The following is a 56917-nucleotide window of genomic DNA, read 5'->3' as shown; positions in this document are numbered from 1 at the left end:
GACGGCACCACCGACATCACCCGCACCATGGCGGTGGGCACGCCCACGGCCGAGATGAAGCGGCATTTCACCCTGGTGCTGAAGGGCCATATCGCCCTGGCCACGGCCGTGTTCCCGGCAGGCACCACCGGCAGCCAGCTCGACCTGCTGGCGCGGCAGTTCCTGTGGCAGGCCGGCCTGGATTACGACCATGGCACCGGCCACGGCGTCGGCAGCTTCCTGTCGGTGCATGAGGGGCCGCAGCGCATCGCCAAGATCCCCAACACGGTGGCGCTGCAGGCGGGCATGATCCTGTCCAACGAGCCCGGTTACTACAAGACCGGCGCCTATGGCATCCGGGTGGAGAATCTCGTCGTCGTCCAGTCCGCCACGGACATTCCGGGGGCCGAACGGCCGATGCTGCGCTTCGAGACCATCACGCTGTGCCCCATCGACCGCCGGCTGGTGGACACCGGTCTGCTGACCACGGCCGAACGCGACTGGCTGAACAGCTACCATGCCCGTGTGCGGGAGGCGCTGGCGCCGCTGCTGGAGGCGGAGGAGCGCGACTGGCTGGACCGGGCCACGGCACCGCTCTGACCGGTCCCTGAGACCGATTGCAGAGGCGGTTCACGGATCTGCCGGGGAACGGCGCGGCAGATCCGTCCCGGACCTCAGATCCGGACCATGTCGCGGGCAGGCTCCGGGAACTTGGCGCTGAGATGGTCGGCCGAGCAGCGCGTCAGCACGCAGCTGCGGAAGGAGCCGGGGGGAACGCCCACGCAGCGGCCGAACAGGTCGGTCAGGTGGGCCTGGCTGGAAAAGCCGGTGGCCGCCGCCACCTGGGCAATGGGCAGGCTGCTGACCGCCAGCAGCCGCTTGGCCTCGTACAGACGCCGCTGCATGACATAGCGGTGCGGGGCGAGGCCGGTGGCCCCCTTGAATCGGCGGGCGAAGTGGCTGGGACTCAGCCCGGCGGCGGCGGCCAGCCGGACCAGTCCCAGATCCCCGTCGAGATTTTCCTCGATATAGGTGGCGACCCGGCGCAGCTGCAGGCGGGACAGGCCACCGGCGTCCGCCGTCGGGACCGGTAGCAGGATGCGGTCAAGCGGGTGCGGCTCCGCGGCGGGGCAGGTCATGGCGCACATGGCGAGGCTCCGGCGAAAGGCAGGCGGGTCCCGGCGCGGTCAGCATCGGAATCGCGTGCATGCCCCTGGCGTATGGGCCGGGGCCGGTGGACAGATGGGAAGAGGCATCATGGCAAGAAGCCTGGACCCTGTCTGTGCGCCCCGTCACTGGCTATTCGGCAGCAGCGGCACCCCCTTGGATCACGCCCGGGCCGGCATCCTTGCGGAAGGCGATGGTGACCGTGGCCAGATGTATGCCGAACTTGCTCATGGCGGCCCGGTTCAGCACCACCCCGTCGGGCATCAGGAACATCCAGTCGTCAAAATGCACCCGCGTGCGGCCGCCATCGAGCTTCAGGTTGAAGTCGTAGCGCAGGTTGAAGGCGTTGCCGTACTGCTTGCCCACGGCGGTGCCGATGGCATCGGCCGTGCGCCCTTCCCACTGGTGCTCGTCGCGCCTGGTCAGGTGCCAGATGCGCTGCTCCTGCTCGCCATCGTTCCAGTGGAAATCCTCCACCAGGGTCAGGACCTGGCCGTCCCAGCTGCCGGTGATATCGACGGTGAACTGGCGGCGGATGGTGCCGAAGCGGTCCTCCACCAGCCCGTAGGCGCGGGACCTGCCCTGGAAATATTCCTCCAGGACGAAGCGGGGGGTGGAATCGGCGAACTGTTCCGGTTTCATGCTGCTGCATCCATTGAGGACGGCAAGGCTGAGAAGAAGGAGCAAAAGGCGGCTGAGCATGGAACCTCCGGTGGCGGGAACGGTGTCATGGTGCCTGGGCCTGCACGGTGATGCGGCGGCGCAGGGCGGTCTGGGCGCTCTCCGTCAGCGGCCAGCGCCAGAGCAGGGCGATGGCCGCCAGCTTGAAGGGGATGGGCAGCAGCCCGTACAGCAGGGCGAGCGCCGTCAGCGCCCCCTCCCCGTTCGGACCGCCAGGGGAGAAGCCCAGCAGGCCCGCCGCCGTCAGGCCCAGGGCCGCCAGGGCCACCGCCAGCTTGGTCGCCAGCCCCCAGAGGGCGAAATAGAGGCCGGTGCGCGCCTGTCCGGCACGGGCGGTGTCGGCATCCACCACATCGGCCTGCATGGCGCCGGGCAGGATCAGGTCGGCCCCCAGCGCCAGGCCGGTGGCGACGCAGATGGCCAGGAAGGGCAGGCTGTCCCCCGGTCCCAGCAGCGGCACCAGGGCAAACCAGGCGCAGGCCCAGAGCATGGCCGCGCCCCAGACCCGGTGCTTGCCCCAGCGCCGGCTCAACCGCAGCCAGAGCGGCACGCCCAGCAGGCCGGCGCTGAAATAGGCCAGCAGCAGCAGGCCCGTCTGCTCCCCGGTCTGCAGCCGGTGCTGCACGAAGAACAGGAAAAGCTGCGCCGGCAGGCCGTTGGCCACGCCGTTCAGCAGATAGGCCAGCACCAGCCGGCGGAACGGGCCGTTGCCGGCCAGCAGTGCCGCCCCCCGGCGCCAGCCGAGGGCCTGCGGCGGACGGGCCGGCGGTTCCGGCACCAGCAGCAGGCAGAGCAGCAGGCAGACCGGCAGGGCCATGGCCACGCTGCGGGCCAGCAGCGCCAGCGCCTCTCCCTCCTGCCCGGCGGCGGCGACCCCGGCCAGGACCGGCAGCAGCAGGGCCGCCAGGGTGCCGGCCAGGGCCGCCCCCTCGCGGTAGCCGGCGATGCGGGTGCGCTGGTGGTAGTCGTCCGACAGCTCGGCTCCCCAGGCCGCCAGCGGCACCAGGATCATGGTCCACCCGGTGTACAGCACCAGACTCCACAGCAGCAGATAGGCGGCGGTGACGCCGGCCGGCGGTTGCAGCAGGAACCAGAGGCCCAGCAGCGTCGGAGCCAGCCCGGCCAGCAGCCAGGGCCGGCGGCGGCCGAAGCGGCCGCTGGTGCGGTCGGACAGCCAGCCCACCAGCGGATCGCTGACCCCGTCCCACAGCCGCGACAGCAGCAGCACCCCGCCCAGCACCGTCAGCGGCAGGCCCAGCGCGGCGTAGTGCGGATGCAGGAAGATGAACACCGGCAGGGTCAGGGCCGCCAGCGGCAGCGCCGGCAGCCCATAGGCCAGCAGCACCGCCGATGTGGGCGCCTGCGGCGCGGGCGTGGTCGGATCTCCGGCCATGGGGGCCTCAGTCGCGGGCGAGGCCCAGATGCAGCACATCGATGGTGCCGTTGCGGAAGCCGGCGGCGCAGTACCAGAGATACTGCTCCCACAGCCGCTTGAAGCGGCTGTCGAAGCCCATGCCGGACAGATCCGGCCAGGCCGCCTGGAACCGCTCCTGCCAGGCATCCAGCGTGCGGGCGTAATGCAGGCCGTAGCCCTGGCTGCCGGTCCAGCGCAGGCCCGCCCGCTCCACCTCCTGCCGCAGCCGGGTGGGGGAGGGCAGCATGCCGCCGGGGAAGATGTAGCGCTGGATATAGTCGGCGGCGCGCCGGTAGCTGTCGAAATGCGCCTCGTCGATGGTGATGATCTGCAGGCATCCCTTGCCGCCGGGCGCCAGCCGGGCGTGCACGCTGTTGAAGAAGGTGGGCCAGTACCGCTCGCCCACGGCCTCGAACATCTCGATGCTGGCGACACGGTCGAACTGGCCGCCCGTATCACGGTAATCCTGCAGCCGGATCTCCACGCGGTCGCCCAGCCCGGCGCGCTGGATGCGGGCGCAGGCATAGTCGTGCTGGGCCTGGCTGATGGTCAGGCCGGTGACATGGGCGCCGATCTCCCGTGCCGCATATTCGGCGAAGCCGCCCCAGCCGCAGCCGATCTCCAGCACGCGCATGCCGGGGCGTAGATCCATGCGGCGGGCGATCTCGGCATATTTGCGGGCCTGGGCGCTTTCCAGCGTCTCCGGCGCCGACAGATCGGCGAAGACCGCGGCGGAATAGGTCATGCTGGCATCGAGCCAGCGCGCATAGAAGCGGTTGCCCAGGTCGTAATGGAAGGCGATGTTGCGCCGGCTGCCGCTGCGGGAATTGGGCTTCAGCAGATGCAGCACATGCTGGGCCGCCCGGAACCAGGGGCGTCCGAACAGGGCGCGGTGCAGCTCCGCCTCGTTGCGCAGGGCGGTGTCGAACAGGGCCGGCACGTCGGGGCTGGTCCAGTCCCCGTCCAGATAGGCCTCGCAGAAGGCCAGCTTGCCGCCGGTCAGCATGCGCGCCGCCAGCCGGTCGTGGCGCACCACCAGCACGCCATGCGGGCCGGGCTCGCTGCCGTCGAACCGGTGGCTGCTGCCGTCGGGCAGGGTGATGGTCAGGGACCCGACCCGGATGGCGCGACAGATGCCCAGCAGCAGGCGCATCAGGCGGGACGGGCGGTAGGGAACGGCGGGCGCGAGGGCGCTGGTCTCGGTCTGCTCGGTCATGGCTCTACGACGTTTGTGTCCACACTGAAGTGGATCACCGCGCCGTTCTGGCAAGCCTTACGGGCGGATCAGGTCTCCGATGGAAAGGGGCACCCTTGCGCCAGAGGTGGAGGGCCTGCCAGTGGATGCCGCCGACCACCTTCAGCGTCTGCAACGGATGCATCAGCACCGCCCGCAGCAGGCTGCGGCCGGTCAGGGGCAGGCGCCGCCCGGTCTGGGTGGCGATCAGCTTGTCGCCGTCCGCGTCGGCCAGACGGATGCGGATGCCCAGCTGCTCGCCCGGCGGCAGCAGCCGGAAGGCGTAGTGCCCGTCCAGCGCCATGAAGGGGGAGACGTGGAACTCCTTCTCGTGCCCCTGGTCCAGCGCGGCCCCGGCCGGCTGGTCCGGGTCGACGGGGCAGAGATAGCAGTGCTGGTCGCCGAAGGTGTTCTTGACCTCGTACAGCACGGCGCGCAGCCGCCCGGCCGGATCGTGGCAGAAATAGAGGCTCAGCGGATTGAAGCAGGCCCCCAGCACGCGCGGCAGGGCCAGCAGCCGGATGGGGCCGCCGCCCAGATCAAGCCCCGCCGCCGCCAGCTGCGCCTCCACCCAGGGGCGCAGGGGGCTGCCATCGCGCGGGCCGTGGTCGGCATCGTGCAGGCTCAGCAGGTTGAACCGGTTGTGCGACAGGCCGCGGGGCAGCCGGTCCAGCCGGTCCAGGTCCAGCAACAGGGTGAAGGCGCGGTAGGCGAAGGCATGGCGGAAGGGCCGCAGCCGCACATGCACGATGCGGCAGAAATAGACGGCATGGGCCGGCGCAGGGTCGGCCGGGCCCGCACCGGCAGGGTCTGGGGCCATGGGCTCAGTCCTTGGCCGGGGTCAGTTCGGCCCCGCGCGGGCGGGCATTGCGTCCGGCGGGGGACGCGTCGGTGACGCTCCAGGGCCGCTTGGCGCCCAGCGCCTCGGCCACGGCCAGCCCGGCCGACAGCCCATCCTCATGGAAGCCGTAGCCGAACCAGGCACCGCAGAACCAAGTGCGGCGCACGCCCTGGATGCGGCCCAGCTCCCCCTGGGCGGCGACGGCACTGCTGTCGAAGATGGGATGGTCGTAGATGAATTCCTTGTATTTCAGCGCCTGCTGCGGCTCGACCAGGGGGTTCAGCGTCACGAACAGCGGGCTGGATTCATCGATGCCCTGCAGCACGTTCATCCAGTAGGTGACGCTGACCCGGGCCTGACGCTCGCGGGTGCCGTTGGCCAGGTAGTTCCAGGCCGACCACGCCTTGGGCCGGCGCGGCATCAGCGCCGGGTCGCAATGCAGCACGGCCCGGTTCAGCTGGAAGCGGAAGGCGCCCAGGATGCGCCGCTCCTCCTCGCTGGCATCGGACAGCATGGCCAGGGCCTGATCGGCATGGGCGCCGATGATGACATGGTCATAGACTTCCGACAGGCCGGTGGCGTCCTGCAGGTGAACGCCGTCGGGAAGGCGCCGCAGCATGCTGATGGCGCGGCCGCGATGCACGGTTCCGCGCAGCTCGGCCAGCATCTTCCTGACATAGGCCCGGCTGCCGCCATGGACGGTGCGCCATTGCGGCCGGTTCTTCAGCTTCAGCAGCCCGTGGTTCTGGAAGAAGCGCACGAAGCTCTGCAACGGGAAGCGCAGCATCTCGCTGATGGTGCAGGACCAGATGGCCGAACCCATGGGCAGCAGATGGTCGTAGATGAAGCGGTGCCCGTAATTCTGCCGCACCAGATACTCACCCAGCGTCAGGTCCACGGCCGACGGGTCGTTCAGCAGCTTCGGCGCCTCCTTGTAGAAGCGCACGATGTCCCGCAGCATCAGGTGATAGGTCGGACTCAGCAGGTTGCGCTTCTGCGCGAACATGCCGGCCAGATTGCTGCCGGAATATTCCAGCCGGCCCCGGTCGATGGAGACGGCGAACGACATCATCGACGCGTCCGTCTCCACCCCCAGATGGTCGAACAGGGCTGTCAGGTTGGGGTATGTGGCCTCGTTATAGACGATGAAGCCGGTATCGACGGCCACGGCGCGGCCGTCCCGCGTCAGCACATCCACCGTGTTGGAATGGCCGCCCACATACTCGTTCTGCTCGTACACCGTCACGTCATGGCCGTGCCGGTCCAGCAGCCATGCGGCACTGAGGCCGGAAATGCCGGCACCGATGACCGCGATCCTCATGCTCCCCACCCCTTCATGCGTTCTGTCCGTCCTGCTGCTTCAGCGCGGCGAAGGCGGCCAGCGCCCGCGCGCGTCCCGCCTCGTGGTCCACCACCGGCCGCGGATAGGTTTGCCCCAGCACCACGCCGGCCCGGCGCAACTGCTCCGCCGTGGCGCTCCAGGGCGCGTGGATGACCGTGGCCGGCAGCTTCGACAGCTCCGGCACCCAGCGCCGCACATAGTCCCCGTCGGGGTCGAATTTCTGTCCCTGCAGGATCGGGTTGAAGACCCGGAAATAGGGCGCGGCATCGGCGCCGCAGCCGGCGATCCACTGCCAGCCCCCGGCATTGTTGGCCAGGTCGGCATCCACCAGCGTATCCCAGAACCAGCGCTGCCCCTCCTGCCAGGGTTGCAGCAGATGCTTCACCAGCAGCGATCCGGCAATCATGCGCACACGGTTGTGCATCCAGCCCATGGACCAGAGCTGGCGCAGCCCGGCATCCACGATGGGATAGCCGGTACGTCCGCGGCGCCACGCGGCCATCAGCGTCGGGTCGGGCTGCCACGGGAATTCCTCGAACCGGGGGTTGAGCGGGCGCGCCGATAATTCCGGGAAGTGATAGCAAAGGGAATGGCAAAATTCGCGCCAGACGATTTCCCGCAGGAACGCTGAAATCCCCTTCTCACGATCGGGATGCGCGGCCGTCACGGCCAGCGCCGCATGCCAGGCCTGACGGGGCGAGATCTCGCCGAAATGCAGGTGCGGCGACAGGCGGGAGGTGCCGTCGCGGTCGGGGAAATCCCGCCTCCCGGCATAATCCCCGGCCGGCCCGTCGAGGAAAGCCGCAAGCCGGGCGCGGGCGCCGTCCTCGCCCGGTGTCCAGGCCGCCCGCAGCCCGCCGGCCCAGTCCGGGGCCGTGGGCCGCAGGCCCCAGTCCGCCAGCATCTCCGACACGGGCAGCCGGGCGGGGGCCTGAAGGGCCGCCGGGGCCGGCAGCGGCGTCTGCGGCGCGCCGCGGGCCAGCACGGCCTTGTAATAAGGGGTGAACACCCGGTAGGGCTGGCCACCCCCGGTGGCCAGATCCCAAGGCTCGTGCAGCAGGCTGCCGTTGCAGCTCTTCACGCTGACGCCGTCGGACAGCAGCGCGGCCTTCAGGCGTGTGTCGCGCGCGATGGCCCAGGGCTCGTAGCAGCGGTTCCACACCACCATGCCGGCGCCGGTTTCCTCCACCAGTGCCGGCAGCACCAGATCGGCCGGCCCCCGGCGCAGGATCAGCGGTGCCCCCAGCCGTTCCAGCCCCGCTGACAGGGCGGCAAGGCTGTGGTGCAGCCACCAGCGCGAGGCGCCGCCGGGGCGCCAGTCGCCGGGTGTCCCATCGTCCAGCACATAGACGGGCAGCACCGGGCGGCCGCTCTCCACGGCCAGCCGCAGGGCGGGATTGTCGGCCAGCCGCAGATCCTGGCGGAACCAGACGAGACAGGGGGACAGGGACATCATCACACGGCATGCAACGGGACCGTGCATGAGGTGGAGCGCCGGGAGGCGGCGTCAATGCCCGCTCTGGAAAAGCCCCAACGGCGTCAGGGCCATCCTAACCGTAAGAACCGAAGGGACAGTGCCGCCGTCCCTTGATCCTGGGCGGCACTGTGCCAACCTGTGTCCACAAGGGTCGTCGTCTGCAGCCTTCGGTGCTCCCGCGCACCGTCCCCCAGGGTTGCCGGTGGCGTTCCGGTGGCCGGTCCGGAGCATGCCCCCCTGCTCCGGGCCGGCCGCTTTTCCGGGTGCTGCCTCCCGTCCGCAGCCCGTTCAGGGCGCCAGCGCCGCCAGGCCCCGCGGCTCCGCCGCCAGCCGGCTGGCAGGCAGCCGATGGACCCCGTCCCGTCCCAGCAGCCAGACCTGGAAGTCCGGCCGCAGCAGATCGGCCACGGCCGGGTCCAGCACATTCAGCCCACCGGTCAGACTGCCGAAGGCCGGCAGGATCAGCCGGCAGCCGTCGCTGACGAAGCAGCGGGCCGTCAGCCGGCCGCCGCGGGTGCGTACCGCCGCCTTGGGATGGTAATGGCCGGACACCTCACCCGCGGCGGGGCCGGCGGCCGCCTCGTGCCGGAACAGCAGCCCGCCCTCGGCCAGGTCCGCCAGCACCGTGCCGCCCCAGCCCTCCGGCGGGGCGGGATCGTGGTTGCCGCTGATCCAGACCCAGTCGCGGGCCGCGGTCAGGGCGGCCACGCGCCGGCCGTCATCGACCGACATGCGGGCGGCGGCATCACGGTCATGGAAACTGTCGCCGAGGCAGACGACGCGGGCCGGGTCCAGCCGGCGGCAGACCTCCGCCAGCCGCGCCAGCGTGGCCGCGGTGTCGTAGGGCGGCAGCATCTGGCCGTGCCGCGCATAGGACGACGCCTTCTCCAGATGCAGGTCGGCCACCACCAGCCAGCGCCGCCCGGGCCACCACAGGGCGCCGGACAGGTCGGGCGTCAGCGCAACACCATTCAGCAGGAGATCGGCAGCGGCCATGGACGAAACGGGAACAGGGAGCCTGACACCGCTCTAGCAGGCCGCGGCCCCCATGCCCAGGGCCAATCCACCGGCGATGGGCGGGCCGTGGCGAAACGGATACGGCTCAATAGGTCAGGCTGGCCGCATTGATCAGGCCCACCGTGACCGACAGGGCGGCCAGCAGGATGCCATGGGCCATCTTGTCATGCTCGATCCCGGAACGCAGATCCCCCAGCAGGCGCGAGGCCAGCAGGAAGGCGGCCAGTTGGCTGACCAGGGCGATCACGCTCCACATCAGCATGTCCAGCAGGCTGCCGGCGGAGGAGCCGACGGCATTCAGCGGCAGGGCGAAGCCCAGCAGCACACCGGCGAAGGAGATGGCAGCGGCCGAATTGCCCTGGCGGATCAGGGCGATCTCCTTGTAGGGGGTAATGAACAGATAGATGACCACAGCCACGGTCAGCAGCACCGCCAGCGAGGCGGCATAGGCCAGATAGGCCGGGAAATGCGACAGGCTGTAGCTCAGCAACGGCTCCATGACCAACTCCCGTCAGACGCGCGGAAGCGGCACGGCGGCCGCCCCGGTCCGCAGCATTGCGAGCCGGGGCGGGGCGCTGTCAAGGGGGCGGGTGCCCGCCGGGGACCCGGGAAAGCGGAGCCGTGACAGGGATTTCGGCCGGGCCCGGCCTCAGCCGATGCTGGCCCGCAGCATCCAGGCCGCCTTTTCGTGATAGGCCATGCGGCCGTTCATCAGATCCTCGGTCACGGTGTCGCCGGCATCCTGCGCAACCTCGACCACGGCCTTGCAGGCCCGGTTCACCGTCTCATTGTCGCGCACCAGCTGTTCCAGCATGCCGCGGTCGCTGGGGACGCCATGTTCGTCCTCGATCTCGGTCAGTTTCAGGAACTGCGACAGGCTGCCGGGGGCGAAATGGCCGAGGGCGCGGATGCGCTCGGCCAGATCGTCCACCGCCCCGGTCAGATCCTCGTACTGCATCTGGAACATCTCGTGCAGCGAATGGAACTGGGGGCCGGTCACATTCCAGTGGAAGCCATGGGTCTTGCCCAGAAGCGTGTAGGTGTCGGCCAGCACGCGGGCCAGCCCTTCCGACAGACGCTGGCGCTGCTCGTCGGCGATGCCGGTCTGCACGGGCAGGGACTCGCGCGAGGCCGGGGTGCGGTCGGTTTCGGTGTCGGGACGCTGAAGCTGGTCCATGGGTCGCTGTCCATTGTCGCGTGGGGAGGGACGGGGGGCCGCCGGCCCCCCGCCTGCTGGACACAACATTCCACGCGGACAAAGGTGCCCGAGAGGACCCCACGCGGCGGCAGCGTTAGGCCGCCGCGGCCGCCGCGGCCCGGCTTTCCACCACGCGGTCGGCCTGCTTGCCCACCAGTTCGGCCAGATGCGAGAAGCTGGCGCTGTACCCGCCCAGGCCCAGGGTCAGTGAGCGCAGCTCGATCACCAGATCACCCATGTCGGCCTGCGGGATCAGGGCCTTGACCTCGTCCCAGCCCGGCCAGTCCGTGCGCGAGTCGAAGCCCAGGATCTGTCCGCGCCGGCCGCTGATGAGCCGCTGCACCCGGCTGGTATAGTCCGTGGGCGTCACGAAGGTGACCTGCAGGATCGGTTCCAGCAGCACCGGCTCACCCTTGGTCAGCGCCTCCTGCACGGCCATGCGTCCGGCGGTCTTGAAGGCCAGTTCGCTGCTGTCCACCGCATGGTACTGGCCGTTGGTCAGGGCCACCGCGATGTCCACCACCGGGAAACCCAGCGGCCCGCGGGCCATGGCCTCCCGGGCGCCGTCCTCCACGGCGGGGATGTAGGTGCGGGGGATGACGCCGCCCACCACCTTGTCCTCGAAGCGGAAGCCCTCGCCGCGGGCCAGCGGCCGCACCTCCAGATGCACGTCGGCGAACTGCCCGTGCCCGCCGGTCTGGCGCTTGAAGCGGGCATGCTGGGCGCTGCCGCGCCGGATGGTCTCGCGATAGGGCACACCGGGGGCGCGGCTGCGGACCGGAAGGTTGAAGCGGCTGCGCAGCCGGTCCAGCGCGATCTGCAGATGCACCGGCCCCTGGCCGGACAGCACCAGCTCGCCGATCTCGGTGTCATGGCGGAAGGACAGGCTGGCATCCTCCTCGGCCAGCTTGGCCAGGGCGGCCGTCAGCTTGACCTCGTCGGTCTTCTGCTCCGCCTCCACGGTCAGGGCATAGACCGGCTCCGGCGCCGCCGGCCAGAACGGGGCACGCCCCGTCATCTCCTTCTCGGTCAGCAGGTCGCCGGCCCTGGGCTTGTCCAGCCGGGCCAGGGCCACGACCTCGCCGGCATCGGCCGTGGTCTTCTTGACCAGCCCGCCGGGGCCGAAGGCATAGACGCCGCCGACCCGCTCCCCGGCCAGGGTCATGCCGTCCTGCACCGGGCCGGACCAGATGCGGGCCAGGGACAGCTTGCCGGCATGGGCGGCGTACTGGGTCTTGAACACCTCGACCAGGGGACCGTCGGTCCTGGCCGCAATCTCCAGCCGGGCCGCCGTGCGCTCGGCGGTGGGAACCTCGTGGCGCAGCGCCTTCAGCAGCCGGCGCACGCCATGGTCGCGGTCGGCCGAGCCCAGGAACACCGGCACGATCAGGTCTTCGGCCAGATTCTGGGCCAGATGGCGATAGACGTCGTCGCGCTCGGGAGTCACATCCTCCAGCAGCTGTTCCAGCAGCTGGTCATCGAAATCGGCCAGGGCTTCCAGCAGCTGCTGACGGGCATCCTGTTCCCGTTCCTTCACCGTGGCCGGCATCGGCACCAGATCCGAGGTCTGGCCGGGGCGCCAGTGATAGGCGCGCTCGCTGACCAGATCCACATGGCCGGTGATGCTGCCATTGTCGCGGATCGGCACCTCCCGCAGCACCAGCGGCCGTTCGGACACGCCCTGCAGGGCCGCCAGCACGTCGCGCACGCGCACATCGCTGCCGGCCAGCTGATCCATCTTGTTGATATAGACCATGTGCGGCATGGACATCTCGTCCAGCATGCGGAACAGCGGGGCCAGCATGCCCGCCTTGTCCGCCGACGGCTCGCAGACCACGATGGCCACGTCGGCCACCTGCAGGGCGCGCAGCGTGTCGGCCTGGAGCTCGACCGAGCCGGGGCAGTCGATGAAGGTCCAGCGCTCCCCCAGATAGTCGCCGGAGGCCAGGTTCATCTCCACGCTCATATGGCGGGCGCGGGCTTCGGGGCTGCTGTCGCCGGCGGTGGAGCCGTCATTGACGCTGCCCTTGCGGTGCAGATTGCCCGCGGCCAGCAGCAGCGCTTCCAGCAGCGTGGTCTTACCGCTGAGATAGGGTCCTACCAGGGCCGCAACACGCGGCCCGGACCTCATGCCGTTCATCATCTTCCGCCTCCGGTTTGTGGTGCGTGACGGGCACCCCGGGGGCAGCGCGGGCGGTCGGCCATCGGGCCGCCCGCCGGTCTGTCCGCGGCTGGCGCCCATTTTCCTCCAGCGCCAATCGAACGCCTGTCCCGACCGGGTGTCGAGGGGAAATCGGCACAACCGCTGCGGCACATTCCCCGCCGCTCTACCCTGTCCGTTTGGACCTGCCCATTCCCCCGGGGGCTGACATATCGTAGCGTCTTTGAGAGCGTTGCTCCGGGCCGGGAGGCGGTGGTGGGCCCCAGTCTCTTCAGTATCGTGCAGTTTGCCCTGCTGACGTTCCTGGCGGCCATCGGTGTCAATTTGCTGATCGCCGTCGGCGGCTTCGTCTGGGCCGTGCTGATCCGCAGCGAGGGCAGGGAACAGCCGCTGCGCGATGCCATCGTCCGCTATGCCCGCATCGTCAACGGCCTGTCCAGCCGCGTGGAGGCGCGCAAGGAGGCTGCCACCGGGGCTGCGGCGGAACTGTTCGGGGTGCAGCGTCAGGAAAAGCAGCTGCGCAGCCGCCTGCGTGAACTGGAAATGGCGCCACACCGCTTCGTCCGCCTGCTCGGCTCGGAGGCGCGGCCCCACCATCCCTTCGAGGCGCTGGTCTTCAACAGCTCGGTGGCGCATCAGGCCAAGCGGGGCGAGAAGCACCCCTTCTACGATGCCAGCTGGGGCATGCCTTGCCCGGTGCATGTCTGGGCCAGGACCCTGGACGAGGCCAAGCATGAGCTGGAGCGGGCCTTTCCCGCCTCCGGCGGTTTCAAGGTCGTGCATATCCAGCCGTTGCCGCTGGCCGAGGAGCCGGCACCGGCCGGGGACCCGCCTCCGCCGGAGGCGGCGTCGGCATGATCTCCTTTCCCCTGCTGCTCGGGCTGTTCATCGTGGTCCTGTCGACCCGGCCGTCGCTGGAGCGGGCCCGCCATGTCATCGCCGATGCCCACCGCAGCATCCGCGAACTGGAACGGCGCAAGCAGGCGTTGAGCCGGCGCATCCGCGAACTGGCCAAGGAAAGCCTCAACCAGCGGCTGACCTCGGGTCAGGACAGCAACGAGACCGACGATCTGCGCGACCGTCTCCAGACGTTGCAGCAGCGCATCCGCGACCTGGAGGCAATGGATCGCCGCATCCTGGTGCTGGACGAGCGGCGTGGCCTGTCGGAAACGGGCTGGGTCCTGCGGGTGCGCCGCGACCCGGCCGCCGCGCCGCCGCTGGAGCCGCGGGTCATCACCGCCCTGTGGGACGATGGCCGCTATGTCTTCTTCTTTGCCGGCGATCCGGCCCGCGCCCGCCGTAAGGCCCAGATCCGGTTCCCTGAGGAGCACGGGTTCACCGTCATCGAGGTGATTCCCCATGCAGGCGACCTGACGGACATACCTAAGCTCGCCGGTCCTGCAAAAATTGCATGATTAAAAAATAGGCTTTTGCCAGCCTATAATTTAGGCCGAGGGTCTGTCGCCCTGTTAACGGCATCCCAGGCCCACGGCGCGCACGGCACACGGCCCGCCGCGGCAGCGGCATCAGCGGTCGTCTGATTTCAGGGGGCGGAAAAAAGAACGCCCGGAAAGCCATGCCTTCCGGGCGAGTTGAACAGGGAGGCTTCACGTCTGGGAGACGCGGGTCCGAAGACCCAACCCCGGACGGGTAATCCGGGGCGAAACGCTGGGTGCTGCTCCGCAGCAACCAGTGCCCTGAAAATATGCATTCCCGTTGATTTCACCAGGGGTGAAGCGCGAGCCTTGCTATGCGGTGGTCGCATGGCTGGCCGGGAAGGTTTCCGCCACCTTCTTGACCAGGAAATCGCGGAACACGGCGATGCGCTTGGAGTGGCGCAGCTCCTCGGCATAGACGAAATAGGCGTCGATGCGGGGGCCGCTGACATCGGGCAGCACGCGCACGATATCGGGCCGGCCTTCGACCACATAGTCGGGCACGGCGGCGATGCCGAGCCCGCTCTGCACGGCCCGCGACATGGCGTACAGGCTGTTGACGCGCAGCGCCGTGCGGCGCTCGCCGCCGGGCGGGTCACCCACATGCAGCAGCCAGTTGATGTTGGCCACCGGGGCGCGGGCCTCGTTCGGGTAGGCGATGAGGTCGTGCTGGTCCAGCTCGGCGATGGACTGCGGCACGCCCCGCTTCTCCAGATAGGATTTGTGGGCGTACAGATGCACGCGCACCGTCATCAGATGGCGCTGGATCAGATCCGGCTGGCGCGGCGCCGACATGCGGATGGCGATATCCGCCTCGCGCATGGACAGGTCCAGTTCATTGTCGTCCAGCAGCAGCGTCAGCTGCACATCCGGGAACAGGCTGAGGAATTCCTTGACCCGCGGCGTTAGCCAGGTCGAGCCGAAGGCGATGGTGGTGGTCACCTTCAGCGGACCCTTGGGATGCTCCTTCGATTCGGACAGCATCGCCTCGGTCATGGACAGCTTGGCGAACACCTCGCGCGCCGTGCGGTACAGCAGCTCGCCCTGCTCGGTCAGGATCAGGCCGCGGGCATGCCGGTGAAACAGCGGCACATGCAGGCTCTCCTCAAGCGCGCTGATCTGCCGGCTCACCGCCGACTGGCTGAGGTTCAGGGTTTCCCCCGCATGCGTGAAGCTGCCCGCCTCCGCGACCGCGTGAAAGACGCGAAGCTTGTCCCAATCCATGACCTGTCCCTAGGTGAAGCGGCCGACGGGAACCCGGCCGCTGGAGATCTTGGCCGGGCGCGGAATGCGCCCGGCGCATGGATGATATACCGATGCCGCCGGAAGCGCTAGGGATTGTGGTAACCCAGCGCCGCCGACCACACTAGCTCGACGAAAGGTGAGGGTCTTTCGGATCACCAGGCACCGATCATGCTCTGGCGCGATGCCTCGGCGAAGGCCTCGGCCGGGCTCGCCGCCTGGATGGCGAGCCATTTCTCGGCCTCCAGTGCCGCCATGCAGCCCATGCCGGCGGCGGTGACGGCCTGGCGGTACACCTTGTCCTTGACGTCGCCTGCGGCAAAAACGCCGGGGATGCTGGTCTTGGTGCTGTCCGGCGCCGTCAGCAGATAGCCCTCGGCATCCATCTCCAGCTTGCCCTTGAACACCTTGGTCGCGGGGTCGTGGCCGATGGCGACGAACACGCCTTCCAGTGCCAGATCGCTGACCGCATCGGTCTTGAGGTTGCGCAGGCGCACGCCGGTGACCCGCTTGGGATCGGTGAAGCTGGAGCCGCCCTCGCCCAGGATCTCCTCGACCACGCTGTCCCAGACCACCTCGATCTTGGGATTGGCGGCCACGCGCTCCTGCAGGATGCGCTCGCCGCGGAAGCTGTCGCGGCGGTGGATCAGGGTGACCTTGCTGGCGTGATGGGTCAGGTACAGCGCCTCTTCCAGGGCGCTGTTGCCGCCGCCGACCACGGCCACCGGCTTGCCGCGGAAGAAGAAGCCGTCACAGGTGGCGCAGGCCGACACGCCGGCCCCCTGGAAATGCTGCTCGCCGGGGATGCCCAGCCAGCGGGCCTGGGCGCCGGTGGCGATGATCACGGCGTCAGCCACGAACTCGTCGCCGCTGTCGGCCTTGCAGACGAAGGGGCGCTTGCTGAAATCCACCTCGGTGATGACGTCGAACACCATGCGCGTGCCGTAGCGCTCGGCCTGTTGGCGCATCTGCTCCATCAGTTCCGGCCCCTCGACGGGGGCGGCGAAGCCCGGGAAGTTCTCCACATCCTTGGTGATGGTCAGCTGTCCGCCGGGCTGCATGCCCTGGACCAGGGTCGGTTCCAGGCTGGCGCGGGCGGCATAGATGGCGGCGGTATAGCCGGCGGGCCCGGCGCCGATGATCAGCAGCTTCATACGGTGGACGGCCATGGAACTTCCCTTTGCAATGCAGGCGCCCGACCGTCGGGCGCGGCGTCTGGTCATGCACACATCGCCCCGGCGGGCGGGGGCTGCGACCCTACCCGCATGCAGGCCAGCCTTCAACCTCCGGAATGCCTTGTCCCTGTCGGCGCCCCTGCGACATGGGTTCCGTTGCCGCCCCGCGCTGTGGCAGGGTGGCGGTGCAGGGCGGCAGGGTCCATATATCCGCCTCGCCCCATCCGCCTCGCCCATGCGTCTGACAGGTCCGGGTCCCATGCTGCACAAGGCCGCCGCCCTTCTCCTCGTCCTTTTCGGCCTCACCGCCGCCCTGCCCGCCACCAGTGCGCCCGCCGCCGCCAACCCGGTCCGCACCGAGAATGTCGAGGCGGAGCTGACGGCCGAGCAGGCGGCTGTGCCCGGCCGGACCGTCTGGCTGGCGCTGACCCAGCGCATCCGTCCGGGCTGGCACACCTACTGGCTGAACCCGGGCGACAGCGGCATCGCCACCGAGATCAAATGGACCCTGCCCCCGGGCTGGAGCGCCGGCGCCATCGTCTGGCCGGCGCCGCAGCGGTTCCCCATCGGGCCGCTGGTCAATTTCGGCTATGCCGGCGAGGTGCATCTGCTGACGCCGGTGACCGTGCCGGCCGATGCCGTGCCGGGGCAGCCCGTCACCCTGACCGCCGCCGCCGATTGGCTGGTCTGTGAGGACATTTGTATTCCCGAGTCGGCCACCCTGAGCCTGACCCTGCCGGTGGCGGCCGGTCCCGCCGCCCCGTCGCCACAGGCGGCTGCCCTGTTCACCGCCGCCCGCGCCAGCCTGCCGGCGGACAATCCGTTCCCCGCCCGGTTCGAGGCGGGCAAGGAACAGCACAGGCTGACTCTGGCCCTGCCGCAGGCGGAGGCCGGCCGGCTTGCCGGGGCCTTCTTCTTCCCGGAACAGTGGACCGTCGCCAGTCCCAACGCCGCCCAGACGCTGACCACCGATGGGGACGGGCTGCATCTGACCTTCCCCGTCGGCGGCGCCCTGCCCAAGGAGGATATCCGCGGCGTGCTGGTGCTGGAGGAGAAGCTGGGCGACGGCGCCACGGCCCGTCAGGCCCTGCAGATCAGCGTGCCTGCCACCGGGGCTGCCACCGGGGTCGCGGCCACGCCGGACGGGTCCGCCCCCGGCACGGCCGCTTCCGCCGCGGCGACCCTGCCCACGGCGGCGGCGACCGAGACGGCGGGGCTGGGTCTGGGGCCGGCCCTGCTCTTCGCCCTGCTGGGGGGCATGGTGCTGAACCTGATGCCCTGCGTCTTCCCCGTCCTGTCCATGAAGGCCCTGGCCCTGGTCCGGCATGAGGCGGAGCATGCCCGCGCCCATGGTCTGGTCTATACCGCGGGTGTGCTGGTCTGCTTCGCCGCCGTGGCCGGCGTGCTGATCGCGCTCCGGGCCGGCGGAGCGGAGATCGGCTGGGGCTTCCAGCTGCAGGACCCGCTGGTGGTGGGAATCCTGGCCTATGTCATGTTCCTGCTGGGCCTGTCGCTGTCCGGTGTGTTCAGCATCGCCGGCAGTTTCATGGGCGTGGGGCAGGGGCTGGCCGGGCGCGAAGGGTACAGCGGCAGCTTCTTCACCGGTGTTCTGGCCACGGTGGTGGCCACGCCCTGCACCGCCCCCTTCATGGGGGCCGCCGTCGGCTACGCCCTGCTGCAGCCCTGGTACGAAGCCCTGGCCGTGTTCCTGGCGCTGGGGTTGGGCATGGCGCTGCCCTTCCTGGCCCTGACCCTCAGCCCGGCCCTGCTGCGCCGGCTGCCGCGGCCGGGCCTGTGGATGGACCGGCTGAAGCAGGCCCTGGCCTTTCCGCTCTACGCCACCGCCGCCTGGCTGGTCTGGGTGCTGTCGCTGCAGGCCGGGCCTGCGGCCGTGGCCGGGGTGCTGGGCGGCATGGTGCTGGTGGCCTTCGCCGCCTGGCTCTATGGCGTGACCCGCACCGCCGACACCGGCTGGCGCCTCGGCGCCTCCGCCTTCGGGCTGCTGGCCCTGGTGGCGGCCGTGGCCCTGGTGCGCCTGCCGGCCGGACCGGCTCCGGCCGCCGCGGCCGAGACCGCCGCCGCCGCGGGCGAGGGGCACGAGCCCTTCAGCGAGGCGCGTCTGGCCGAGCTGACCGGGCGCAACAAGCCCGTGTTCGTCAATCTGACGGCGGCCTGGTGCATCACCTGTCTGGTCAACGAGAAGACCTCGCTGTCCGCCGCCGCGGTCAAGGCGGCCATGGCCGAGCGCGGCATCACCTACCTCAAGGGCGACTGGACCAACCGCGACGCCACCATCACCCGCATGCTGGCGCGCTTCGGCCGCAGCGGGGTGCCGCTCTATCTGCTCTATGTGCCGGGCAGGGCCGAGCCGGTGGTGCTGCCGCAGGTGCTGACCGAAGGGCTGGTGCTGGATGCCCTGGCCCAGGTGCCCGCCGGCGCCGCCTGAGCCGGGTCCGGCGTGACAGTCCTGCTTCCGGCGGCGTGACACCGCCGCCGGGACGCTGTTGCCCTTCGAGGTCCATACCTTGGAGGAGATCCCATGCTCAGCCTACTTGAGGTCGCCCAGGTCCAGCAGATCGCCGAGCTGGCGCGCAAGGCGGGCGATGCCCATCGCCAGCTGATCGGCGGCCTGCACGACATCGACCTGGGCGACCAGCCGCTGGAGCGCGGCAGCCGCAATCCGACGGATCTCGACAGCCTCAACGTCCTCGAAAAAACCACAAAGCTGGGCGAGATTACGCAGTTGCGGGCGGCCATCGACGCCCTGCCGCCCGATGCACGGCACGAGCTGAAGGCCGTGATGCTGATCGGGCGCGGCGATTTCACCGTCGGTCAATGGGATCAGGCCATGGATGAGGCCGCCCGGACCGCCCCCAGTGGCGATGCCGATTATCTGGTGGAACGGTTGAACCTGCACCAGTACCTGACCAAGGCGCTTTACGCCATGAAGTGCCTGTAGACGGCGTCATCTCGTCGGCGGCGGACGCCAGGAACCGGCGGCCGGGGGACAAGGGTTCGGGAGACAAGGGTCATGAATGGGCGCTGCGGCGCCGGTGCATGACAGCCATTTAATGCCCGAGTAATGCCAGGGGTCTTGCGCCCCGGCGGGGAACGACATACATTAGAACCGTTCCAAGGAGGAGCGGCAAACGATGACGCAGCCGGTGCCGACAGCCGGGCCGGGAGGGGCGTCCGCCGTGTCGCAAGGAGACAGACGCATGACGGCGTATTCCGACAGCATTGACCTTCTGCGGTCCTACACGGCGCAGGCCAATCGCTACCCCATGCTGAAGCCCGAAGAGGAGCAGCAGCTGGCGGAGGCGTGGGTGGAGCGCCAGGATCGCCGGGCCTTCGACCTGCTGGTGAAGAGCCATATGCGGCTGGCGGTGAAGATCGCCTCCAAATATGGCCGCTCCGGCCTGCCGATCGGCGATCTGATATCCGAGGCCAATATCGGCCTGGTCAAGGCGGTGCAGCGGTTCGATCCCAGCCGCGGCTTCCGTCTGGCCACCTATGCCCTGTGGTGGATCCGGGCCGAGGTGCAGTCCTATGTTCTGCACAACTGGTCCATGATCAAGGGCGGCAACACCGCCGCGCTGAAGCGGCTGTTCTTCAACCTGCGCCAGACCCAGCGGCGCCTGGGCTTCCAGGACCGTGTCATGACCGACGCGGAAGCCGCCAAGGTGGCGGAGGAGCTGGGGGCCAGCGTGGAGGAGGTGCGGGAGATGGAGCACCGCTTCGCCACGCCGGTCACCTCGCTGAACGTGCCGGTGGGCGAGGATGGCGACAGCGAGGCCCTGGATCTGCTGGCAGATGACAGCGACACGGTCGAATACCGTCTGGCCGAGAAGAGCGAGATGGATGCCCGCCGGGCCCTGATGGTGGAGGCGCTGACCATCCTGGGCGACCGCGAGCGGCACATCTTCGTCTCGCGCAATCTCAGCGACCAGCCGGTGACGCTGGAGACGCTGGCCCAGCAGTACGGGGTCAGCAAGGAACGTATCCGCCAGATCGAAAGCGGCGCCTACAAGAAGGTGGCGCGGCGGGTGCGCAGCTCGGCCGAGGCCTCGGCCAACCCCATCCTGCCCATGGCCTCCAAGCGGGCCCGGGGCGAGATGCGGCTGCTGTCCTGACCGGCCGCGGCGGCGGCGGATTGCGGCGGTGGGACCCCGCGTCCCACTGCCGCGGTGATTTACCCCCGGTTTCCTTTGGTGTAGGGCTGTGGCAACACAGGCAGCCTTGCACTGCACAAAGAACGCATGGGGGAAGGCCATGAGCGCATCGGCTCAGATCAAACGCATCACCGTCCCGGAGCTGGCGGCCCGCAAGGGCAAGGAGCCCGTGTCCATGCTCACCGCCTATACGGTGTCGGTGGCGCGCCAGCTCGATCCCCATGTGGACTGCCTGCTGGTGGGCGACAGCCTGGGCATGGTGCTGTACGGGCTGGACAGCACCCTGGCGGTGACGCTGGACATGATGATCGCCCATGGTGCCGCCGTGGTCCGCGGCAGCAGCCGCGCCTGCGTCGTGGTGGATCTGCCCTGGGCCAGCTACCAGGAAAGCCCGCAGCAGGCCTTCCGCAATGCCGCCCGCGTGCTGGCGGAAACCGGCTGTGCCGCGGTCAAGCTCGAAGGCGGCCGGGAAATGGCCGAGACCATCGAGTTCCTGGTGCGCCGTGGCGTCCCCGTCATGGGCCATATCGGCCTGACGCCCCAGGCGGTCAATGCCCTGGGCGGCTACAAGGCCCGTGGCCGTTCCGACGCCGAGCAGGAGAAGATCCTGGATGACGCCAGGGCCGTGGCCGAGGCCGGGGCCTTCTCGGTGGTCATTGAAGGGGTGGTGGAGCCTTTGGCCAGAAAGATCACCGAGTCGGTGCCCATCGTCACCATCGGCATCGGCGCCTCCGCCGCCTGTGACGGCCAGGTTCTCGTCTCGGACGATATGTTCGGACTGTTCAGCGGCTTCACGCCGAAATTCGTGAAGCGCTATGCCGAAATCGGCCAGACCATGGCCGAGGCGGCGCGGGCCTATGCCGAGGATGTCCGTGCCCGCCGTTTCCCGGCGGCTGAACACACCTTCGCCGAACGCAAGCCGGCCTGACCGGGTGCGCAGCGGCGGGGGGGGGGCGCAACGGCGCCCGGATTGAACAATGGATAGGGGGGAAGGGCTGACGCCGCTTCCCCCTCTCCGGATCAGTTTGCCGCGGCGGGCTTGCCGGCGGCGGCAGCAGCGGCAGCCCGGGCCTTGCCCACGGGCAGCTCCACATTGACCTCCAGCACCGAACAGCCGCTCTCGCGCTCCAGCTTGATTGCGACCTTGTCGTCGTCGATCGGCACGTACTTCTTGATCACCGCCAGCAGCTCCTTCTGCAGCTGCGGCAGGAACTCCGGGCTGTTGCGGTCGCCGCGTTCGTGCGCCAGCACGATCTGCAGCCGTTCCTTGGCCTGGGCGGCGGGCGCAGGGTCCTTTCGGCGGAAAATGTCGAACAGGCTCATGCAGACCTCCGCAGCAGCCGGTCGAAGAAGCCCTTCTTCTCCGGCTTCATGAAGCGATGCTCCACCTTCTCGCCCAGGAAGCGGGCGACGGCATCGGCATAGGCCTGCCCCGCGGCGGACTTGTCGTCCAGCACCACCGGCATGCCCACGTTGGAGGCCTTCAGCACCGCCGGGCTTTCCGGAATGATGCCCAGCAGCGGGATGGCCAGGATCTCCAGCACGTCGTCGACCTTCAGCATCTCGCCCTTCTCGACGCGCTCCAGGTCGTAGCGGGTCAGCAGCAGATGCTCCTTCACCGGCTCCAGCCCCTGCTCGGCCCGACGCGACTTGGCCTGGATAACACCCAGGATGCGGTCGCTGTCACGCACCGACGACACTTCGGGATTGGTGACGATGATGGCCTCGTCGGCGAAGTACAGCGCCATCTGGGCGCCCTTCTCGATGCCGGCGGGGCTGTCGCAGACGATGTAGTCGAACTCCTTCTTGAGTTCGTCCAGGATCTTCTCGACGCCTTCCTTGCTCAGGGCATCCTTGTCGCGGGTCTGCGAGGTCGGCAGGATGTACAGGTTCTCGACCCGCTTGTCCTTGATCAGCGCCTGGCTCAGCTTGGCTTCGCCGTTGATGACGTTGACGAAGTCGAACACCACGCGGCGTTCGCAGCCCATGATCAGGTCGAGGTTCCGCAAGCCCACATCGAAGTCGATGATGCAGGTCTTGAAACCACGCAGGGCAAGGCCCGTGCCGAAGGCGGCGCTGGAGGTCGTCTTGCCCACGCCGCCCTTGCCGGAGGTCATCGTGACGATCTTGGCCAAGAGGCGTCTCCCAAGGTCAGAGGTTGCTCAAAAACGAAAAGGCCAATCAGACGAAAAACATGTCGAAAGCAAGGCCCCGTGTCAGGCGGCGACGGGGTCGATATGCAGAAAACCGTTATCGAGGAAGATCTGGACCTGCCGGCGACGGATGGACTTGTCCATATCCTCGCTGACACGGTACAGCCCGGCGATGGAGACCAGCTCCGCCTCCAGGCTCTGACAGAAGATCCGGGCGCTGCGGTCGCCGCTGACCCCCGCCAGGGCACGGCCACGCAATGTACCATAGACGTGGATGCTGCCGTCGGCCAGCAGTTCCGCGCCGGGGCTGACCGGCGCCACCACCACCAGATCGCCGCCGGCCGCATAGACCTGCCGGCCCGAGCGCACCGGCTCGGTGACGATCAGCGTGCTGCGCTGATAGGGCAGAGGCTCCGCGGCAACGGCAGGAGGGGCGGCAGGAGAGGCGGCGGCCGGCTCCGGCGCGCTCTGCGGCTGCATGTTGTGAACGCCCTGGGCCGGGCTGCGGCCGGTGCCGGCCAGCGGGTCGAAGCCTTCCGCCCGGCCCTTGGCCGCGGGCAGGGCCGCCAGGCCGGCGGCCAGGGCCGCATCCTGCAGCTCCTTGGTCCCTCCCTGGAGGCCAACGGCGATCAGGCCCAGATTGTGCAGCAGGCCGCAGAAATTCTCGAAATCGAAGGGCACGCCGGCCGGGATGTCGTCCAGGTCCAGCACCACGGGCGCGTTGCGGAAGAAGTTCGGCGCCTGGGCGATCTTGCCGGCCAGCACCGGGAAGAAGTTCGGATTGCGCGGGTCGCCGACCTTCAGCACCATCATGGTGAAGTTTGCGCCGCGCAGCTGGAACGGCGCGTCCCTGGTGGCCACCTGGCTGCTCATTGTCGGTCCTGACCCCGCCCGTGACTGCCGGTGCCGTCGCGGATGGTCGCGGCGGATGATCCGGCCTCTTCAAGCCCGCCGTTCAAGCCCAGATGGGACCCGGCGTCAAGGAAATCCCTCACCCACATCTTGCGACAGGAGACGGTCGCAGCACAATATCTGTTGGAGAGGGAGTTTTCGCCTTTCGATCGTGCAATTTTGCCGCTCTCTTCCCCTTGCGCACGGATGGTCCGGTCACGGCGTCCCGCCCAGCGCGGCCAGGCGCCGACGGTACTCCGCCTCGGGCAGCAGCCCGCGCTCATACAGGACCTTCAGGGCGTAGAGCGATTTGCGGCGGTCCTCGGCCCCGCTCAACCCCTCCTGTCCGGACTCCGCGTCGGTACCGGCAGCGGCGGCGGCGGGACGGCCCGGCGGCCTGCGATGATCCATGGACCGGCCCATGGGATGGCTCCTGTTGCGGCGCGTGTTGCGATGGCTTCAGTCTAATCCGGCCGGCCGGCGCGGGCCAGCACCGTCGCGGGTCATAATCCCCTGTCCAAACGGGCGTAGGCGCAAGATATAGGGTGAAACTTCCGTGACAGACGCAACAGATGCTGACGAAGGGTGTTTTTTGCAGTAGCGTCATGCCAGTGGTTCCCCATGGATGGACGAGGGTTTTGCCGCAGCGCACCTGTCCCCTTCCGCGCACCCGTCCCGCCGCCGGCCTTGCCGCAGGCGGGGGTGGACGCTGCACCGGCGAACCACCCGGCCGCCGCCGTCTCCCGACGCTGGACCGCATCGACCGCACACCTCGCCCGAGGGTGCGGTTTTTTGTTGTCCGGGGGCCGGCTCTCCGCCCGCAAGCCTTCTCAACCCTGTGAGGAGATGCCCCATGGCCAAGCGCCAGCCCAAGTCCCTGACTGCCGACGCCAAGGTCCACCCGCTGTTCCCGCGTGACGGCGGCTGGGACCCGCTGGCCGATGGCGAAGAGCGCCGGGAACAGAGCTATGTCCGCAAGGTCCGGCCCATGAGTGTCGGCCAGGCGGACCTGATGGAGGCCATTGCCACGCACAACCTCACCATGGCGCTGGGGCCGGCCGGCACCGGCAAGACCTATCTCGCCATCACCGCGGCGGTGGAGGCCCTGGAGAAGGGGCGGGTGGAGCGCATCGTCCTGTCCCGGCCGGCCATCGAGGCGGGGGAGAGCATCGGCTATCTGCCGGGCGACATGACGGAGAAGATGGCCCCGTTCCTGCGGCCGCTCTATGACAGCCTGTCGGACCGGCTGGGCATGAAGCGTCTGCGCACCATGATGGCCGACGGCACCATCGAGATCGCGCCGGTGGGCTTCATGCGGGGCCGCACGCTGAACAACGCCTTCGTCGTCATCGACGAGGCCCAGAACTGCACCTATCCCCAGATCAAGATGCTGCTGACCCGTCTGGGCTGGCACTCCACCATGGTGCTGACCGGCGATCCCGACCAGTCCGACCTGCTGAACGGCCTGTCCGGACTGGCCGACATCGCTCACCGTCTGGAAGCGGTGGACGGCATCGCCGTCGTCCGTCTGGCCGACACTGATATCGTCCGCCACCCGCTGGTGGCCAGCATGCTGACGGTGCTGTAGGCGGGCCAGGACCCGGATGAGGCGAGGGGCCAACGAAAAGGGGCGGCCTTCTGTGGCCGCCCCCCGCATCGACCCCGGTCCGGGTTCCGCTTACTTCTCGATGCCATAGGCCTTCAGCAGGAAGGCGTAGACCATGGCCGTCTCCTTCAGCGCGTCATAGCGGCCGGCGGCGCCGCCGTGGCCGGCGCCCATGTTGGTGTAGGACAGCAGCACGCTGTCGCCGGTCTTCATGGCCCGCAGCTTGGCCGCCCACTTGGCCGGCTCCCAATAGGTCACGCGCGGGTCGGACAGGCCGGCGGTGATCATGATGTGGGGATAGGGCTTGGCGCTGACATTGTCATAGGGGCTGTAGCCCTTCATGCGCAGATAGGCGGCCTTCTCGTTGGGGTTGCCCCACTCGTCATACTCGCCGGCGGTCAGCGGCAGCGTCTCGTCCAACATGGTGCTGACCACATCGACGAAGGGCACCTGGGCGATGGCAGCGCGGAACAGACCGTCCGGCGCCAGGTTCAGCGTGGCGCCCACCAGCATGCCGCCGGCGCTGCCGCCCTGGATCGACACGGTGCCCTTGCCGGCATAGCCCTCGGCCACCAGGAACTGGGCGGCGTCGATGAAGTCGAAGAAGGTGTTGGTCTTGTGCTCCAGCTTGCCGTCCTCGTACCAGCCGCGGCCCATCTCGTCCCCGCCGCGGATCTGGGCGATGGCGAAGGCGAAGCCGCGGTCCAGCAGGCTGATGCGGTTGGTGCTGAAGCGGGGGAAGGTGGGGATGCCGTAGGAACCGTAGCCATACAGCAGCACCGGCCGCTTGCCGTCCTTCTCGAAGCCCTTCCTGTAGACGATGGAGACGGGGATCCTGGTCTTGCCGTCGCGCGACGGCGCCATCAGCCGCTCGGTGACATACTGGCTGGCGTCATAGCCGCTGGGGATCGCCTGCACCTTGCGCGTGGTCAGGGTGCGGGCCTTGAGGTCGTAATCATAGACGGTCCGCGGCGTGACCAGCGATTCATAGCTCAGCCGCAGGGTCTGCGCCTCGTAGTCGGCATTGTCGCCGGGGCCGACATCGAAGCTGCTGTCGGGGAAGGCGATCAGATGCTCCTGGCCCTGGGCGTCACGCACCCGCACGCGCTGCTGGCCGTCCTTGCGGTCGAACAGGATCAGCCAGTCGCGGAACGCCTCGATCCCCGTCAGATAGACATCGTCCGATCCGGCGATGACCTCGGTCCAGTTGGCCGGCGACGGGTCCTTGGCCGGGGCCTTGACCAGGCGGAAATTGCGGTGGGTGTCGTTGGTCAGGATCCACAGCGTGTCGCCCTGGTCCGCCACCTGCGTTTCACGGAAGGTCTGGCGCGGCACCAGCACCGTGGGCGCGGCGGTGGGCTGGTCGGCGGACAGCAGCCGGATCTCGTTGCTGGCATTGTTCTGCGCGCCGATGACAATGAAGCGGCCGGACAGGCTCCGGCCCACGCTGACGGTCCAGGGGCCGTCCTTTTCCTCATAGATCAGGACGTCGCTCTTGGGATCGGCGCCCACGGTGTGGCGCATCACCTTCTTGGCCCGCTGGAACTCATCCTGCAGCGTGTAGAATAGGGTCTTGCTGTCGGAGGCCCAGGCCACGCCGTAGCTGGCGCCGCTGATTCCGCCGCCGATGGTCTTGCCGGTGGTCAGGTCCTTGACCCGGACCTTCAGCTGCTCGGAGCCGTCATCATCCTCGGTGAAGGCCAGATAGCGTCCGTCCGGGCTGGGGCTGGCGCTGCTGACATGCATGTAGCCCTTGCCCTCGGCCAGGGCGTTGACGTCCAGGATGGTGGCGAAATCGCCCTTGCCGGCCGGGCGGCGCACATAGACCGGGTACTGTTTGCCGGCCTCGTAGCGCACCTGGTACTCGTAGGCGCCTTCCCGGTAGGGCACGCCGCTGTCATCCTCCTTGATGCGGCCCTTCATCTCCTCGAACAGGGTGCGGCGCAGCGGCGACTCGGCGTCGCCCAGCACCCGCTCGACATAGGCGTTCTCCGCCTTCAGATGCTCCAGGATGGCCGGATCGTCCACGGTGGGATAGTCGCGGTCGCGCATCCAGTCATAGGGATCGACGCGCACATCGCCATGCTTCTCCAGCGTGGTCGGTACCTGCTTGGCCACCGGCGGCGGCGGAAAGGCGCTCTGGCGGAACTCCGCCGCCGATCCGGCCAGCGCCGCGGCGCTGGCCAGCCCCACCATCAAGGAAAGCGCGGCCCCAGCCACGGCCGATCCCGTCGTCCTGTTCATGTCTGTTCCGTCCCGTTCTTGTGTTCGGCCTGGACGGGGGCGAGCCGGTCCAGGAATTCCATGATATCGGCCAGCACCCGGTCGCGGATGGCATCGGTTTCCATCAGCAGCTCGTGCCGGGCGCCGGCATAGCGCCGGTGGGTGCAGTGCGGCAGCCGCCGGGCCGCCGCCGCGTGCCGGTCCAGCCGGACGATGCCGTCATTGACACCCGACAGCAGCAGCACCGGCAGATCCATTGTCTCCAGCAGCGATGGGGCCAGCAGGTGCCGGATCGAGGCCAGCGCCGCCGCCAGCCAGCCCCAGCTGGCGCCGCCCAGGGCCAGATCCGGATGCTCCGTGAACAGCCGCACCTGGGTCTGGAAGCGCACGGGGTCGCCGGTCAGGCGGTTGCCGGCGAAGACCGTGTCATGGGGACCCCAGTCGCGCTGGCCCCAGGCATAGCGCTCGCCCAGGCCGCGGCCGACCATGGCCGTGGCGATGCGCAGGGCCAGCCCTTCCGGCATGGGCAGGCGCACGCCCAGCATGGGGGCACAGGCGATCAGGCCGGCGAAGGGGGGCACGCGCCCGGGGCCGCCCTGCGCGGCCCGCTCGGCGGTCCGGTCTGCCGCGAATCGCAGCAGCAGGTGCCCGCCCATGGAATGGCCCAGCGCGATGACCGGCTGCGGCATGTCGGCCAGCAGGGCCGGCAGCGCCGCCTCCAGATCGTCCAGGAAGGTCTCGAACCGGTCCACATGGCCGCAGAGCCGGTTGGCCGCCATGCGGGCGCTGCCGCCCTGGCCGCGCCAGTCCAGGGCCACGGTGCGGTATCCCCGCGCCGCCAGCGCCTGCGCCAGCTCCTCGTATTTCTCGATGGCCTCGCAGCGGCCGGGCAGCAGCAGCACGCTGCCGCGGGCCGGACCGGCCGGTGCCGGCCCATGGCCCAGCCGCAGCCAGGCCCCGCCGGGGCGGGACAGGCGCTCGAAACGCCAGAACGGAGCGTGTGTGGCAAGACAGGCGGCATCCCGCACGGTCGGGCGCTCCGCTGTGCTGGTGGACGGGAGGGGCAGCCTAGCGGCGGGCCAGCGCGACGGGCAAGCAGGAACAAAGATGGGACCGCATCGCGGCCGGGCACGGCCCGCGGCGGTGCCGGTTTGACCGTCACCCTGGCGCGGAGGTAGTATGTGCAGCGCAGCATGCCCCCACCCCGCCGGGCCGCCCAGGGGGCGTCGGCCTGACCAGAGTCGGCCCGCCGCAGAGGAGACGCCCATGGACGCCATCACCCGCCGCACCGGCCTCGACCCCGCCGATCTCACCGGCTTCTATCTGGAAGACCTGTATGTGGGCATGCGCGGCGTCTATGCCCGGACCATCACGGAAACCGACATCGTCATGTTCGCCGGCATCTCCGGCGACACCAACCCGATGCATCTCAACGAGGAATATGCCCGGGCCACGCCGTTCCAGGGCCGCATCGCCCATGGCATGCTGTCGGCCTGCTTCATCACCACGGTGCTGGGCACCCGTCTGCCGGGGCCGGGCACCATCTATCTGTCCCAGACCCTGCGCTTCCGCTCGCCGGTGCGCATCGGCGAAACGGTGACCACCACCGTGACGGTGAAGGAGATCGTGGCCGAGAAGCGCCGCGCCATCCTGTCCACCATCTGCACCGTGGGCGAGACCACGGTGATCGAGGGGGAGGCCATGGTGATGGTTCCGCCGCGTCCGACCGGCGACGCGGCCTGATCCGCGTTCCTTCCGGGCGATCTGCCGGTGGGGCTGGACCGGGCAGGGGGCTTGCGACTATATCCGTGCCCGTACCCCTGCGCGGCACCGCCGGCTGCGGGCATGCTCCGGCAGGGGCTGCCCCTCGGCGGCGTCTCCCCGAGTGAACCGGACTCCGGCCTGATGAAGCTGTATCGTCATATCGTTGGTCAAGAGCCTGCCGATCGCGCCGCCCCCGACCAGGGCTCCGCCGATCCGGGGGCGGCGATCCGCGGCAGCGTCGTGGCCCTGGGCAATTTCGACGGGGTGCATCTGGGCCATCGCGCCGTCATCGCCGAGGCCCAGGCCGTGGCGCAGCGGCTGGGGGCGCCGTCGGCGGTGCTGACCTTCGAGCCGCATCCCCGCAGCCTGTTCCGGCCCGACGATCCGCCGTTCCGGCTGACACCGCTGCGCATCAAGGCCCGGCTGATCGAGGCGCTGGGGGTGGATGCGCTGTTCGCCCTGCATTTCGACCGCGCCTTCTCGCAGCACTCGGCCGAGGCGTTCGTCCGCGACGTGCTGGTGGCGGGGCTGGAGGCGCGCCATGTGGTGGCCGGCTATGACTTCGTCTTCGGCCACCGGCGCCAGGGCACCATCGACTTTCTGCGCCGCATGGGGACCGGCCTGGGCTTCGGCGTCAGCGAGGTGCGGCCGGCCGCGGCACCCGACGGCACCGTCTATTCCTCCACCCGGGTGCGGGAGCTGCTCCAGGCCGGCGAACCGGACAAGGCGGCGGCCATCCTGGGCCATGCCTTCGAGATCGAGGGCCGGGTCGAGCATGGCGACAAGCGCGGACGCACCATCGGCTTTCCCACGGCCAATATCGAGCTGGACGATTATCTGCGTCCCCGCTTCGGCGTCTATGCCGTCCGGGCCGGCATCGACCAGGGCGAACGGACCGTGTGGATCGACGGGGTGGCCAATCTGGGCCGCCGTCCCACCGTCGGCGGGCTGGTGGAGCGGCTGGAGGTCAATCTGTTCGATTTCGACGGTGATCTCTATGGCCGGCACCTGCGGGTGCAGCTGCGGCATTTCCTCCGGCCCGAGATGAAGTTCGACGGGCTCGACCATCTAAAAGCCCAGATTGCGCGGGATGCAGAGACGGCCCGCCGCGTCTTGGCGGCAGACAGGGGCAGACAGGGATAGATGATGATGACCAGGGACGCGGTGGCGGCACCGCAGGTGCGCCGGCGCATGCTGGCGGTGGGATTCGGCGTAGCCGCCCTGGCCTTCGTGCTGGACCAGCTCAGCAAATGGTGGATTCTGCATGTGGCGCTGCCCTGCCTGGCCGGCACCACCGGGCCGGGCTGCCTGGCGCCGACGGCGCCGACCCAGATCACCGGCTTCTTCAATCTGGTCATGGCCTGGAACCGCGGCGTCAGCTTCGGTCTGTTCGCCCACGAGGCGGACTTCATGCCCTATGTGCTGATCGCCATGGCGCTGGTCATCAGCGCCGTTCTGGTGGTATGGCTGCAGCGGACGCAGCAGCTCTTCCAGGCCGTGAGCATCGGGCTGGTGATCGGCGGCGCCCTCGGCAATGTCATCGACCGTGTCCGGTTCGGGGCCGTTGCCGATTTCCTTGACTTCCATATTGCGGGCTGGCACTGGCCGGCCTTCAATGTGGCGGACAGCTGCATCGTCGTCGGTGTGGTTCTCCTGGTAGCCGAAGGCCTGTTCGCGCGGCCCGCGCGGGGGTAAGGTCGGGAACTTGTTCAGAAGGTACGGATCGGACCATGGGTGAGGTTAAGGTTTCGCGGGCCGTTCTGCCGGCCATGATGCTGCTGGCCGTGGCCGGTTCGCTGTCCGCGTGCAGCTTGTTCGACCGCTCGTCGCCCGACGAGTTCCAGGTGGTGGCCCGTGCGCCGCTGGAGGTCCCGCCGGACTACAGCCTGCGTCCGCCGCAGCCGGGCAGCCCGCGTCCGCAGGAGCTGGACCGCGAGGCGCGCAACGCCGGCAGCGTGTTCGGTGCCGCCGGCGGCGGCACGGGCGGGCTGATCGATCCGCGCGTCAGCCGTCAGCAGAGCAACGGCGAAGGCGCGCTGCTGGCCCTGGTCGGGGCCGATCAGGCCAATCCCGACATCCGCGCCATCGTCGACCGCGAGAATCCGGGTGTCGTGGTCGGGGATCGGAATTTCCTCGACAAGCTGATGTTCTGGAAGGGCGAGCAGCAGCCCGACATCGTGACCCAGCCGGGCAGCCGGGATGACACCGTCACCCCGAGCGCGCCGCGCAGCAAGGTCGCCATCCCCGAGCCGGGGTCGGGCGGTGCGCCCGGCGAGTCGCGCGGTGTGCGCATCCCCCTGGGCAACTGAGCCCCGGCGGGACCCGGTGCGGACCGGGCCGACAGAAGGCAGAGAAGGGCGCTGGCGACGGCGCCCTTTTTGTTTGCCGGCTTCTGGCCGGAGCGTGGTGGACGGTGAAGATGAACCCGGTTTCATTTGGCGGACGGGTCCGGGCGGGCCACAGTGCCGCCGCGGACCGCGTGCCGCGCGGCGGCCCGGGGGTCTGACCCGACGGCGACCGGTATCATCGGGCACGCCGGCCTGTTTCCCTGTTCCCTCCTGCCCGTGCCCGAGGTGTGACCCGTGACTGCACTGCCCCTTGCCCGTCTCCGCCGCCATGCCGCCGGCCTGGCCGCCGGGGCGGCCCTGACGGCGCTGGTGGCGCTGGCGCCGCCAGCCTTCGCCCGCGTCTTCGATCCGGAAACCTTCACCCTGTCCAACGGCATGCAGGTGGTGGTGGTGACCAACCGCCGCGCCCCCGTCATCAGCCAGATGGTCTGGTACAAGGTGGGCTCCGCCGACGAGCCCTGGGGCAAGTCCGGCATCGCCCACTTCCTTGAACATCTGATGTTCAAGGGCACGGATGAGATCGCGCCGGGCGAATTCTCCAAGACCATCGCCCGCAATGGCGGCCGCGACAACGCCTTCACCAGCCACGATTACACGGCCTATTTCGAGAATATCGCCCGCGACCGGCTGGAACTGGTCATGGGCATGGAGGCGGACCGCATGGCCGATCTCCGCCTGACGCCGGAGATCACCAAGCCCGAGCTGGCCGTGGTGCTGGAGGAACGGCGCCAGCGCACGGAAAACAATCCCGGCGCCCGGCTGGCCGAACAGCTCAACGCCACCCTGTTCGTGCATCACCCCTACGGCACCCCCATCATCGGCTGGATGAACGAGGTGGCGTCGCTGGACGACAAGGACGCGCTGGCCTTCTATCGGCGCTGGTATGCCCCCAACAATGCCGTGCTGGTGGTGGCGGGCGACATCACCGCCGCCGAACTGAAGCCGCTGGCCGAGAAGACCTTCGGCAAGGTCCCCCGCCGTGATGTGCCCGAGCGCATACGGGTGCAGGAGCCGCCGACCGAGGGCCAGCGCCGCATCACCCTGGTCGATGCCCAGGTGCGCCAGCCCAGCTGGCAGCGCGTGTGGAAGGCACCCTCCTACCATGACGGGGCCAAGGAGCATGCCTACGCGCTGGAGGTGCTGCAGACCATCATGGGCGGCGGCGCCACCAGCCGGCTCTACCGCACGCTGGTGGTGGAGCAGAAGCTGGCCGCCGGCGTCTCCCTGTCCTACGACGCCCAGGCATTCAATCTCGGGACCCTGGCCATCGGCGCCAGCCCGGCGCCGGGCGTGGATCTGGACCGGCTGGAACAGGGCATCGAGGCCGAGGTGGCCCGTCTGCTGAAGGACGGCGTCACCCAGGCGGAGGTGGAGACGGCCAAGACCCGGCTGACGCGCGAGGCCATCTTCGCCCGCGACAGCCTGCAGGGGCCGGCCTATGCCTTCGGCCAGGCGCTGGCCACCGGCGGGACGGTGGAGGATGTGGAGGCCTGGCCCGACCGCATCGCCGCCGTCACTGTCGAGCAGGTCAATGCCGCCGCCCGCGCCGTGCTGACCCCGAACACCAACGTCACGGGCATCCTGCTGCCCGATCCCGATGCCCCGGTCACCGGTCCGGCCGCCGCCGCGGCGCCGCTGGTGCCCACGACCCGGGGGGAGGAGCATTGATGACCGCCCTTTTCCGTAGCATGGCCCGTACCGCCGCCCGGCAGGCGCTGGCCGCCACCCTCGCCATTGCCGCCCTGGCGCTGCTGGCCCTTCCGGCCGGTGCGGTGGAGATCGAGCGGGTGGTCAGCCCCGGCGGCATCGAAGCCTGGCTGGTGCGTGACCAGAAGAATCCCGTCATCTCCCTGCAGTTCGCCTTCGACGGCGGCTCGGCGCTGGACCCGCAGAACAAGCTGGGGCTGGCCACCATGGTGGCCGCCACGCTGGATGAAGGCGCCGGCAGCCTGGACAGCCAGGCCTTCCAAAAGAAGCTGGAGGACAATTCCATCGGCCTGAGCTTCGGCGCCGGCCGCGACAGCTTCGGCGGCGGGCTGACCACGCTGGTGGAAACGCGGGAGACGGCCTTCGATCTGCTGCGGCTGGCCCTGACCCAGCCCCGGTTCGATGCCGACGCGGTGGAGCGCATCCGCGGCCAGATGACCGCCGGCCTGAAGCGCAGCCAGGCCGATCCCAACTACTGGGCGCAGCTGACCTTCTCGTCGACCCTGTTCCCCGACCATCCCTATGGCCGTCCGGCGCGCGGCACGCTGGAGACGGTGCCCGCCATCACCCGCGATGATCTGGCCGGCTTCGTCAAGGCCCGGCTGGCCCGCGACACGCTGAAGGTGGCCGTGGCCGGCGACATCAGCCCGCAGGATCTGGCCAAGGTGCTGGACCGGGTGTTCGGCGGCCTGCCGGCCAAGGCGGCCCCCTTCGCCGTGGCCGATGTGCAGCCCAAGGCGGCCGGGGAGACGGTGCTGGTGCCGCGCCCGATCCCGCAGACCATCATGGTCATGGGCCAGGCCGGCATCAAACGGCAGGACCCGGACTGGTACGCTGCCACCGTGCTGAACTATGTGCTGGGCGGCGGCAGCTTCTCCTCGCGTCTGATGGAGGAGGTGCGGGAGAAGCGGGGTCTGACCTATGGCGTCAGCTCCGGCCTGCAATCCCTCGACCACACCGCCCTGGTCACCGTGGGCGGTTCCACCGTCAACGCCAAGGCCGGCCAGGCCATCGACCTGATCAAGCAGATCTGGGGCGAGGTGGGGCAGAGGGGCATCACCGAGGCCGAACTGAACGATGCCAAGACCTATCTGACCGGCTCCTTCCCGCTGCAATTCACCTCGAACGGTGCCATCGCCGGTATCCTGCTCGACGTGCAGCAGGAGAAGCTGGGGATCGACTATCTCAACCGCCGCAACGACCTCATCAACGCCGTGACCCTGGCCGATGTGCAGCGGGTGGCCAAACGCCTGCTCGACCCGGCGCAGCTGACCACCATCGTGGTCGGCCAGCCCGAGGGTGTGACGCCGACCCGCACCGCCGCCGGTGAGCGCGGCTAGGGATACCACTTTCTGGCATGTGGCTTGCTTCCCTCCCGGGCAGTCCAGACCCGGGAGGGAAATTTGTTCGATCCCAGCAGCCGTCCGACCCGCCGCCTTTCGCCGTCGTCCGTGTCCCTGCCGGCGGCGTCGCCGCCTGTATGCCCTGGCTCGGAGCGGGGACTGGCGGCAATTCTTGCCGTTTCCCCGGCTGCGGCGGCCCCGGCAGCAAAATCCCAGGGCGGCGACCGCCTCGCCGCCCTGGAGGAGGAGATCCGGGTCCAGTGGGCGCGCCTGCGCTGCCTGATGCACGAGCATGAAACACTTGTGGCCGCCCTGGACCGGGGCCAGCCGCAGAACCAGGGCGAGCCGGGGCCGGTGGCCACCGTGCATCCCTTCCCGGTCTGGCGCCGCACATCATCCCGCTGATGCCCCTACTCCGCGTGGCTTAGCCGCGGCTTCCATGGCTTGTGGTCGAGCACAACCGTGATAACAATCGGGCCGCCAGAGTGCGGCCGGGACAGACGGGACCATCCGGACCGGCCGCACGGTAAACCGAACGCTTGGGGGTTTTCCGGTGCGCCACGAGAACCGGAAACACCCCGGCCCGCAGCGAGGAATGCCGCCCCGATGTCCGCCCTGACCCGCTCGCCCGCCTGGACCGCCCTGGAAACCCACCGCCGCAGCCTGGACGGCACCACGCTGCGCGATCTTTTCGCCGCCGATGCCGGCCGCTTCCAGCGCTTCTCGCTGGGGCTGGACGGGCTGCTGCTGGATTATTCCAAGAACCGCATCACCGACGAGACCGTGCGGCTGCTGCTGGATCTGGCCCGCGCCCGCGACCTCGAAGGCTGGCGCGACCGCATGTTCGCCGGCGACCGCATCAACAGCACCGAAAACCGCGCCGTGCTGCATGTGGCCCTGCGCAACCGTTCCGACCGGCCGATCCTGGTGGATGGCGCCGATGTCATGCCCGAGGTGCGCACCGTGTTGCGCCGCCTGTCGGCCTTCGCCGACCGCGTGCGCGCCGGGGACTGGACCGGGTACACCGGCAAGCCCATCACCGATATCGTCAATATCGGCATCGGCGGCTCCGATCTGGGGCCGGCCATGGTGACCCAGGCGCTGACGCCCTGGCACCATCCGCGCCTGACGGCGCATTTCGTCTCCAACGTGGACGGGACCCACATCGCCGAGGTGCTGAAGCGGGTGGACCCGGAGACGACGCTGTTCATCATCGCCTCCAAGACCTTCACCACCCAGGAGACGCTGACCAACGCCCATACCGCCCGCGCCTGGTTCCTGGAGAAGGGCGGGGACGAGACCACGGTGCCCAAGCACTTCGTCGCCGTCTCCACCGCCGAGGCCGAGGTGCGCAAATTCGGCATCGACCCGGACAACATGTTCGGTTTCTGGGACTGGGTCGGCGGACGCTACAGCCTGTGGTCGGCCATCGGCCTGCCCATCGCGCTGATGGTGGGGCCGGAGAAGTTCACCGAACTTCTGGATGGCGCCCATGCCATGGACGAGCATTTCCGCACCGCGCCGCTGGAGCGGAACCTGCCGGTGCTGCTGGGCCTGATCGGCGTCTGGTCCATCAATTTCTGGAACGCGCCGGCCTATGCCGTGCTGCCCTATGACCAGTATCTGGCCCGGCTGCCCGCCTATCTGCAGCAGCTGGACATGGAGAGCAACGGCAAGGGCGTGGACCGTGACGGCAATGCCGTGGACTATGCCACCGGCCCCATCCTGTTCGGCGAGCCCGGCACCAACGGCCAGCACGCCTTCTACCAGCTGATCCATCAGGGCACCCACCTGATCCCCTGCGATTTCATCGCCCCGGTGCAGACCCAGAACCCGCTGGGCCGCCACCACCCGATCCTGCTGTCCAACACCCTGGCCCAGACGGAAGCGCTGATGCGCGGCAAGACCCCGGACGAGGTGCGGGCCGAGCTGGCGGCCGAGGGCAAGTCCGGCCCGGCACTGGAGGATCTCCTCCCGCACAAGGTGTTCCCCGGCAACCGTCCGACCAACACCATCCTGCTGGACACCGTCGATCCCCGGCGCCTGGGCATGCTGATCGCGCTCTATGAGCACAAGGTCTTTGTCCAGGGCATCATCTGGAACATCAACAGCTTCGACCAGTGGGGCGTGGAACTGGGCAAGCAGCTGGCCAAGGCCATCCTGCCCGAGCTGGAAGGCGGGGCCGCCAAGCCCCATGACGCCAGCACCGCCGGCCTCATCGGCACCATCACGGGCGGCCGGCCCGGCTGATCTGTCGGGGAGGGGGCTGGTCTGGTGGGCGGCGCGAAGGCCATGGCTGGCCCCGGTGCCGCCCAGGCGGACCGGTTCCTGTCCGGGCAGGCTGGTCTGTCCCGATGATCGTTGTGGACAGCTCGGCTCCGATGGCCGTGCCGCTGGGGGGAGGGACGGCGCCCTGACGGATGTGACACAGGCCGCCATCTTTCCGCCCCGGACCCCGGCGATATCTCTGGCGGGATCGTCGGGGGTAAGGGCATGGAGCATCCGTCAAGCGCAGCGTCCTGGCCGGCCCTGGCCCGGTTCATCGGGCGGGAGCAGGTCTTTGCCGCCACCATGGCGGCGCGGGGACCGCTGGGTCTGGCGATCTATGAATTCCTGCGCTTCGGCATGAAGCAGGCCTGGGCCTGTCTCTATGGCGGGCTGCTGCTGGCCCTGCTGCTGGGCACGTCCCTGGTCTATCCCCGCGATGCCGTCCTGGCCCGCTATGATGCCCTGACCCTGGCCGCCCTGGTGCTCCAGGTCGTTCTGATCCGCACCCGCCTGGAAACGCGGGAGGAGGCGGTGGTCATCGGCCTGTTCCATCTGGTCGGCACCGGCATGGAGCTCTTCAAGACGGCCATGGGGTCCTGGATCTATCCGGAACCCAGCCTGCTGCGGCTGGGCGGTGTGCCGCTGTTCACCGGTTTCATGTATGCCGCCGTCGGCAGCTACATCGCCCGTGCCTGGCGCCTGTTCGATTTCCGCTTCACCCGGCATCCGCCCTTGGCTGCCACGGTCCTGTTCGCCGCCGCCTGTTACGGCAACTTCTTCAGCCACCATGTCCTGCCCGACCTGCGCTGGGCCCTGTTCCTGGCGGCGGCTTTGCTGTTCGGCCGCTGCTGGGTGCATTTCCGTATCTGGAACGCGTACCGCCGCATGCCGCTGCTGCTGGGGTTCGGGCTGGTGGCCCTGTTCATCTGGCTGGCGGAGAATATCGGCACCTTCGCCGGTGCCTGGATCTATCCGCATCAGGCCGGCGGCTGGGCGCCCGTCTCCCCGGCCAAGATGGGCTCCTGGTTCCTGCTGATGCTGATCAGCTACGTGCTGGTGACCCTGGTCAACCGGCCCCGGCCCCTGCCGTCGGCGTGGACACGGATGGCCTGATCCTGGTGGCCGGACAACCTTTTGGTGGGGCGTCGTGTGCTTGGCACCGCGCCGACCGGGGTGATAGACTCAAGGATACTCCAGCATGCCTGCGGCCGTGGGCGGGGCCGGCCATTGCGGACGCGGGTCCCGGATACGGAAGACGGGGCGGTGGAGCGATGGAGCCGGGATGACCCTTGAGAAGCGACCGCTGGTCCGCATTACCCAGGACCAGTTGAACCAGATCGTCCGGCGGCATGAGATGTTCCGCAATGCCCGCATGGGCGGAGCGCGGGCCAATCTGGCCTTCCATGATCTGTCCGGCCTCGATCTCACCGGGCGTGATCTGGCCCATGCCGACTTCACCGGCAGCGTGCTGATGGGCGCCAACCTGCGCGAGTGCATCCTGGATTGCGCCGTCCTCTTCAGCTGCGACCTGCGCCAGGCCAATCTGTACCGGGCCTCCCTGGTCAAGGCCGATCTGCGCGGCGCCTGCCTCAAGGCCTGCAACCTGACCGGCGCCAATCTGCTGAGTGCCGACCTGCGCGACGGGTCCCTGGCGGAGAAGGAGCGCGACGGGTCGCTGCGCTTCCTGGTGGTGGAAGCCACGCCCTCCGACATGCAGGGGGCCGATCTGTCCAGTGCCAACCTGACCGATGCCCGCCTGTCCGGTGCCATGGCCATGCATACGGACTTCACCGACGCCATCATGCGCGGCACCAAGCTGATGCGGGCCAATCTGCGCAACGCCACCCTCAACGGCGCCATCCTGGAGGGGGCGGACATGTCGGGCGCCGATGTGCGCGGGGCGTCGCTGCGTGGGGCGGTGTTGACCGGCGCCACCCTGACCCTGACCGAACTGGCCGGCGCCGACATGACCGGCGCCCTGACCGACAAGCCGGCCGGGCGGCCGCTGGCGGACCTGCCGCATCCACTGCACGAGCTGCTGCGGCTGCATGCGGACTGGGTCGGCTCCGCCGGTCATTCCGGAGCGGCGCTGGACCTGTCGGGGGTGGATCTGCGCGGGGCTGATGGGTTGTCGCGGGCCTGCCTGACCCGGCTGGTCGCCATGGGGGCGGTCTTCTGCGGCGTCGATCTCAGCGGGGCGCAGATCCAGGTCGGGCAGTTGCAGAATGGCGACTTCCGCGGCGCCGACCTGTCGGCGGCCGATCTGCGCGGCGCCAGCCTGGCCGGGGCCAATCTCGGCAACGCCCGTCTGGTGGGAGCCTCGCTCGACTATCTCAAGATCAGCGACACCCGTCTTGTCGCCGCCGATCTTACCGGGGCCAAGCTGCGCTACGCCGACCTGTCCGGAGCCAAGCTGCGCCGGGCCGATCTGTCGGGGGCCGATCTGGCCTATGCCGATCTGCGCAGCGCCGATCTGCGCGGCACCAATCTGGCCGGGGCCACGCTCACCGGCACCCGCGTGACCCGGATGCAGCTGGAGGAAGCGACGGGACTGTCCCGCCGCGATGGCTGACCTCCACAATCCCTTGCGTCCCCATCTGGAATACGCCCCCATTCCTTGCTAGATAGGGGCTATGCCCACGATCCGCCGCCTTCCCGATACCCTGGTCAACCAGATCGCCGCCGGCGAGGTGGTGGAGCGGCCGGCCGCCGCCGTGAAGGAGCTGGTGGAGAACGCGCTGGATGCCGGGGCCACCCGTATCGACGTGACCCTGCGCGATGGCGGCAAGGCCCTGCTCTGTGTGGCCGATGATGGCTGCGGCATGGTGCCGGAACAGCTGGAGCTGGCGGTGGAGCGCCACGCCACCAGCAAGCTGCCCGATGACGACCTGACCCATATCCGCAGCCTGGGCTTCCGCGGCGAGGCGCTGCCCAGCATCGGCGCCGTCAGCCGTCTGACCATCACCAGCCGCCCGCGCGAGGCCGACCATGCCTCGGCCATCACGGTGGAGGGCGGGGCCAAGGCGCCAGTGGCGCCGGCGGCCGGCGGGCCGGGCACGCGGGTGGAGGTGCGCGACCTGTTCTATGCCACCCCGGCCCGGCTGAAGTTCCTGAAAAGCAGCCGCACCGAGACCGAGCACGCCCGCGATGTGGTGGAGCGGCTGGCCATGGCCCATCCCGGCGTGGCCTTCACCGTCACCGACGAGGGGCGTTCGCCACTGCGCCTGTCGGCCTGCAACGGTGATCTTCTCGATGCGCGGCTGGCCCGCCTGGGCGCCCTGCTGGGGCGGGAGTTCCAGGACAACGCCATTCCGGTGGCGGCGGAACGGGCGGGGGTGCGCCTGACCGGCCATATCGGCCTGCCCACCTACAACAAGGCCACGGCAGCGGGACAGTACCTGTTCGTCAATGGCCGCCCGGTCAAGGACCGGCTGATGGTGGGGGCCGTGCGCGGCGCCTATGCCGATTTCCTGGCCCGCGACCGGCATCCGGTGCTGGCCCTGTTCCTGGACATCGACCCGGTGGAGGTGGACGTCAATGTCCATCCGGCCAAGACCGAGGTGCGGTTCCGCGACCAGGCGCTGGTGCGCGGCCTCATCGTCGGCGCCCTGCGCCATGCGCTTGCCGCCGCCGGGCACCGGGCCAGCACCACCGTGGCCCAGGACACGCTGGCCAGCCTGACGCCGCGGATCGCCCCCGCCGCGCCGCAGACGGGGCTCCTCTGGCAGCCGCGTGCGCCTGAGCCCCCGCCGCGCCATCTGGCCGAGGCCGCGCTGGTCTTCCAGGCCCCCCTCGGCCCGGCCATGCCCGGGCCGATGCCCGCCCTGACCGCGTCTTCCCCCGCCGCCGGCTTCACCCCGGCCGCCCGGGCCGAGGAGGTGCCGGCCCTCGCCATGGCGCCGGAAGCCGGGCCGCCGCCGCAGTTCCCCCTGGGCGCGGCGCGGGCGCAGCTGCACACCACCTACATCGTGGCCCAGACCGCGGACGGCATTGTCATCGTCGATCAGCACGCCGCCCATGAGCGGCTGGTCTATGAGCGGGTCAAGGACGAGTTGCTGGGCGGCACGGTCAAGCGGCAGGTGCTGCTGATCCCGGAGGTGGTGGAGATGGACCCGGCCGACGCCGCCCGCGTGGCCGACCGCTCCGACGAGCTGGCCGAGCTGGGGCTGGCGCTGGAACCCTTCGGCGAGGGCGCCGTCGTCGTGCGCGAGGTGCCGGCCCTGCTGGGCGCGCGCGCCGATATCCGCGGGCTGGTGCAGGACATCGCCGACGAGCTGGCGGAACTGGGCGACGCCCTGGCCCTGAAGGAGAAGCTGGAGGCCATCTGCAGCCGCATGGCCTGCCACGGCTCGGTCCGCGCCGGCCGGCCGATGAATGTTGACGAGATGAACGCCCTCTTGCGCCAGATGGAAGCCACGCCCCACAGCGGCCAGTGCAACCACGGCCGCCCCACCTATGTGGAGCTGAAGCTGGCCGACATCGAGCGCCTGTTCGGCCGCCGCTAGGACGCGCGCCCCACGCCCGCGGCCCGGCTACTGCGGCCCGGCTACTGCGGCCCGGCATTGGTTGCCGCGCCCGTCCCTTTGCCGCGCCGTCTCCGCAGCGTTTCCGGCCTCACCTTTCGTTCTTTGTCCGCGTCATCCTCCGGCCCCTCCCGCGTCTCCCTCCGGCCCTTCCCGCGTCATCCTCCGCCCCCTCCCGCGTCATCCTCCGCGAAGGCGGAGGATCCAGGGGAAGCGGACCAAACCGCCGTTCCCCCTGGGTGCCTGCCTGCCGCGGGTGCCGGCGGCCCGCATCGTGGCGCCTTCTGGGCATTGTCGTGGCCGGCCTGGGAACCGGGGAACCCGTCCGGCTTGGTGCCGTTGGCACAGGAAACGCGCGACCAGTCACGAAAGGCGTTCCCATGACCAAGATGATGCTTCTGGCCGGGCTGGCGCTGGCCGCCGGGCTGCCCCTGACCGCCACGGCCCAACAGGCAGGGGACCGGCAGGCTGTTTTGCTGAACGGGCCGGCACCGACGCAGGAGGCGCTGATGGCGCCGCTGGACCCGGCCACCGAGCGCACGGCCGTGCTGGACGGGTCCATCGATGAGCGCCCGTCGGCCAATTTTTACCGGGTCCTGGACTGGGTGAAGCCCAACACGCAGGTGCCCAAGCCCAGCTGTGCCGCCGGCCTGGAGCCGCGGGCCTATGCCACGCCGGTGACCTATGGCATGACCCAGGCGCCCGCCGCCGTGTCCGGGTTCGACACGGTGGCGGAGGATCGGGGCGACCATTGGCTGATCCGCAACCGCATGCTGGCCGGAACCGAGGGGGCGCCGGCCACCGAATATGGCGGCTGGGTCAAGGTCAGCGCCATCTGCGCCGAGCCCGCCACGGCCGACCCGGCCCGCACCGCCACCGGCAACACCGACACGCCCGGCTGAGAGTCCCGGCACCCGTCCCTGTGCCCGTCCCGGCGCTCATCCGGGCGGACATGGGGCAAGGGAGCCGGTGGTTACGGACCTGTCCCCTTCGGCAATTAGCGGCTCAGACCTTCATGTTCAGCGTGATGCGGCTATAGCCTGCCGTCGGTGCGGCGGCAGCGGTTGGCAGGCCTTGGGCCAGACGCCGCTGCTGGTTTTCCTCCTGCCGCTGGGCGGTCAGCCCGTCGAGATCCAGGCGTGTCAGGGCGGCACGGCCTTCATCGGCGCCATCGCCGCCGGCCTGCTTCAGCGCCAGATGCAACTGTTCGAGGCGCTTCTGTTCCTCCACCAGCTCTTTCTTCTTCTTGGCCAGTCTGGTGTCCGCGGCGGCCTTCTCGTCGGGTTTGAGGGCCCTGCGCGCCTGGATCTCCAGCTGGTCCTGTTCCTTGCGCAGCAGATCGATACGCGCCTCCGCCTGGGCGATGCCGGCGGCGATGGTTGCACGGTCACCGCCCGAACGGCCTGACAATGCGGACGATCCGAGAGTCTGGCTGGCGGCCATGGTGCCGCCGCCGGAAATCGTGGTCATGCTGGCTCTCCTGTCCTTTTGACGGGAAACACCCATTTGGGTAGGGAAAGCCTAGCACTTCCCGCGATACGGGAAAGGGCGGATGAAACCATCCCGGCGGGCGGTCCGGGCTAGGCAGCGCCGGCGCGCAGGAACAGCAGCCTAGCCTGGCTGTAGCGCCGCTCATCCAGCAGGGTGAAGCCCGGCGGCGGGGTGAAGGGGTCGCGGTCGCCCACCTCCACACAGGCCAGCCCGCCGGCGGCCAGCCAGCCCGCGGCATTCAGCCCGCTCAGGGCCGGCGGCGCCAGATCCTGGGCATAGGGCGGGTCGAGGAAGGCCAGATCGGCGGCGGTGGGGGCCGGCGGCGGCTTCACCGCGTCGCCCAGCACGAAGCGGCAGGCGGCCGTCTCCCCCAACAGGTCGGCGTTGCGCCGCGCCATGTCCAGGGATGGCCGGGCACGGTCCAGGAACAGGGCCCGGGCCGCGCCGCGCGACAGCGCCTCCAGCGCCAGGGCGCCGGTGCCGCAGAAGGCGTCCAGCACCACGGCCCCTTCAAGCGCCACGCCCCAGTCGGCATGGGCCAGGATGTTGAACAGGCTTTCGCGCGTCCGGTCGGAGGTGGGGCGGACATCGCGTCCGCTCGGCGCCTCGATCCGCCGGCCGCGATGCTTACCGCCGACGATCCGCACCCTTGCCTCCGCGCGGACCACCCGCTGACGCCCCCTGGCCCGGTCCACCCCGGGACGTGCTGCTGCCGGGACGCGCCGTCCTGCCGCCCGGCTTGCGTCCGGCGCCGGCCGGCGCATCCGTCGTCCGGGCCTCGCGTTTCGGGCCAGCCGTCTGGGGGCCGGCGGCCTTGGCGCCAGTCGCCTTGGGACCGGTGCGCTTCGTTCCGGCCCGTTTCGCCTCCGGGCCTTTCGGGGCCGCCTGTTTCAGGCCGCCGGCGGGGCGCGGCCGCTTGGACGGGGACCGCTTCCCGCCCTGTTCATCCGCGTCGCCATCGCGGCCCAGCCGGTCCAGCGCGGCATCCATGCTGCGGGCCAGGGCCTCGGCCCGGGCCTGCGCCGGGGTCAGGGGTTTGCGGCCCCGTGGCGGTGCTGCCGGCTGCTCCGTCACCGGAGGCGCGGCCGCCGGGCGCTGTGGCCGGCGGTCCGTGCCGCGCCGCGCGCCGCCATCCAGCAGTCTCTCCGCCGTCAGCCGAGCCGTGCGGGCGGACGGGGCCGCCGGCTTGGGCTCCCTGGTCTCCTTGCCGGCGGCCCCCTTGGTGGCCGAACTGGGAGCGGCGGCGGCCAGCGCCTTGGGCAGCCGGTCATAGCGCAGACGCGGCCCGCCCCCGGCGGGGGCGGGGGAGCGCGGCTCGTCCTTGGGGAAGAAGGCGGGCAACTGGTCGCGCAGCACCCGGCGGGGGATCTCCTCCACGCCGCCGCGGTCCAGCTTGCCCAGCTGGAACGGGCCATAGGCGATGCGGATCAGACGGCTGACCGGCAGCCCCAGATGCTCCATCACCCGGCGCACCTCGCGGTTCTTGCCCTCGCGCAGGCCCACGGTCAGCCAGGAATTGGCGCCGATGCTGCGGTCCAGCTCGGCCTCGATGGGGCCGTACTCCACCCCGTCGATGAAGATGCCGTCGGCCAGCCGGTGCAGCTGCTCCGCCGTCGGGACACCATGGACACGCACACGGTACCGCCGCAGCCAGGCATTGCTGGGCAGCTCCAGATGCCGGGCCAGCGCCCCGTCATTGGTCAGCAGCAGCAACCCTTCGGAGCTGAGGTCCAGCCGCCCCACCGACACCACCCGCGGCAGATCGGGGGGCAGACGCTCGAACACCGTCGGACGGCCCTTCTCGTCGCGGGCCGTGGTCACCAGCCCGGCGGGCTTGTGATAGCGCCAGACGCGCGTCGGCTCCGGCTCCGGGATCGCCGTGCCGTCCACGCTGATGCGGTCGCCGGGGCGGACCAGCACCGCCGGGCTGTCCAGCCGGCGTCCGTTGACCGAGACGCGGCCTTCGGCGATCCAGCGCTCGGCATCGCGGCGGGAACACACACCGGCCCGGGCGAGGCGCTTGGCAATGCGCTCACCGGACTCGGCATCGGTCCCGGCGGCGGCGTCATCGCCGGCCCCCGGGTCTAGGGGATCGATCTTGTCCTGGGACATGGGGCCGGACATTACGCGGCCCCCGCCGCCGGCGCAAGGCACCCGGCGCAGGGCAGGGCGGTGCGTCGGCGCGAAATGCCGGCCGGCCGGTCCCGGACCGATCAGGCCCGATCGAAATCCAGCTTGCGGTTCTCACCGGGGTGGGGCGGCTGGCCGGTCAGGGCCGCCTTGGCGTAGCCATACAGATGCACCATGGCGGACGACGGGCTGTCCCAGTACTCCGCCGCCTCCACCTCCACCGCCAGCAGGGCCAGATCGGGATCGTCCAGACCCTTGGGGAACCAGGTCCGCATCGGCTCCCGCCACATCTCCCGGATCAGCTGCGGGTCGATCAGAACCCGGCCGCGGCCGGAAACGGAGACATAATCCTGCTTGTCCGGCCGGGCGAAGGACAGGCCCACATGGCTGTCGCGCTCCACCTCCTCCACCTTGTGGGCCGAACGGCGGGTGAAGAAGTAAAGCCGGCCGTCGAAGCGGTCCTGCAGGCACCACATGGGGCGGGAGCGCAGCTGGTCGCCATCCAGCGTGGTCATCATCGCCACGTCGATGCCGCGGATCATCGCCCACAGCTTGGCGGCTTCGGGGGTGTCGTCGGCGGGGGATCGGGCCGGATGCGGGGCCGCCATGCGGGTCTCCTTCTGCGGGGTCGTCCGCCGCGCGGCCATCGTCCTCAACCCTCATCGTCCTGAACCGGATCGACGCCGCCGCGGTCACTCCCCCTCAACAGGCCATGGCAGCGGCGGGTTCCGCCCCGCCGGAGCCGGCGCGGGGGCCTCGCGGTAGCCGATGCGCACCCCCACCTGCCAGCGGCCCACATGGCCGTCCTCCACCGTGCCGCGCAGGTCGCGCAGCTCGAACCAGTCCACCGGACCGACCAGGCCGGCGGCCCGGGTCAGCGCCGCCTCGATGGCGTCGGGCAGGCTGCTGGCCGAGGTCGCCATCAGGTCCAGCGTGCGGTAGTCGCCGGCCGGGGGACGGCTGTCATTGGCCGGGGGACGGTCGCTCCCTGCCTCCGTGCGGTCACCGGCGGGGGGCTGGGGAAAGGGCGGCATCGGCGGCTCCGACGGGGTCCGGGCGGGTCCTGCCGGCGGCCGGCCATGGGCGGGCCGGTGCGGCGGCGGCAGGGCGGACCCAACCATGGCATGAAGCGTCGCCCGGCATGGTCCGCGCGAAAGCGGCAGGGCTTGACGCGATGGGGGGACCGGCGCAGCCTCCGCGCACCATGACCAGTCCCGATCCGTTTCCGTCCGTGATGGCCATGTCTGCGATGCCCCCGCTGGAGCGCGCCTTCGCCGAGGCCGCCGCCGCCGCCGCCCGCGGCGAGGTGCCGGTGGGGGCTGTCATCGTCGATCCCGCCGACGGCCGCATCATCGCCGCCGCCGGCAACCGCACGGAGGAGCTGGCCGATCCCACGGCCCATGCCGAGGTGCTGGCCATCCGCCAGGCCTGCGCCGCCCTGGGCGAACCGCGCCTGCCGGGCCTGGACCTCTATGTGACGCTGGAGCCCTGCGCCCTCTGTGCCGCCGCCATCAGCTTCGCCCGGCTGCGGCGCGTCTATTTCGGCGCCTATGATCCCAAGGGCGGCGGGGTCGAGCACGGGCCGCGCTTCTTCCAGCAGCCCACCTGCCACCACGCGCCCGACGTCTATGGCGGCCTGCAGGAGCGGCGGGCAGCCGACCAGCTGCGCGCCTTCTTCCGCGACCGGCGTTAGCGGGATCGGCAGGTGTCTGGGCCACCGCTCTTTATCGGGGGTTGGGCGGAACGGGCAAATCGGGTATGAGAGGGACCATCTGCGACATCGAGCGACAGTGGAACCCGGCGGCGGCCAGCCGCGGACCGGGTTCCCGGCGACCAATCCAGGGAATTCGGCGGGATGGCCAGCTATCAGTACGTCTATGTGATGAAGGGTGTGACGAAGGTCTATCCCGGTGGGAAGAAGGTCTTCGAGAACATCTGGCTCTCCTTCTATCCGGGAGCCAAGATCGGCGTTCTGGGTGTCAACGGCGCCGGTAAGTCCACCCTGCTGAAGATCATGGCCGGGCTGGACAAGGATTACAACGGCGAGGCCTGGGCCGCCGACGGCGTCAAGGTCGGCTATCTGCCGCAGGAGCCGCAGCTGAACCCGGACAAGAATGTCTGGGACAATGTCATGGAAGGCGTGGCCGAGACCAAGGCCGTGCTGGACCGCTTCAACGAGGTGTCGAACCTCATGGCGGACCCCGACGCCGATTTCGACAGCCTGCTGGCCGAACAGGCCGACCTGCAGGAGAAGATCGACGCCGCCAATGCCTGGGAGCTGGACCGCACGGTCGAGATCGCCATGGACGCGCTGCGCTGCCCGCCGGGCGAGGCCGAGGTGTCCAAGCTGTCGGGCGGCGAGAAGCGCCGCGTGGCGCTGTGCAAGCTGCTGCTGTCCAAGCCCGACATGCTGCTGCTGGACGAGCCGACCAACCATCTCGACGCCGAGAGCGTGGCCTGGCTGCAGCGCTTCCTGGCCGATTATCCCGGTACCGTCGTGATGGTCACCCACGACCGTTACTTCCTGGACGCCGTCACCGGCTGGATCCTGGAACTGGACCGCGGATCGGGCATCCCCTACGAGGGCAACTACTCCTCCTGGCTGGAGCAGAAGCAGAAGCGGCTGGAGCAGGAAAGCCGGGAAGAGGGCGCCAAGCAGAAGCAGCTGGCCCAGGAGCTGGAATGGGTGCGCGCCAGCCCCAAGGCGCGCCAGGCCAAGTCCAAGGCCCGCATCCAGGCCTACGAGGAATTGCTGGCCTCGGCCAACCAGAAGGAAGCCATCGGCGAGACGCGCATCGTCATCCCGACGCCGCCGCGCCTGGGCAATCTGGTCATCGAGGCCGAGAATCTGCGCAAGGGCTTCGGCGACCGGCTGCTGATCGACGATCTGTCCTTCCGGCTGCCGCCGGGCGGCATCGTCGGCATCATCGGCCCCAACGGCGCCGGCAAGACCACCCTGTTCCGCATGATCACCGGCCAGGAGCAGCCCGACGGCGGCACCTTCAAGGTCGGTGAGACCGTGCAGCTGGGCTATGTCGACCAGAGCCGCGACGCGCTGGAGGACAAGAAGACCGTGTGGGAGGAGATCTCCGGCGGTCTGGACGTGATCGAGCTGGGCAAGAAGTCCATGCCGAGCCGTGCCTATGTCTCGGCCTTCAACTTCCGCGGTCCCGACCAGCAGAAGAAGGTCGGCCAGCTTTCGGGCGGTGAGCGCAACCGCGTGCATCTGGCCAAGATGCTGAAGTCCGGCGCCAACGTCCTGCTGCTCGACGAACCGACCAACGATCTGGACGTGGAAACCCTGCGCGCCCTGGAAGAGGCGCTGACCAGCTTCCCCGGCTGCGCCGTGGTCATCTCGCACGACCGCTGGTTCCTGGACCGTCTGGCCACCCACATCCTGGCCTTCGAGGGCGACAGCCAGGTGGTCTGGTTCGAGGGCAACTACGCCGACTACGAAGTCGACAAGAAGCGCCGCCTGGGCGCCGAGGCCGACCAGCCCCACCGTATCAAGTACAAGCCGCTGGTCCGCAGCTGACCGGCCGTGCGCTCCCGGCGGGATGCCGCCGGGAGCACCATCCCGGCGTGAATGGAACAGGGCCGCCCCCCCGGGGAGCGGCCCTTTTTCCTGCCCGCGGCCTGCCCCGCCGCTGCCACGCTTCGACGCGACGCCATCCTTTCCCGTCTTCGCCCGCGTCATCCTCCGCGCAGGCGGAGGATCCAGGGGGACAGGCACGATGCGCGCCCCTGGGTCCCCGCCTGCGCGGGGACGACGCTGATCTGAAGGAGAGCCGTCGTCCTTTAGGCCCCCTTCCTGCGGCCTGCCCGCCGCCGTTTCAGCCCAGCGCCTCCAGCTCGTCGATGAAGCCGGACAGCATGGACAGGCCCCGGTCCCAGAAGGCGGGGTCCTTGAGGTTCAGGCCGAAGGGGGCCAGCAGCTCCCGGTGGTGCAGGGTCCCGGCCTTGGCCAGCATGGCCATGTACGTGGCCGCGAAGGCCGCGCCCTCGCCGCGGGCGGCGGCATCCTCATAGGCCGCGTACAGGCTGTTCACCAGACAGTCCCCGAAGGCGTAGGCATAGACATAGAAGGGGCTGTGGATGAAGTGGCCGATATAGGTCCAGTAGGGCCGGTAGCTCGCATCGAAGTGGAAGGCCGGCCCCAGGCTCTCGGTCTGCACCGCCAGCCAGATCTCGCCCAGCCGTTCGGGCGACAGCTCGCCCGCGCGCCGTTCGGTATGGACACGGCGCTCGAACTCGTAGAAGGCGATCTGGCGCACCACCGTGTTCAGCATGTCCTCCACCTTGCCGGCCAGCAGGGCCTTGCGCGCCTTCGGCTCGGTGGTTTCGGCCAGCAGGCTGCGGAAGGTCAGCATCTCGCCGAACACGCTGGCCGTCTCGGCCAGGGTCAGCGGCGTGGCCGACTGCAGATGGCCCTGGGCGCGGCAGAGATACTGGTGGACCCCGTGGCCCAGCTCATGGGCCAGGGTCATGACATCGCGCGTGCGGCCCATATAGTTCAGCAGCAGATAGGGATGCGCGCTGGGCACCACCGGATGGGCGAAGGCGCCGGGGTTCTTGCCGGCCCGCGGCGGCACGTCGATCCAGGGATGCTCGAAGAATTCGCGGCCGATGCTGGCCATTTCCGGGCTGAAGCGGCCATAGGCGGCCAGCACCATCTCCTTGGCGCGCTGCCAGGGGATGATGCGGTCGTCATCGCCCGGCAGGGGGGCGTTGCGGTCCCAGTATTCCAGCTTGTCCTGGCCGAACCAGCGGGCCTTCAGCGCGTAATAGCGGTGGGACAGGCGGGGATAGGCGCGCTGCACGGCGGCGGACAGGGCGTCCACCACCTCGTCCTCCACCTGGTTGCCCAGGTTGCGCGACGACCAGGGCTGGGCATAGCGGCGCCAGCGGTCCTCGATCTCCTTGTCCTTGACCAGCGTGTTCATGATGTGGGCGAACAGGCGCTCCTGGGCGCCCAGCACGCTGCCCAGGGCCAGGGCCGCGTCCTTGCGCAGGCTGCGGTCCGGATCGGACAGCAGGTTCAGCGCCTCGGCGCTGGTCAGCGCGCGCTCGCGCACGGGGAAGCGCAGGCCGGCCAGATGCTCGTCGAACAGCCGGGTCCAGGCGGCGCGGCCGGCCACATATTTCTCATGCAGCAGCTTCTCCACCTCGTCCGACAGCTGGTGCGGCCGGAACACGCGCACATCGCGCAGCCAGGCGGCATAGCGGACCAGCCGCGGGTCGCCCAGCTTGGCCAGCAGGTCGGCATCCTCCAGCCGGTTGATCTCCAGCTGGAAGAACAGCAGATGCACGCTGATGGCGGTGACCTTCTCGCTCATGGCCTGGTAAAAGCGGCCATTGGCGGGGTCGCTCATATTGCCGGCATAGAGCAGGCCGGCATAGCTCATGATCTTGGTCAGCACCTCGTCCAGCCGCTCATAGGCGGCGACGGCAACGGCCAGCTCGCTGCCGGACAGGCTGGCCAGCCGGCCCTCATAGGCCACGGCGAAGGCCCGCGCCTCCCGCTCCACCGCCGTCAGATCGGCCGTCAGCGCCGGGCTGTCCGGGCCGGGATACAGGTCCGACAGGTCCCAGCTCGGCATGTCGCCCAGGGGCTGGCCCGGGGACTGGGGGGAGGCGTGGATATCGGGCATCGCGGTCGTCCGTGCGCAAGCGGAAAGGGAGACCTGGATATAGCGCGCCGCGGGCCGGGCTTCAAAGGGCGGTCCCGGCCGGCCGGGAAATCTCCACCGTCCCGATGCCCGGCCGCCGGGCCGGCCTCAGCTGCGCCAGCGCAGCACCGTGTCCTTGACCGGGTTCTCGAACGGCCGCCCCTCGTCCCGGCTGCGCTGCATCTCGTTCTTCAGCTGGTAGTACCAGCGGGCCATGGTGTCGGCGTCCTTGATCAGCATCAGCGGGGGATTGTGCTTCAGGCCCTGCTGCTGCTGCACCACCACGTCGCGGTCCTGGCCCAGGAAGCGTCTGGCGATAGGGCGGAACAGGGGTTTCAGCAGATCGGCCCAGCCCATGGTCCAGTAAAGGCTGTTGGTGACCTCGGTGCGGGTGGCGTCCAGCGGGGTCACGGTGGTCAGGTTGACCACGGTGTGCCGGCCGTTGCGGATATGCTCGATGCGGATGCCGGGCAGGCGGAAGCTGATCTCGGTTTCCGGCGCGCCGCCCAGGATCTTGTAGGCGCCGCTGTTGCGGCTGGGCGTGTGCCGCTTCATGGCAAAGCCGAAGGGGGCGGGGCCGAACGCCTTGGCCTTCTCATGGATGCTCTTGCGGCTGCGCCAGAACCAGCTCTGATGCACGAAGGGGCCGTGGGCCGGGTCCATCAGCCCGACCACGGCATGGTCCAGGAAGCAGGGGAATTCCATGGCCAGCGTCAGGTTCGGCGCCTTCCCCTCCATCTCCGGGATGGCGGGCGGCTCCTGGTCCGGCTCGCTTTCGCCCATCCAGATCCAGATGTTGCCGCTGGCCTCGCGCACGGGATAGCGCCGCACCCTGATGCGGGAGACGTCGAAAGCCTGCCCCGGCACCAGCGAGGGGATCTCGGTGCAGGTGCCTTCGGCATTGAAGCGCCAGCCGTGATAGCAGCACTCCACCTCCTTCCCGTCGAAACGCCCGCAGGACAGCGGGATGCCGCGATGGGGGCAGATGTCGCGCAGCGCGAACACGGCGCCGTCATCGCCGCGGCCGAACAGCACCGGCTCGCCCAACAGGGTCTTGGCCTGCATGGCGCCGCGGGCCAGTCGGGCGGACGGCAGGGCGAAGTACCAGATGTCCTTCAGCAGGAAGTCGGCGGACACGGGGCGCACTCCGGCAGGGGGGAAGGCCGGCACCTTACCACTTCCGGCCCCCAGGATAAGAGGCGCATGCAGCGTATGCGGGCGCCGGACCGCCCGCATACGGCCATACCCGCCGTCACAGCCAGCGCGGCGGCGTCTCCAGCGTGGTCAGGTCCAGGCTTTGCAGCAGCCTGGCCTGCGCCTCCGTCTTCGGCAGTTCCCAGGCATAGAAGTAGCGGCAGGCCGCCAGCTTGCCGTTGAGGTGGTCCGGCTCGCCCCGTCCGGCCGCCAGCAGCGCGCGCGCCGCCAGGGCCTGGCGCAGCCAGATCCAGGCCAGCACCGTGTGCCCCACCAGTTCCAGATAGGCGGTGGCGTTGGCCAGGCTTTCGGCGATGCGGCCGGCGGCCCGTTCCCGGCCCAGCACGGCGGTGGTCTCCGCCACCCGGCGCAGGGCCGCGGCCAGATCGGCGGCGGCTCCGGCCAGGGCGGTGTCCCGCATGGCCGCGTCGATGGTGGCGCCGATCTCCTGCCCCAGCAGCTCCAGGGCCGCCCCGTTCTCCAGGAACACCTTGCGGCCCAACAGGTCGGCGGCCTGGATGCCGTAGGTGCCCTCATGGATGGGGTTCAGCCGGTTGTCGCGGTAATACTGCTCCACCGGATAATCGCGGGTATAGCCATAGCCGCCCAGGATCTGGATGGCCCATTTGTTGGCCTCCAGGCAGTGCTCCGACGGCCAGGATTTGGCGATGGGCGTCAGCACGTCCAGCAGCAGCCCGGCCCGCCGCCGCGCCGCCGGGTCGTCGGTGGTGTGCTGCTCATCCACCAGCCGGGCGCAATGGAGACAGAGGGCCAGAGCCCCTTCGCTGGCGGCCTTCTGTTGCAGCAGCATGCGGCGCACATCGCTGTGCTCGATGATGGGGACCATGGGGCTGGCCGGGTCCTTGGCGTCGGGCCGGCGCCCCTGCGGACGGGTGCGGGCATAGTCGGCGGAATAGCGGTAGCCGGCATAGCCCAGCGCCGCCGCCCCCAGGCCGACGCCGATGCGGGCCTCGTTCATCATCTGGAACATGTAGGCCAGCCCGTGATGGGGCTGGCCGACCAGGAAGCCCTGGCAGCGCCCCTGCTCGCCGAAGGCCAGGATTGTGCTGGTGGTGCCGCGATAGCCCATCTTGTGCAGCAGGCTGACCAGCCGCACATCGTTGTCGCCGGCCCGATTGTCCTGAACCAGGTTGCCATCCGCGGCCACACGGTAACGGGGCACGATGAACAGGCTGATGCCCTTCACCCCGGCCGGGGCGCCCTTGATCTTGGCCAGCACCATATGGACGATGTTCTCGCCCAGCTCATGCTCGCCGGCGCTGATCCACTGCTTGGTGCCGGTGATGCTGTAGCTGCCATCGTCGTTGGGCACGGCCATGGTGCGGATGTCGGCCAGGCTCGACCCGGCCTGCGGCTCCGACAGGGCCATGGTGCCGAAGAAGCGCCCGGTCAGCATCGGCGCCAGGAAACGCTGCTTCTGCGCCTCGTCGCCGAAGGCGGCGATGAGGTTGGCGGCGCCGATGGTCAGGAACGGATAGGCGGCGGTGGCGATGTTGGCGGTCTGGAAGAAGGTGAAGGCTGCCTGCACCACGGTCCAGGGCATCTGCAGGCCGCCCCGCTCCTCGTCATGGTGGGCGGCCAGGAAGCCGGCCTCGGCGAAGGCCTGCACCGCCGCCTTCACCGCCGGCAGCAGCACCACCGTGCCGTCGGGTCCGCGCTCGGGTTCGTGGTGGTCGGCCTCGTGATAATGGGGGCCGAATTTCTCGTCGGCCAGGGTGGCGGCGGTCTCCAGCACCTGGTCGATGGCGGCGCGGTCCAGATGGCGGAAGCGCGGGCGTTGCAGCAGCCCGTCCAGGTCCAGCAGCGTATCCAGCAGGAATCCGATCTCGCGCGGGTCCATGCGGCTCATGGGTCATCCTCCCCAGGATGTTTGTTTTATGCGGGGATGAAGGTAGTCGGTCGCACCGGTGCCGTCGAGGGGGGATGGTGCCCTGTGCCGGCGCGTCGCCGGGATCAAACGGGGGGAAAGGCGCGAGCGACGGACCCGCCGGGGATCAGCTGCGCCAGAAATTGGGGCTCAACAGCACCAGCACCGTGAACAGTTCCAGCCGGCCCAGCAGCATGGCCAGGGACAGCAGCCATTTGGCCTCGTCCTGCAGGGGGGCGTAGTTGCCCACGGGGCCGATGATGTGGCCCAGACCCGGCCCCACATTGCCCAGGGCGGCGGCGGACCCGGACAGGGCCGTGACGAGATCCAGCCCGGTCAGGCCCAGCCCCACCGCGATCAGCAGCAGCAACAACAGATAGACGAAGGTGAAGCCCATGACCGAGATGATGACATCGGCATCCACCGGCTTGCCGTTATAGGCCAGCGGCAGCATGCGGTGCGGGCTGAACAGCCGGTGGACCTGGGTGCGCAGCGCCAGCCACAGGATCTCGAACCGGAACATCTTGATGCCGCCCGAGGTGGAGCCGGTGCAGCCGCCCACCAGGGTCAGGATGAAGAACAGGGCCACCGGCCCCGGCCCCCACAGCGTATAGTCGGTGGAGGCGAAGCCGGTCGTGGTGATCAGCGAGATGCAGTTGAAGAAGCTGTGCCGCAGGGCTGTGCCCAGTCCCATGCTGCCGCTGCCGGCGACGTAGACGGCCAGCCCCACCGACACCACCACGCAGAACAGGGTGTAGTTGCGCACCTGGCTGTCCCGCCACAGGGCGGCGGCGTCGCCGCGCACCAGCGAGATGAAGCGCACGAAGGGCAGCGATCCCAGGAACATGAACAGGATGGCCACCCAGTCCACGGCGGCGCTGTCATAGGCGGCCAGCGATGTGTCCTGGGTGGAGAAGCCGCCGGTGCCCAGTGCCGCCATGGCATGGCAGATGGCGTCGAACAGGGACATGCCGGCCAGCGTGAAGCCGATGGTGCAGAAGATGGTGAGGGCCAGATAGACCCAGCCGAATCCCAGCGCCAGATCGGCGGCGCGGGGGACCACCTTGTCCGACTTGTCCGAGGATTCCGACCGGAACAGCTGCATGCCGCCGACCCGCAGGAACGGCAGGATGACGATGCCCATGCCGACAATGCCGATGCCGCCCAGCCAGACCAGCAGGGCCCGCCACAGCAGCAGGCCCGGCGGCAGGTCCACCACCGATGAGAACACGCTGGCCCCCGTCGTGGTCAGGCCCGACATGGCCTCGAAAAAGCCATCGGCGAACCCCAGCTTGCGCTCGGACAGCATGAAGGGCAGCGACGAGAACAGGCAGACCACGATCCAGGCGAAGGTGGTCAGCACGAAGGTCTGCCGCAGATTAAGGCTGATGCCGGAGGTGCGGTTGGTCAGCATCAGCAGCACGCCGAAGAACAGCGACAGCGCTGCCGACACGGCGAAGACCTGCCAGTCACGCTGGCCGGCCGCCAGATCGACCAGCATCGGCGCCAGCATGGCTGCCGCCAGCACGACCAGCAGACTGCCGATGACATAGAAGATGGGACGGACGTCCAGAAAGGACATGGTGCTCCGGCGGCAAGGGCCGGCAAGGGCCGGCGGCGGGTCCCGTCCGGCGACGGGCGCGGACCCTGCGGTCCGTACTCTCCCCCTGTCCTATATCGGGCCAGCCTTTGGTGGCAAGGGGGCGCTGCGGCGCACCTGCGCGCAAAGGTCGTATTTTTTCACGGCGCCGCCATCCCGCCGGGAGGCGGGCGGGCCTGACAGGCCCCCTGATTGAGCGCATTCCGTGTGGAGGCCCTACCGGGGGTGCGGTGCGGCCGCCATCGCACGGGCGGCCGCACCGTCGGTCCGCATCACTCCATGCCGAGTGCGGCCTTGTACAGTTCCAGCAGCGCATCCTGCTCCTGCCGGTCATCCTTCTCCATTTTCCGCAGGCGGATGATCTGGCGGATGATCTTGACGTCGAAGCCGGTGCCCTTGGCCTCGGCGAAGATGTCCTTGATGTCGTCCTGGATGCCCTTCTTCTCCTCCTCCAGGCGCTCGATGCGCTCGATGAAGGAACGGAGCCGTTCCGCTGCAATGCCGCCGACGTCGTTCGTCTGCGCCGCATCAGACATGGGGTGCCTCTTTGGGATGATGGTCGCGGGAAAGGCCGGGACCATACCCAGACCGCTCCCGCCACGCAAGTGACCGGCGTGGGACCCTGCCCGACGGAGAATGCCCTTCCGGCAGGGGGAGCCGCCCCGCTGACCGGGGCGGGGTCAGTGCGCCGCGGCCGAGCTTTTGGCGAAGGCGGCCTTCTGCTCGGCGCTGGCCTCGGTCTGATGCTTGGCCTTCCACTCCTCGTAGGGCATGCCGTAGACGATCTCACGGGCCGTGTCGTAGGACAGGTCCAGCCCCTTCTCCTCGGCGGCGGCCCTGTACCATTTCGACAGGCAGTTGCGGCAGAAGCCGGCCAGATTCATCAGATCGATGTTCTGCACGTCGGTGCGTTCGCGCAGATGCTGGACCAGCCGGCGGAAGGCGGCGGCTTCCAGTTCGATGCGGGTCTGCTCGTCCATGGCGGTGTTCCTTCCTGACTGGGGGGGGCGAGTGGGATGGCCGGAGGTGGGGGCATGGCGGGGGGCGGATCACCGCCGGTCCCTGTCGGCCCCGGCGGTCCCCTCCGGCGGCCTGCCCCAGGATCCTTGGCCCAGAGATGGCATCGCGCCCGCCCCTTTGGCAAGGCCTGCTCGGGGGCGGACCGATCCCGCCGCCGGTCACCCCGTGCCGCTCCGCCCGTCCCGGCAGACGTCAGTCAGCGCCCGCAATGGACAATAATCCTAATTCATGCTTCCCTGAGCCGTCCCCCTTATCGGGAGACGGTTCTTGGACAGGGTAAAACAGACCAGAATGGCGCCTTAACGCGACAGGTGCCGCGCGGATGCGGTTGACGTCGCCTTTGTCACCTTAAGGTTTTAAGTCCTATAAATATCAAGATCATGGCAGGCGACATGCGGGATGCCGGATGTCGCCTTAAGGTCGCCTTTGTCGTCTTTGGACTGCCCCCCTAAACTGGGACATCTGGAAAAGCTACAGTTCTCTTGAGAGGAGAGGGCTGATGGGCAAGCGACGTAGTTTAGAGGAGAAGTTGGCTGCGTTGGCGCGGGTTGAGGCCGGAGAGA

General features: G+C 69.4%; 52 protein-coding genes (1 of these 52 cut by a window edge). 22 read left to right on the top strand and 30 right to left on the bottom strand.

Annotated features, from left to right (window positions below; all coding sequences use genetic code 11):
- Positions 1–579, top strand: the 3' end of a protein-coding gene (locus DK368_RS18135) for an aminopeptidase P family protein (protein WP_240002560.1). Its footprint begins 1446 nt before the window's first position; only the last 579 of its 2025 coding nucleotides appear in the window; the start codon falls outside the window, past its left edge; its stop codon occupies positions 577–579.
- Between the two features lie 74 nt (positions 580–653).
- On the opposite strand, the gene DK368_RS18130 is transcribed toward DK368_RS18135, so the two are convergent.
- From DK368_RS18130 to DK368_RS18080, 11 genes are all read right to left on the bottom strand, one after another.
- Positions 654–1127 (bottom strand): helix-turn-helix domain-containing protein, encoded by a 474-nt coding sequence (locus DK368_RS18130; RefSeq protein WP_114395390.1) that lies wholly within the window; start codon positions 1125–1127, stop codon positions 654–656.
- Positions 1128–1278: 151 nt separating this feature from the next.
- Entirely contained in the window at positions 1279–1848 is a 570-nt protein-coding gene (locus tag DK368_RS18125; RefSeq protein ID WP_114395389.1) for a DUF3833 domain-containing protein, read from the bottom strand.
- A 25-nt stretch (positions 1849–1873) separates the two neighbouring features.
- Entirely contained in the window at positions 1874–3220 is a 1347-nt protein-coding gene (locus tag DK368_RS18120) for an MFS transporter (protein ID WP_114395388.1), read from the bottom strand.
- A 7-nt stretch (positions 3221–3227) separates the two neighbouring features.
- Complete coding sequence (locus DK368_RS18115; protein WP_114395387.1) at positions 3228–4457, bottom strand: SAM-dependent methyltransferase; 1230 nt, start codon at positions 4455–4457, stop codon at positions 3228–3230.
- Between the two features lie 34 nt (positions 4458–4491).
- On the bottom strand, positions 4492–5295 hold the full coding sequence (locus tag DK368_RS18110) for a DUF1365 domain-containing protein (protein ID WP_114395386.1): 804 nt from the start codon (positions 5293–5295) through the stop codon (positions 4492–4494).
- Between the two features lie 4 nt (positions 5296–5299).
- Positions 5300–6637, bottom strand: a complete 1338-nt coding sequence (locus DK368_RS18105; protein ID WP_114395385.1) for an NAD(P)/FAD-dependent oxidoreductase — start codon at positions 6635–6637, stop codon at positions 5300–5302.
- Positions 6638–6650: 13 nt separating this feature from the next.
- Entirely contained in the window at positions 6651–8114 is a 1464-nt protein-coding gene (locus DK368_RS18100; RefSeq protein WP_420818910.1) for a cryptochrome/photolyase family protein, read from the bottom strand.
- A 309-nt stretch (positions 8115–8423) separates the two neighbouring features.
- Positions 8424–9131, bottom strand: coding sequence for a ligase-associated DNA damage response endonuclease PdeM (pdeM, locus tag DK368_RS18095; RefSeq protein WP_114395384.1), 708 nt, complete (start codon positions 9129–9131; stop codon positions 8424–8426).
- 106 nt (positions 9132–9237) lie between these two features.
- The gene (locus DK368_RS18090) at positions 9238–9651 is read right to left on the bottom strand and encodes a DUF350 domain-containing protein (protein ID WP_114395383.1); all 414 of its coding nucleotides are present in this window, start codon (positions 9649–9651) and stop codon (positions 9238–9240) included.
- Positions 9652–9801: 150 nt separating this feature from the next.
- Entirely contained in the window at positions 9802–10329 is a 528-nt protein-coding gene (locus DK368_RS18085; protein WP_114395382.1) for a Dps family protein, read from the bottom strand.
- A gap of 115 nt (positions 10330–10444) precedes the next feature.
- Positions 10445–12481: an elongation factor G gene (locus DK368_RS18080; RefSeq protein ID WP_240002558.1), complete on the bottom strand. Its 2037-nt coding sequence runs from the start codon at positions 12479–12481 to the stop codon at positions 10445–10447.
- 285 nt (positions 12482–12766) lie between these two features.
- Between DK368_RS18080 and DK368_RS18075 the strand changes: the two genes are divergently transcribed.
- Both DK368_RS18075 and DK368_RS18070 read left to right on the top strand, forming a co-directional pair.
- Positions 12767–13369 carry a hypothetical protein gene (locus DK368_RS18075; RefSeq protein ID WP_114395380.1) on the top strand — a complete coding sequence of 201 codons (603 nt, stop codon included), beginning with the start codon at positions 12767–12769 and terminating at the stop codon, positions 13367–13369.
- Positions 13366–13926 carry a coiled-coil domain-containing protein gene (locus DK368_RS18070; RefSeq protein WP_114395379.1) on the top strand — a complete coding sequence of 187 codons (561 nt, stop codon included), beginning with the start codon at positions 13366–13368 and terminating at the stop codon, positions 13924–13926. Before DK368_RS18075 ends, DK368_RS18070 begins: the two co-directional genes overlap by 4 nt.
- A 333-nt stretch (positions 13927–14259) precedes the next feature.
- Here the strand turns inward: DK368_RS18070 and DK368_RS18065 are convergent, their stop codons facing one another.
- Positions 14260–15171 (bottom strand): LysR family transcriptional regulator, encoded by a 912-nt coding sequence (locus tag DK368_RS18065; RefSeq protein WP_114395378.1) that lies wholly within the window; start codon positions 15169–15171, stop codon positions 14260–14262.
- Positions 15172–15344: 173 nt separating this feature from the next.
- Positions 15345–16358 (bottom strand): thioredoxin-disulfide reductase, encoded by a 1014-nt coding sequence (gene trxB / locus DK368_RS18060; RefSeq protein WP_114395377.1) that lies wholly within the window; start codon positions 16356–16358, stop codon positions 15345–15347.
- Between the two features lie 265 nt (positions 16359–16623).
- Between trxB and DK368_RS18055 the strand changes: the two genes are divergently transcribed.
- The 4 genes from DK368_RS18055 to panB all read left to right on the top strand — a co-directional run bounded on the left by DK368_RS18055 (position 16624) and on the right by panB (position 21464).
- The gene (locus tag DK368_RS18055) at positions 16624–18810 is read left to right on the top strand and encodes a protein-disulfide reductase DsbD family protein (RefSeq protein WP_114395376.1); all 2187 of its coding nucleotides are present in this window, start codon (positions 16624–16626) and stop codon (positions 18808–18810) included.
- Between the two features lie 93 nt (positions 18811–18903).
- Positions 18904–19323: a DUF3775 domain-containing protein gene (locus DK368_RS18050; RefSeq protein ID WP_114395375.1), complete on the top strand. Its 420-nt coding sequence runs from the start codon at positions 18904–18906 to the stop codon at positions 19321–19323.
- Between the two features lie 259 nt (positions 19324–19582).
- On the top strand, positions 19583–20497 hold the full coding sequence (locus DK368_RS18045) for an RNA polymerase factor sigma-32 (RefSeq protein ID WP_114395374.1): 915 nt from the start codon (positions 19583–19585) through the stop codon (positions 20495–20497).
- Between the two features lie 139 nt (positions 20498–20636).
- Positions 20637–21464, top strand: coding sequence for a 3-methyl-2-oxobutanoate hydroxymethyltransferase (gene panB, locus DK368_RS18040; RefSeq protein WP_114395373.1), 828 nt, complete (start codon positions 20637–20639; stop codon positions 21462–21464).
- A 92-nt stretch (positions 21465–21556) separates the two neighbouring features.
- Here the strand turns inward: panB and minE are convergent, their stop codons facing one another.
- From minE to DK368_RS18020, 4 genes are all read right to left on the bottom strand, one after another.
- Complete coding sequence (gene minE / locus DK368_RS18035; protein WP_114395372.1) at positions 21557–21859, bottom strand: cell division topological specificity factor MinE; 303 nt, start codon at positions 21857–21859, stop codon at positions 21557–21559.
- Positions 21856–22671 carry a septum site-determining protein MinD gene (minD, locus tag DK368_RS18030; RefSeq protein WP_114395371.1) on the bottom strand — a complete coding sequence of 272 codons (816 nt, stop codon included), beginning with the start codon at positions 22669–22671 and terminating at the stop codon, positions 21856–21858. The genes minE and minD overlap by 4 nt, the downstream gene beginning before the upstream one ends.
- An 81-nt stretch (positions 22672–22752) precedes the next feature.
- A complete protein-coding gene (gene minC, locus DK368_RS18025) occupies positions 22753–23562 on the bottom strand; it encodes a septum site-determining protein MinC (RefSeq protein WP_114395370.1) in 810 nt (269 codons plus the stop codon).
- Between the two features lie 234 nt (positions 23563–23796).
- Complete coding sequence (locus DK368_RS18020) at positions 23797–24003, bottom strand: hypothetical protein (protein ID WP_114395369.1); 207 nt, start codon at positions 24001–24003, stop codon at positions 23797–23799.
- A gap of 430 nt (positions 24004–24433) precedes the next feature.
- Here DK368_RS18020 and DK368_RS18015 point away from each other — a divergent pair, with 430 nt between their 5' ends.
- Positions 24434–25168: a PhoH family protein gene (locus DK368_RS18015; RefSeq protein ID WP_114395368.1), complete on the top strand. Its 735-nt coding sequence runs from the start codon at positions 24434–24436 to the stop codon at positions 25166–25168.
- Positions 25169–25258: 90 nt separating this feature from the next.
- Here the strand turns inward: DK368_RS18015 and DK368_RS18010 are convergent, their stop codons facing one another.
- Complete coding sequence (locus DK368_RS18010; protein ID WP_114395367.1) at positions 25259–27430, bottom strand: S9 family peptidase; 2172 nt, start codon at positions 27428–27430, stop codon at positions 25259–25261.
- A complete protein-coding gene (locus DK368_RS18005) occupies positions 27427–28437 on the bottom strand; it encodes an alpha/beta fold hydrolase (RefSeq protein WP_162306089.1) in 1011 nt (336 codons plus the stop codon). The genes DK368_RS18010 and DK368_RS18005 overlap by 4 nt, the downstream gene beginning before the upstream one ends.
- A gap of 238 nt (positions 28438–28675) precedes the next feature.
- Between DK368_RS18005 and DK368_RS18000 the strand changes: the two genes are divergently transcribed.
- The 12 genes from DK368_RS18000 (at position 28676) to DK368_RS17950 (ending at position 42264) form a co-directional block, all read left to right on the top strand.
- Positions 28676–29152, top strand: coding sequence for a MaoC family dehydratase (locus DK368_RS18000; RefSeq protein WP_114395434.1), 477 nt, complete (start codon positions 28676–28678; stop codon positions 29150–29152).
- Between the two features lie 162 nt (positions 29153–29314).
- The gene (locus tag DK368_RS17995; RefSeq protein WP_114395365.1) at positions 29315–30316 is read left to right on the top strand and encodes a bifunctional riboflavin kinase/FAD synthetase; all 1002 of its coding nucleotides are present in this window, start codon (positions 29315–29317) and stop codon (positions 30314–30316) included.
- Positions 30317–30868, top strand: coding sequence for a signal peptidase II (gene lspA, locus DK368_RS17990; RefSeq protein WP_338045707.1), 552 nt, complete (start codon positions 30317–30319; stop codon positions 30866–30868).
- Positions 30869–30903: 35 nt separating this feature from the next.
- Positions 30904–31482: a DUF3035 domain-containing protein gene (locus tag DK368_RS17985; RefSeq protein ID WP_114395364.1), complete on the top strand. Its 579-nt coding sequence runs from the start codon at positions 30904–30906 to the stop codon at positions 31480–31482.
- 273 nt (positions 31483–31755) lie between these two features.
- Positions 31756–33189: a M16 family metallopeptidase gene (locus tag DK368_RS17980; RefSeq protein ID WP_114395363.1), complete on the top strand. Its 1434-nt coding sequence runs from the start codon at positions 31756–31758 to the stop codon at positions 33187–33189.
- Complete coding sequence (locus tag DK368_RS17975) at positions 33189–34568, top strand: M16 family metallopeptidase (RefSeq protein WP_114395362.1); 1380 nt, start codon at positions 33189–33191, stop codon at positions 34566–34568. The genes DK368_RS17980 and DK368_RS17975 overlap by 1 nt, the downstream gene beginning before the upstream one ends.
- Before the next feature lie 63 nt (positions 34569–34631).
- Positions 34632–34976, top strand: a complete 345-nt coding sequence (locus DK368_RS21505) for a hypothetical protein (protein WP_155524630.1) — start codon at positions 34632–34634, stop codon at positions 34974–34976.
- Between the two features lie 201 nt (positions 34977–35177).
- Entirely contained in the window at positions 35178–36821 is a 1644-nt protein-coding gene (gene pgi / locus DK368_RS17970; RefSeq protein WP_114395361.1) for a glucose-6-phosphate isomerase, read from the top strand.
- 243 nt (positions 36822–37064) lie between these two features.
- Positions 37065–37952: a DUF817 domain-containing protein gene (locus DK368_RS17965; RefSeq protein WP_114395360.1), complete on the top strand. Its 888-nt coding sequence runs from the start codon at positions 37065–37067 to the stop codon at positions 37950–37952.
- Between the two features lie 169 nt (positions 37953–38121).
- Entirely contained in the window at positions 38122–39411 is a 1290-nt protein-coding gene (locus DK368_RS17960; RefSeq protein ID WP_114395359.1) for a pentapeptide repeat-containing protein, read from the top strand.
- Positions 39412–39472: 61 nt separating this feature from the next.
- The gene (mutL, locus tag DK368_RS17955) at positions 39473–41344 is read left to right on the top strand and encodes a DNA mismatch repair endonuclease MutL (RefSeq protein WP_114395358.1); all 1872 of its coding nucleotides are present in this window, start codon (positions 39473–39475) and stop codon (positions 41342–41344) included.
- Between the two features lie 398 nt (positions 41345–41742).
- Entirely contained in the window at positions 41743–42264 is a 522-nt protein-coding gene (locus tag DK368_RS17950; protein ID WP_114395357.1) for a hypothetical protein, read from the top strand.
- A gap of 103 nt (positions 42265–42367) precedes the next feature.
- Here the strand turns inward: DK368_RS17950 and DK368_RS17945 are convergent, their stop codons facing one another.
- The 5 genes from DK368_RS17945 to DK368_RS17925 all read right to left on the bottom strand — a co-directional run bounded on the left by DK368_RS17945 (position 42368) and on the right by DK368_RS17925 (position 46017).
- Positions 42368–42832 carry a hypothetical protein gene (locus DK368_RS17945; RefSeq protein ID WP_114395356.1) on the bottom strand — a complete coding sequence of 155 codons (465 nt, stop codon included), beginning with the start codon at positions 42830–42832 and terminating at the stop codon, positions 42368–42370.
- Between the two features lie 110 nt (positions 42833–42942).
- Positions 42943–43500 (bottom strand): 16S rRNA (guanine(966)-N(2))-methyltransferase RsmD, encoded by a 558-nt coding sequence (gene rsmD / locus DK368_RS17940; protein ID WP_114395355.1) that lies wholly within the window; start codon positions 43498–43500, stop codon positions 42943–42945.
- Complete coding sequence (locus tag DK368_RS22370) at positions 43481–44965, bottom strand: pseudouridine synthase (RefSeq protein ID WP_205028287.1); 1485 nt, start codon at positions 44963–44965, stop codon at positions 43481–43483. The genes rsmD and DK368_RS22370 overlap by 20 nt, the downstream gene beginning before the upstream one ends.
- 101 nt (positions 44966–45066) lie before the next feature.
- On the bottom strand, positions 45067–45591 hold the full coding sequence (locus DK368_RS17930) for a pyridoxamine 5'-phosphate oxidase family protein (RefSeq protein ID WP_114395432.1): 525 nt from the start codon (positions 45589–45591) through the stop codon (positions 45067–45069).
- Between the two features lie 84 nt (positions 45592–45675).
- Positions 45676–46017: a dodecin family protein gene (locus DK368_RS17925; protein ID WP_162306088.1), complete on the bottom strand. Its 342-nt coding sequence runs from the start codon at positions 46015–46017 to the stop codon at positions 45676–45678.
- A gap of 206 nt (positions 46018–46223) precedes the next feature.
- On the opposite strand from DK368_RS17925, the gene DK368_RS17920 reads away from it, so the two are divergent.
- Complete coding sequence (locus tag DK368_RS17920) at positions 46224–46676, top strand: nucleoside deaminase (RefSeq protein WP_114395431.1); 453 nt, start codon at positions 46224–46226, stop codon at positions 46674–46676.
- 162 nt (positions 46677–46838) lie between these two features.
- A complete protein-coding gene (ettA, locus tag DK368_RS17915) occupies positions 46839–48518 on the top strand; it encodes an energy-dependent translational throttle protein EttA (protein ID WP_114395353.1) in 1680 nt (559 codons plus the stop codon).
- Between the two features lie 298 nt (positions 48519–48816).
- On the opposite strand, the gene DK368_RS17910 is transcribed toward ettA, so the two are convergent.
- The 6 genes from DK368_RS17910 to DK368_RS17885 all read right to left on the bottom strand — a co-directional run bounded on the left by DK368_RS17910 (position 48817) and on the right by DK368_RS17885 (position 56314).
- A complete protein-coding gene (locus DK368_RS17910; RefSeq protein WP_114395352.1) occupies positions 48817–50634 on the bottom strand; it encodes a M3 family oligoendopeptidase in 1818 nt (605 codons plus the stop codon).
- A gap of 126 nt (positions 50635–50760) precedes the next feature.
- A complete protein-coding gene (locus tag DK368_RS17905) occupies positions 50761–51789 on the bottom strand; it encodes an aromatic ring-hydroxylating oxygenase subunit alpha (RefSeq protein WP_240002557.1) in 1029 nt (342 codons plus the stop codon).
- A gap of 115 nt (positions 51790–51904) precedes the next feature.
- On the bottom strand, positions 51905–53716 hold the full coding sequence (locus DK368_RS17900; RefSeq protein WP_114395350.1) for an acyl-CoA dehydrogenase family protein: 1812 nt from the start codon (positions 53714–53716) through the stop codon (positions 51905–51907).
- A 145-nt stretch (positions 53717–53861) separates the two neighbouring features.
- Positions 53862–55316: a TrkH family potassium uptake protein gene (locus DK368_RS17895; protein WP_114395349.1), complete on the bottom strand. Its 1455-nt coding sequence runs from the start codon at positions 55314–55316 to the stop codon at positions 53862–53864.
- A 290-nt stretch (positions 55317–55606) separates the two neighbouring features.
- The gene (locus DK368_RS17890) at positions 55607–55870 is read right to left on the bottom strand and encodes a DUF2312 domain-containing protein (RefSeq protein WP_114395348.1); all 264 of its coding nucleotides are present in this window, start codon (positions 55868–55870) and stop codon (positions 55607–55609) included.
- A gap of 144 nt (positions 55871–56014) precedes the next feature.
- Positions 56015–56314, bottom strand: a complete 300-nt coding sequence (locus tag DK368_RS17885) for a DUF1244 domain-containing protein (RefSeq protein WP_114395347.1) — start codon at positions 56312–56314, stop codon at positions 56015–56017.
- Positions 56315–56917 lie beyond the last annotated feature (603 nt).

The organism is Oleisolibacter albus, from assembly GCF_003336875.1.
Classification (GTDB): Bacteria; Pseudomonadota; Alphaproteobacteria; order Azospirillales; family Azospirillaceae; genus Niveispirillum; species Niveispirillum album.
This window is presented reverse-complemented; position numbering and strand designations above follow the sequence as displayed.

Coding starts and splice junctions, on each gene's coding strand:
- DK368_RS18020 (WP_114395369.1), bottom strand. CDS start 24,003: ATGGGCCGGTCCATGGATCATCGCAGGCCGCCGGGCCGTCCCGCCGCC.
- DK368_RS17945 (WP_114395356.1), bottom strand. CDS start 42,832: ATGACCACGATTTCCGGCGGCGGCACCATGGCCGCCAGCCAGACTCTC.
- DK368_RS18090 (WP_114395383.1), bottom strand. CDS start 9,651: ATGGAGCCGTTGCTGAGCTACAGCCTGTCGCATTTCCCGGCCTATCTG.
- DK368_RS22370 (WP_205028287.1), bottom strand. CDS start 44,965: ATGTCCCAGGACAAGATCGATCCCCTAGACCCGGGGGCCGGCGATGAC.
- DK368_RS18110 (WP_114395386.1), bottom strand. CDS start 5,295: ATGGCCCCAGACCCTGCCGGTGCGGGCCCGGCCGACCCTGCGCCGGCC.
- mutL (WP_114395358.1), top strand. CDS start 39,473: ATGCCCACGATCCGCCGCCTTCCCGATACCCTGGTCAACCAGATCGCC.
- DK368_RS18080 (WP_240002558.1), bottom strand. CDS start 12,481: ATGAGGTCCGGGCCGCGTGTTGCGGCCCTGGTAGGACCCTATCTCAGC.
- DK368_RS18045 (WP_114395374.1), top strand. CDS start 19,583: ATGACGGCGTATTCCGACAGCATTGACCTTCTGCGGTCCTACACGGCG.
- minC (WP_114395370.1), bottom strand. CDS start 23,562: ATGAGCAGCCAGGTGGCCACCAGGGACGCGCCGTTCCAGCTGCGCGGC.
- DK368_RS17920 (WP_114395431.1), top strand. CDS start 46,224: ATGTCTGCGATGCCCCCGCTGGAGCGCGCCTTCGCCGAGGCCGCCGCC.
- DK368_RS18105 (WP_114395385.1), bottom strand. CDS start 6,637: ATGAGGATCGCGGTCATCGGTGCCGGCATTTCCGGCCTCAGTGCCGCA.
- DK368_RS18115 (WP_114395387.1), bottom strand. CDS start 4,457: ATGACCGAGCAGACCGAGACCAGCGCCCTCGCGCCCGCCGTTCCCTAC.
- DK368_RS17890 (WP_114395348.1), bottom strand. CDS start 55,870: ATGTCTGATGCGGCGCAGACGAACGACGTCGGCGGCATTGCAGCGGAA.
- trxB (WP_114395377.1), bottom strand. CDS start 16,358: ATGGCCGTCCACCGTATGAAGCTGCTGATCATCGGCGCCGGGCCCGCC.
- DK368_RS18120 (WP_114395388.1), bottom strand. CDS start 3,220: ATGGCCGGAGATCCGACCACGCCCGCGCCGCAGGCGCCCACATCGGCG.
- DK368_RS17925 (WP_162306088.1), bottom strand. CDS start 46,017: ATGCCGCCCTTTCCCCAGCCCCCCGCCGGTGACCGCACGGAGGCAGGG.
- DK368_RS17985 (WP_114395364.1), top strand. CDS start 30,904: ATGGGTGAGGTTAAGGTTTCGCGGGCCGTTCTGCCGGCCATGATGCTG.
- DK368_RS18055 (WP_114395376.1), top strand. CDS start 16,624: ATGCTGCACAAGGCCGCCGCCCTTCTCCTCGTCCTTTTCGGCCTCACC.
- DK368_RS17900 (WP_114395350.1), bottom strand. CDS start 53,716: ATGAGCCGCATGGACCCGCGCGAGATCGGATTCCTGCTGGATACGCTG.
- DK368_RS18015 (WP_114395368.1), top strand. CDS start 24,434: ATGGCCAAGCGCCAGCCCAAGTCCCTGACTGCCGACGCCAAGGTCCAC.
- DK368_RS17910 (WP_114395352.1), bottom strand. CDS start 50,634: ATGCCCGATATCCACGCCTCCCCCCAGTCCCCGGGCCAGCCCCTGGGC.
- DK368_RS17960 (WP_114395359.1), top strand. CDS start 38,122: ATGACCCTTGAGAAGCGACCGCTGGTCCGCATTACCCAGGACCAGTTG.
- DK368_RS17995 (WP_114395365.1), top strand. CDS start 29,315: ATGAAGCTGTATCGTCATATCGTTGGTCAAGAGCCTGCCGATCGCGCC.
- DK368_RS18125 (WP_114395389.1), bottom strand. CDS start 1,848: ATGCTCAGCCGCCTTTTGCTCCTTCTTCTCAGCCTTGCCGTCCTCAAT.
- DK368_RS18130 (WP_114395390.1), bottom strand. CDS start 1,127: ATGTGCGCCATGACCTGCCCCGCCGCGGAGCCGCACCCGCTTGACCGC.
- DK368_RS17895 (WP_114395349.1), bottom strand. CDS start 55,316: ATGTCCTTTCTGGACGTCCGTCCCATCTTCTATGTCATCGGCAGTCTG.
- pgi (WP_114395361.1), top strand. CDS start 35,178: ATGTCCGCCCTGACCCGCTCGCCCGCCTGGACCGCCCTGGAAACCCAC.
- DK368_RS18050 (WP_114395375.1), top strand. CDS start 18,904: ATGCTCAGCCTACTTGAGGTCGCCCAGGTCCAGCAGATCGCCGAGCTG.
- DK368_RS18010 (WP_114395367.1), bottom strand. CDS start 27,430: ATGAACAGGACGACGGGATCGGCCGTGGCTGGGGCCGCGCTTTCCTTG.
- DK368_RS17885 (WP_114395347.1), bottom strand. CDS start 56,314: ATGGACGAGCAGACCCGCATCGAACTGGAAGCCGCCGCCTTCCGCCGG.
- panB (WP_114395373.1), top strand. CDS start 20,637: ATGAGCGCATCGGCTCAGATCAAACGCATCACCGTCCCGGAGCTGGCG.
- DK368_RS17950 (WP_114395357.1), top strand. CDS start 41,743: ATGACCAAGATGATGCTTCTGGCCGGGCTGGCGCTGGCCGCCGGGCTG.
- DK368_RS17975 (WP_114395362.1), top strand. CDS start 33,189: ATGACCGCCCTTTTCCGTAGCATGGCCCGTACCGCCGCCCGGCAGGCG.
- pdeM (WP_114395384.1), bottom strand. CDS start 9,131: ATGGCCGCTGCCGATCTCCTGCTGAATGGTGTTGCGCTGACGCCCGAC.
- DK368_RS18085 (WP_114395382.1), bottom strand. CDS start 10,329: ATGGACCAGCTTCAGCGTCCCGACACCGAAACCGACCGCACCCCGGCC.
- lspA (WP_338045707.1), top strand. CDS start 30,317: ATGATGATGACCAGGGACGCGGTGGCGGCACCGCAGGTGCGCCGGCGC.
- DK368_RS18065 (WP_114395378.1), bottom strand. CDS start 15,171: ATGGATTGGGACAAGCTTCGCGTCTTTCACGCGGTCGCGGAGGCGGGC.
- DK368_RS17930 (WP_114395432.1), bottom strand. CDS start 45,591: ATGGCGGCCCCGCATCCGGCCCGATCCCCCGCCGACGACACCCCCGAA.
- DK368_RS18000 (WP_114395434.1), top strand. CDS start 28,676: ATGGACGCCATCACCCGCCGCACCGGCCTCGACCCCGCCGATCTCACC.
- minE (WP_114395372.1), bottom strand. CDS start 21,859: ATGAGCCTGTTCGACATTTTCCGCCGAAAGGACCCTGCGCCCGCCGCC.
- DK368_RS18070 (WP_114395379.1), top strand. CDS start 13,366: ATGATCTCCTTTCCCCTGCTGCTCGGGCTGTTCATCGTGGTCCTGTCG.
- DK368_RS17965 (WP_114395360.1), top strand. CDS start 37,065: ATGGAGCATCCGTCAAGCGCAGCGTCCTGGCCGGCCCTGGCCCGGTTC.
- ettA (WP_114395353.1), top strand. CDS start 46,839: ATGGCCAGCTATCAGTACGTCTATGTGATGAAGGGTGTGACGAAGGTC.
- DK368_RS18100 (WP_420818910.1), bottom strand. CDS start 8,114: ATGATGTCCCTGTCCCCCTGTCTCGTCTGGTTCCGCCAGGATCTGCGG.